29 protein-coding genes and 1 pseudogene (2 of these 30 only partly in view) are annotated in these 57,671 nt (G+C 68.4%); 12 read left to right on the top strand and 18 right to left on the bottom strand.

The genetic code is table 11. The features are described 5' to 3' along the window. The 4 genes from ACFWPK_RS05440 to ACFWPK_RS05425 all read right to left on the bottom strand — a co-directional run. A protein-coding gene (locus ACFWPK_RS05440) for a non-ribosomal peptide synthase/polyketide synthase (RefSeq protein ID WP_378913336.1) crosses the window boundary here: on the bottom strand, positions 1-27,575 show its 5' portion. 16,162 nt of this gene lie to the left of the window's left edge; 27,575 of the gene's 43,737 nt are visible here — the first part of the coding sequence; its start codon is at positions 27,573-27,575; its stop codon lies off the left edge, out of view. 420 nt (positions 27,576-27,995) lie between these two features. Continuing rightward, on the bottom strand, positions 27,996-28,739 hold the full coding sequence (gene cobM / locus ACFWPK_RS05435; protein WP_378913335.1) for a precorrin-4 C(11)-methyltransferase: 744 nt from the start codon (positions 28,737-28,739) through the stop codon (positions 27,996-27,998). A 31-nt stretch (positions 28,740-28,770) separates the two neighbouring features. Next, the gene (locus tag ACFWPK_RS05430; RefSeq protein ID WP_378913334.1) at positions 28,771-29,205 is read right to left on the bottom strand and encodes a type II toxin-antitoxin system VapC family toxin; all 435 of its coding nucleotides are present in this window, start codon (positions 29,203-29,205) and stop codon (positions 28,771-28,773) included. Next, on the bottom strand, positions 29,202-29,456 hold the full coding sequence (locus tag ACFWPK_RS05425) for a type II toxin-antitoxin system Phd/YefM family antitoxin (RefSeq protein ID WP_378913333.1): 255 nt from the start codon (positions 29,454-29,456) through the stop codon (positions 29,202-29,204). Before ACFWPK_RS05425 ends, ACFWPK_RS05430 begins: the two co-directional genes overlap by 4 nt. 234 nt (positions 29,457-29,690) lie before the next feature. On the opposite strand from ACFWPK_RS05425, the gene ACFWPK_RS05420 reads away from it, so the two are divergent. Then, positions 29,691-30,353: a DUF3105 domain-containing protein gene (locus tag ACFWPK_RS05420; protein ID WP_378913332.1), complete on the top strand. Its 663-nt coding sequence runs from the start codon at positions 29,691-29,693 to the stop codon at positions 30,351-30,353. On the opposite strand, the gene ACFWPK_RS05415 is transcribed toward ACFWPK_RS05420, so the two are convergent. The 8 genes and pseudogenes from ACFWPK_RS05415 to ACFWPK_RS05380 form a co-directional block, all read right to left on the bottom strand. Continuing rightward, entirely contained in the window at positions 30,350-30,775 is a 426-nt protein-coding gene (locus ACFWPK_RS05415) for a PPOX class F420-dependent oxidoreductase (RefSeq protein WP_378913331.1), read from the bottom strand. The two genes, ACFWPK_RS05420 and ACFWPK_RS05415, sit on opposite strands and share 4 nt — an antisense overlap. A 54-nt stretch (positions 30,776-30,829) precedes the next feature. Beyond that, positions 30,830-31,108 carry a helix-turn-helix domain-containing protein gene (locus ACFWPK_RS05410; RefSeq protein ID WP_378913330.1) on the bottom strand — a complete coding sequence of 93 codons (279 nt, stop codon included), beginning with the start codon at positions 31,106-31,108 and terminating at the stop codon, positions 30,830-30,832. After that, a complete protein-coding gene (locus ACFWPK_RS05405) occupies positions 31,108-31,266 on the bottom strand; it encodes a type II toxin-antitoxin system RelE/ParE family toxin (RefSeq protein WP_378913329.1) in 159 nt (52 codons plus the stop codon). The genes ACFWPK_RS05410 and ACFWPK_RS05405 overlap by 1 nt, the downstream gene beginning before the upstream one ends. 76 nt (positions 31,267-31,342) lie before the next feature. Continuing rightward, positions 31,343-31,819, bottom strand: a pseudogene (locus ACFWPK_RS05400) (LuxR C-terminal-related transcriptional regulator); the annotation flags it as partial. Between the two features lie 106 nt (positions 31,820-31,925). Further along, a complete protein-coding gene (locus tag ACFWPK_RS05395; protein WP_378913328.1) occupies positions 31,926-33,179 on the bottom strand; it encodes a type II toxin-antitoxin system HipA family toxin in 1,254 nt (417 codons plus the stop codon). Next, on the bottom strand, positions 33,176-33,559 hold the full coding sequence (locus ACFWPK_RS05390; RefSeq protein ID WP_378913327.1) for a helix-turn-helix domain-containing protein: 384 nt from the start codon (positions 33,557-33,559) through the stop codon (positions 33,176-33,178). Before ACFWPK_RS05390 ends, ACFWPK_RS05395 begins: the two co-directional genes overlap by 4 nt. Positions 33,560-33,822: 263 nt before the next feature. Beyond that, positions 33,823-34,440 (bottom strand): LuxR C-terminal-related transcriptional regulator, encoded by a 618-nt coding sequence (locus ACFWPK_RS05385; protein WP_378913325.1) that lies wholly within the window; start codon positions 34,438-34,440, stop codon positions 33,823-33,825. Further along, positions 34,437-35,711, bottom strand: coding sequence for a sensor histidine kinase (locus ACFWPK_RS05380; protein ID WP_378913324.1), 1,275 nt, complete (start codon positions 35,709-35,711; stop codon positions 34,437-34,439). Before ACFWPK_RS05380 ends, ACFWPK_RS05385 begins: the two co-directional genes overlap by 4 nt. Positions 35,712-35,841: 130 nt before the next feature. On the opposite strand from ACFWPK_RS05380, the gene ACFWPK_RS05375 reads away from it, so the two are divergent. From ACFWPK_RS05375 to ACFWPK_RS05365, 3 genes are read left to right on the top strand one after another with little or no spacing between them, the layout of a single operon-like run. Beyond that, positions 35,842-36,894 carry an ABC transporter permease gene (locus tag ACFWPK_RS05375; protein WP_378913323.1) on the top strand — a complete coding sequence of 351 codons (1,053 nt, stop codon included), beginning with the start codon at positions 35,842-35,844 and terminating at the stop codon, positions 36,892-36,894. 10 nt (positions 36,895-36,904) lie between these two features. After that, entirely contained in the window at positions 36,905-37,615 is a 711-nt protein-coding gene (locus ACFWPK_RS05370; RefSeq protein ID WP_378913322.1) for an ABC transporter ATP-binding protein, read from the top strand. A gap of 60 nt (positions 37,616-37,675) precedes the next feature. Continuing rightward, positions 37,676-38,068, top strand: a complete 393-nt coding sequence (locus tag ACFWPK_RS05365) for an NYN domain-containing protein (RefSeq protein ID WP_378913321.1) — start codon at positions 37,676-37,678, stop codon at positions 38,066-38,068. Between the two features lie 5 nt (positions 38,069-38,073). Here ACFWPK_RS05365 and ACFWPK_RS05360 read toward each other — a convergent pair whose 3' ends face one another. Genes ACFWPK_RS05360 through ACFWPK_RS05350 form a run of 3 tightly spaced genes read right to left on the bottom strand, consistent with a single transcriptional unit; the run spans position 38,074 to position 39,538 of the window. Beyond that, positions 38,074-38,592, bottom strand: coding sequence for a type II toxin-antitoxin system VapC family toxin (locus tag ACFWPK_RS05360; RefSeq protein WP_378913320.1), 519 nt, complete (start codon positions 38,590-38,592; stop codon positions 38,074-38,076). After that, on the bottom strand, positions 38,589-38,882 hold the full coding sequence (locus ACFWPK_RS05355) for a hypothetical protein (protein WP_378913319.1): 294 nt from the start codon (positions 38,880-38,882) through the stop codon (positions 38,589-38,591). Before ACFWPK_RS05355 ends, ACFWPK_RS05360 begins: the two co-directional genes overlap by 4 nt. A gap of 44 nt (positions 38,883-38,926) precedes the next feature. Then, positions 38,927-39,538: a TetR/AcrR family transcriptional regulator gene (locus tag ACFWPK_RS05350; protein ID WP_378913318.1), complete on the bottom strand. Its 612-nt coding sequence runs from the start codon at positions 39,536-39,538 to the stop codon at positions 38,927-38,929. An 85-nt stretch (positions 39,539-39,623) separates the two neighbouring features. Here ACFWPK_RS05350 and ACFWPK_RS05345 point away from each other — a divergent pair, with 85 nt between their 5' ends. From ACFWPK_RS05345 to ACFWPK_RS05310, 8 genes are all read left to right on the top strand, one after another. Next, on the top strand, positions 39,624-41,231 hold the full coding sequence (locus ACFWPK_RS05345) for a carboxyl transferase domain-containing protein (RefSeq protein ID WP_378913317.1): 1,608 nt from the start codon (positions 39,624-39,626) through the stop codon (positions 41,229-41,231). A gap of 5 nt (positions 41,232-41,236) precedes the next feature. Next, complete coding sequence (locus ACFWPK_RS05340) at positions 41,237-43,300, top strand: acetyl/propionyl/methylcrotonyl-CoA carboxylase subunit alpha (protein WP_378913316.1); 2,064 nt, start codon at positions 41,237-41,239, stop codon at positions 43,298-43,300. Continuing rightward, the gene (locus ACFWPK_RS05335; protein WP_378913315.1) at positions 43,297-44,457 is read left to right on the top strand and encodes an acyl-CoA dehydrogenase family protein; all 1,161 of its coding nucleotides are present in this window, start codon (positions 43,297-43,299) and stop codon (positions 44,455-44,457) included. Before ACFWPK_RS05340 ends, ACFWPK_RS05335 begins: the two co-directional genes overlap by 4 nt. Beyond that, entirely contained in the window at positions 44,454-44,936 is a 483-nt protein-coding gene (locus ACFWPK_RS05330; protein ID WP_378913314.1) for a MaoC family dehydratase, read from the top strand. Before ACFWPK_RS05335 ends, ACFWPK_RS05330 begins: the two co-directional genes overlap by 4 nt. A gap of 31 nt (positions 44,937-44,967) precedes the next feature. After that, entirely contained in the window at positions 44,968-45,783 is an 816-nt protein-coding gene (locus tag ACFWPK_RS05325; RefSeq protein WP_378913313.1) for an HpcH/HpaI aldolase/citrate lyase family protein, read from the top strand. Positions 45,784-45,839: 56 nt separating this feature from the next. Then, entirely contained in the window at positions 45,840-47,783 is a 1,944-nt protein-coding gene (locus tag ACFWPK_RS05320) for an acetoacetate--CoA ligase (RefSeq protein ID WP_378913312.1), read from the top strand. 12 nt (positions 47,784-47,795) lie between these two features. After that, positions 47,796-49,010, top strand: a complete 1,215-nt coding sequence (locus ACFWPK_RS05315) for a TetR/AcrR family transcriptional regulator (protein ID WP_378913311.1) — start codon at positions 47,796-47,798, stop codon at positions 49,008-49,010. Positions 49,011-49,090: 80 nt separating this feature from the next. Then, positions 49,091-50,506: a DUF1254 domain-containing protein gene (locus ACFWPK_RS05310; RefSeq protein WP_378913310.1), complete on the top strand. Its 1,416-nt coding sequence runs from the start codon at positions 49,091-49,093 to the stop codon at positions 50,504-50,506. Between the two features lie 48 nt (positions 50,507-50,554). Here ACFWPK_RS05310 and ACFWPK_RS05305 read toward each other — a convergent pair whose 3' ends face one another. The 3 genes in view from ACFWPK_RS05305 to ACFWPK_RS05295 are tightly spaced (each overlapping or abutting the next) and all read right to left on the bottom strand, a layout consistent with a single transcriptional unit that may run on beyond the window. Further along, complete coding sequence (locus ACFWPK_RS05305; protein ID WP_378913309.1) at positions 50,555-50,770, bottom strand: MbtH family protein; 216 nt, start codon at positions 50,768-50,770, stop codon at positions 50,555-50,557. Next, positions 50,767-52,893: an AMP-binding protein gene (locus ACFWPK_RS05300; RefSeq protein WP_378913308.1), complete on the bottom strand. Its 2,127-nt coding sequence runs from the start codon at positions 52,891-52,893 to the stop codon at positions 50,767-50,769. Before ACFWPK_RS05300 ends, ACFWPK_RS05305 begins: the two co-directional genes overlap by 4 nt. Next, positions 52,893-57,671, bottom strand: the 3' end of a protein-coding gene (locus ACFWPK_RS05295) for a non-ribosomal peptide synthase/polyketide synthase (RefSeq protein ID WP_378913306.1). Its footprint extends 13,281 nt past the window's final position; the window shows 4,779 of its 18,060 coding nt (coding positions 13,282-18,060); its start codon lies off the right edge, out of view — the gene reads right to left on this strand; the stop codon is at positions 52,893-52,895. The genes ACFWPK_RS05300 and ACFWPK_RS05295 overlap by 1 nt, the downstream gene beginning before the upstream one ends.

The raw sequence follows: 57,671 nt of genomic DNA, 5'->3' as shown, positions 1-57,671 counted from the left end.
AGCGAGATCGGCGTCTGGCCCGCGGGCAGCACGACCTGCACGCCTTGGCCCTCGGCGGTCTCGGGGTAGACGGTGCGCAGCACCTCGTGCCGGTCGACCACGTCGGCGACGGCCTGACGCAGTGCGTCGATGTCGAGGTCACCGGTCAGGCGGACGGCCAGTGGGATGTTGTTGACGCCGGTCGCGCTGTCGAAGCGGTTGAGGAACCACATGCGCTGCTGGGCGAGCGAGAGCGGGATCTGCTCCGGGCGCGCACCGGCCACGAGCTCGCGACGGCTGCCGCTACCCGCGTGGACCTCGACCTTGGCAGCCAGCGCGGCCACCGACGGCGCCTCGAACAGCGCGCGCACGGGGACGCGGGTGTCGAGGGCGGCACCGAGGCGGGCGACCACCTGGGTGGCGATGAGCGAGTTGCCGCCCAGGTCGAAGAAGTCGTCGTCGAGGCCGACCGCGCGGTCGCCGGACAGGCCGAGCACCTCGGCGAAGGTGGCGGCGACGATCTCCTCGATCGGCGTGCGCGGCGCGCGGAACTCGCGCGCCTCGAACACCGGCTCGGGCAGGGCCCTGCGGTCGAGCTTGCCGTTGGCGCTCAGCGGCATCTCGTCGATGACGACGAACGCGGCCGGGACCATGTAGGACGGCAACTGTGCGGCCAGCTGCGCACGCAGCGCGTCGATTTCGACGGTCGCGCCCGCGGCGGGGACGACATAGCCGACGAGCTGGTCGCCGGTGCGCGCATCCGAACGCACGACCACCACGGCCTGCGTGACGGTGTTGTGCGCGGTGAGCGCGGCCTCGATCTCGCCGAGCTCGATGCGCAGACCACGCAGCTTGACCTGGAAGTCGGTGCGGCCGAGGTAGGTGATCACACCGTTCTCGTCGCGGCGGACGAGGTCACCGGTGCGGTACATGCGCTCGCCGCCGGTCCCGAACGGGTCGGCGACGAAGCGGTCGGCGGTGAGGTCGGGGCGGGCGAAGTAGCCGCGGGCCAGCTGGGCACCGGCCAGATACAGCTCACCGGCGACACCGGCGGCGACCGGGTGCAGTCGCGAATCCAGCACGTAGGCCCGCGAGTTCCAGACCGGCGAACCGATCGGCACGGCACCGTCGACCTGCTCGGCGACCGGTGAGTGCGTCGCGTGGACGGTGAACTCGGTGGGGCCGTACAGGTTGAACAGGGCCGCGTCGCTCACCTTGCGCAGGGCGACCACCGCATCGGCGGTGAACGCCTCACCGGCGATCAGCAGGGCGCGCAGTGAGGACAGAGCTCCGCCCTCGATGGCGGCCGCATCGATGCTGCCCGCGAAAACGGTGAGCATCGAGGGCACGAACGAGGTCATCGTGACCCGTTGCGCGGCAATGACATCCGCGAGGTACTGCGGATCGCGGTGACCGTCGGGGCTCGCCACGACGATCCGGCCGCCGGTGCTCAGCGGGCCGAACAGTTCCCAGACCGACACGTCGAAGGTGGCGGGTGTCTTGAACAGCACCACGTCGTCGGCGTCGATACCGTATTCGCCGGTGATCCAGCGGATCTGGTTCACCACGGCCGAGTGCGGCACGGCCACACCCTTCGGGCGCCCGGTCGAGCCGGAGGTGAAGATGACGTACGCCGGGTGCTGCGGGAGCAACGGCACGATCCGCTCGGCATCGCTGACCGGAGTCTCCGGGTACGCCGAGAGGTCGATCGCGTCGATGACCAGCGTAATCAGGTCACCGGTCGCGCTGTCATCGAGTCCGAACCCGTCGCGAGTAGTGGTGAGGACGGCGACCGGGGCGGCCGTCTCCAGTACGTACGCGATGCGGTCGGCGGGCTGGTCCAGGTCGAGCGGCACGTAGCCACCGCCTGCTTCCTGCACCGCGTAGGCGGCGACGACCAGGTCGATGCTGCGGCGCAGCCCGAGCGCGACGAGGGATTCCGGGCGGACGCCGACTTCGATCAGGTGATGCGCCAAACGGTGCACGCGAGCGGCGAATTCGGCGTAGGTCAGGGTCTCGCCGGTGGCGGGGTCGACGATCGCGACCGCGTCCGGGGTGGCCAGCGCCTGGCGGGCGAACTCGTCCACCAGGGTGCCCGCGCCGGGCAGCTCATGGGCGGTGTCGTTCCAACCACGCACGGCCAGTGCGGTTTCGGCGGAATCGAGCAGGGCGATGTCGCCGACAGCACGGTTCGGGGCCGCCGCGATCTCGGCGAGCAGGCGGGCGAAGCGGGCACCGAACCGGTCCATGGTGGCCGCGTCGAACAGATCGGTGGCGTAGATCAGTTCGGCGACGATCCCCGATGCGTCGCCCGGCTTCTCGGTGAGCACGACCTGCAGGTCGAACTTGGCCACGTCGATCGGCAGGTCGACGCCGCTGACAGTGAGGCCCGGAAGTTCCAGGCTGGTCTGACCGGTGTTCTGGAAGGCCAGCATGACCTGGAACAGCGGGTGACGCGCCTGCGAGCGGGCCGGGTTGATGATCTCGACGAGGCGCTCGAACGGCAGGTCGGCGTGGCCGAAGGCGGCGATGTCGCTCGCGCGGACCTTGCCGAGCAGGTCGGTGAAGCTCGCGTCGCTGTCGACCTCGGTGCGTAGCACCAGGGTGTTGACGAACATGCCGATCAGGTCGTCGAGGGCGCGCTCACCACGGCCCGCGATGGGGGTACCGATGGCGATGTCGTGCTCGCCGGACAGGCGCGAGAGCAGCAGCGCGAGCGAGGCATGGGCGACCATGAACAGCGTCGCGCCACGGGTGCGGGCCAGATCAGCCAGGGCCGCATGGGTTTTCGCGTCGATCTCGAAGGTGTGGGTGGCGCCGCGTCCGCTGGCGACCGCGGGGCGCGGCCGGTCGGCGGGCAGGTCGAGCTGCTCGGGCAGGCCGCGCAGGGCCGAACCCCAGAACGAGATCTGCTGGGCGATCACCGATTTCGCGTCGTCCTCGTCACCGAGCACGGCGCGCTGCCACAGCGCGAAGTCGGCGTACTGGACTTCCAGCGGACGCCAGGCCGGTTCGGCGCCTTCCACGCGGGCGCTGTAGGCGGTCATCACGTCGCGGGTGAGCGGGCCCATGGAGAAGCCGTCGGCCGAGATGTGGTGCACGACAAGGGCGAGCACGTGTTCGGTGGGGCTCACCTCGAACAGCGCGGCGCGGAACGGCACCTCGGCGGTGACGTCGAACGCGGTGCGTACCAGCTCCGAAAGCCGTTGCGGCAGGTCGGTGGCGGTGGTCTCGATCGGCGCCAGGTCGGGGATGACCTTGCCGGTCGGGACGATCACCTGGTAGCCGGCGCCGGCCACCTCCGGGTAGTAGCTGCGCAGCGACTCGTGGCGGGCGAGCACGTCGGCCACGGCCACCTGCAACGCCTGGCGGTCGAGCAGGCCCGACAGCCGGACGGCGGCGGGGATGTTGTCCACCGCGGACTCGGGGTCGAAGCGGTTGAGGAACCACATGCGCTGCTGGGCCAGCGACAGCGGCACCCGCTCGGGGCGCTGCTGCGGCACCAGCGGCGCGCGACGTTCGGCACCGGAGTGCGTCTCGGCGCGGGCGGCCAGCCCGGCGACGGTGGAAGCCTCGAACAGCTCGCGCACACCGATATCGGTGTCAAGCGCGGCCGACAGGCGTGCGGCGACCTGGGTCGCGGTCAGCGAGTTGCCGCCGAGGGCGAAGAAGTCGTCGTCGAGGCCGACCCGGTCGAGGCCGAGCACACCGGCGAAGGTCGCGGCGATGATCTCCTCGACCGGCGTGGTCGGGGCGCGGAATACCGCGGCCTCGAACACCGGTGCGGGCAGCGCCTTGCGGTCGAGCTTGCCGGAGGCGTTGAGCGGGAACTCGTCGAGGACGATGATCACCGCGGGCACCATGTAGGCGGGCAGGTTGCTGCCCAGTTCCTCGCGGGTGTCCTCGATGTCGACGGTGCGGCCGGTCGCCGGGATGACGTAGGCAACCAGCTGATCGCCGGTGTGCTGATCGCCACGAACGACGACCACGGACTGGGCCACCTCGTCGAGCCCGGTCAGCGCGGACTCGATCTCGCCGAGCTCGATGCGCAGACCACGCAGCTTCACCTGGAAGTCGGTGCGGCCCAGGTACTCCAGCTCGCCCTGTTCGGTCCAGGCGACGAGGTCACCGGTGCGGTACATGCGCTCGCCGTCGTCACCGAACGGGTCGGCGACGAAACGGTCGGCGGTCAGGTCGGGGCGGGCGACGTAGCCGCGCGCCAGCTGGGTACCCGCGAGGTAGAGCTCACCCGCGACGCCGACCGGGACGGGGCGCAGGCGCGCGTCGAGGACGTAGACCTGGGTGTTGAAGACCGGGGCGCCGATCGGGACCGTGTCCACATCGGTGTCGACGACCTCGTGGAAGGTGACGTCGACCGCGGCCTCGGTGGGGCCGTACAGGTTGTGCAGCGCGGCACCGGTCAGCTCACGCAAACGGTGAGCGGGCTTGGGCGGCAACGCTTCACCGGAGGCGAACACCATCCGCAGCGACTCGCAACGCGCGGCATCGGCATCGGCGACGAACACCGCGAGCATCGACGGCACGAAGTGCGTGACGGTGACACCCTCGACGCGAATGATCTCCGCGAGGTAGGCCGGATCGCGATGGCCGTCGGGCTTGGCGACAACCAGCTTCGCGCCGATCTGCAAGGGCCAGAAGAACTCCCACACCGAGACGTCGAACGTGGCGGGCGTCTTCTGCAGCACGACGTCGGCTTCGGTCAGGCCGTACGCGGCCTGCATCCACACGAGACGGTTGACGATCGCACCATGGCTGACCGCCACACCCTTCGGGCGACCCGTCGAACCCGACGTGAAGATCACATACGCCGTGTTCTCCGGACGCAACCCGACGATCCGCTGGGCATCGGTGACGCGGGTGTCGGCGTAGCCGTCCAAGTCGAGCAGATCGATGCGGACCTGTGCGGTATCGAGCTCCAGATCGGTGCCCGAGGTGAGCACACAGACCGGATCCGCTGTCGCCAGAATGTATTCCGTGCGCTCGGCCGGATGATCGGGATCGAGCGGCACGTACGCGCCACCGGCCACGCTCACCGCGTACATGCCGACGACCAGGTCGATCGATCGGCGCATGCCGAGTGCCACGTAGGTTTCCGGGCCGACGCCGCGGTCGATCAGCCAGCGCGACAGGCGGTAGACGCGCTGGGCGAACTCGGCGTAGGTCAGACTCGTGCCCTCGAAGGACAGCGCCGTGGCCTGCGGGGTCCGCGCCAGCTGGGCCTCGAACATCGAGACGAGGGTGGCCCGCTGGTCGACCTCGTGTGCGGTGGCGTTCCACTCGCGGACGACGAGTTCGCGTTCGGCGGCATCGAGCAGCTCGATATCGCCCACTGCGACAGCCGGTTCCGTGGTGATCGCGGTGAGCACCCGGATCAGGCGTTCGGCGATGCGGTGCACGGTGGCCGCGTCGAACAGGGCGCTCAGGTAACCGGCGCGGATGCGCAGCCGGGTGTCGAGCTGGGCGATCAGCGACAGCGGGTAGTGCGTGGCATCGGCGGCGTCGAGGCCGGTGACGGCCATGCCGTCGATATCGGCGGCCTGGGCCTTGATGCCCTCGGCGTCGACCGGGTAGGACTCGAAGACCACGAGGGAGTCGAACAGGCCACCGATGCCGGCCGCGGACTGGATCTCGGCGAGGCCGATGTAGTGGTGGTCGAGCAGGTCGGCCTGCTCGCCCTGGGTGCGGGTGAGCACGTCGCGCACCGATTCGGCGGCGCCGAACCGCACGCGCACCGGGACGGTGTTGATGAACAGGCCGACCATGGATTCCACGCCGGACAGCTGCGCGGGACGGCCGGAGACGGTGGTGCCGAAGAGCACGTCGTCGCGGCCGGTCATCCGGCCGAGCACGATCGACCAGGCCACCTGCAAGACGGTGTTCGGGGTGACGCCGAGGTCGGCGGCCAGCGCCACGAGTCGCGCCGTGGCCGGCTCGTCGAGGTCGAACAGGTACTCGTCGGACAACGCGGCGATCTCGCGGCTCGCGTCGGGACGGGCCAGCATGGTCGGCTCGGTGACGCCACGCAGCGCGTGGGACCAGGCTTCTACCGAGACCGAATGATCCTGGCGCGCAACCCATTCCAGGAAGTGGCGGTACGAGCGGACGGCGGGCAGCGCGCTCGCGTCGCCGTGCAGGGCGTAGAGAGCGAGCAGGTCACGCATGACCAGTGGCGTCGACCAGCCGTCGAGCAGAATGTGGTGGTTGGACACCACGAAGCGCCACTCGTGTTCGGCGATCCGGATCAGCGTGAAGCGGATCAGCGGCGGGTCGGCCAGGTCGAAACGGGCGGTGCGGTCGGCTTCGACGAGGTCGGCGTATTCGCCGGTCTCGATGCGATCGTGTTCGGTCCACGCCACGCGAGTGGTGTCGAGGACGACCTGCACGGCATTGCCGTCGTGGTCGGTGACGAACGCGGTGCGCAGGGTTTCGTGGCGGTCGAGCAACGCCTGGGCGGCGGCGCGCAGACGGGTGGCGTCGACGCGGCCGGTGAGGGTGAGGACGGCTTGGGCGGTGTAGACGTCGACCGAGGTGGCGGCGAGGCGGGCGTGGAAGAACAGGCCTGCCTGCAGCGCTGCGAGGGGCCACACCTGGGTCAGCTCGGGGTAGCGCTTCTCCCAGGTGTCGATATCGCGCTGGGTGGAGCGCACGAGGGCGAAGTCGGACGGCGTGTGGCCGCCCGCGTCGGCCGAATTGGCGTGCCGGGCAACGGCTTCCAGCGCGGTGATCCACAGGTCCGCGAATTCGCGGACTTCGGCCTCGGCGAGCAGGGTGCTCGGGTAGCCGATATTGGCGCTGAGCTTGTCGCCGACGACGATCGCGTTGACGTCGAGCGGCGCCATCGCGGGCATGTCGGCGTCGTAGGCGCCGCCGAGGGCAGCCAGTTCGGGTGCGGGGATCCAGCCGAAGCCGCGCAGGGCGTCGGGGACATCGCTGTCGGCGACGCGGCCGAGGTAGTTGAAGCTGATCTGGCCGGGGAGCTGCGTGGGCAGTTCGGCGGCGGTCTCGGCGTTCATGTACCGCAGCAGGCCGTAACCGATGCCCTTGTCTGGCACCGAGAGCAGCTGTTCCTTGACCGCCTTGACGGCCTGTCCCAGCGCCGGACCACCGGCGAGCGCGGCGTCGATGTCGATGCCCGCGAGGTCGAGGCGGACCGGGAAGATGGCGGTGAACCAGCCGACGGTGCGGGACAGGTCGGCGCCGGGCGCGACCTCTTCCTCGCGACCGTGGCCTTCGAGGCGCACGAGCAGTGCGTCGTTGTCCGAGTCGGCGCGGCGGCCGTTGCCGAGTGCGCCGGGTCCGGTGCGGGTGGAGCGCCACTTGGCGGCGGCCAGCGCGAGTGCGGTGAGCAAGCCGTCGTTGACGCCACCGTGGAACAGGGCGGGGACCGTGGTGAGCAGGGCCTTGGTGACCTCGGCGGACACTTCGACCGGCAGCTTCTCGATCACGCCGGAGACGTCGACCGCCGGGTCCATCGCCCGCGCGGTGAGCAGCGGGTCGGGGGTGGCGACGACCTCACGCCAGAAGTCGAGCTCGGCGGCGCGTTCGGTGGTGCGTGCCTCGTCGGCCAGCGCGTGCGCCCAGGCCCGCATGGAGGTCGCGGGGGCGACCAGTTCCGGCTGTTGACCGGCGGAGAGCTGACCCCACGCGGCGACGAAGTCGGGCACGAGGATGCGCCAGGACACACCGTCGACCACGAGGTGGTGCGCGACGACGATCAATCGACCCGCACGTGCCGCGGACCGAGTGGCCGTGGCCGAGTCGGAATCCGCGACGGGCTCCAGCCACACGAAGCGCACGACGACGCCGTTGGCCGGGTCGAGCCGATCCAGGCTGGCATCGAGTGCGGCGGTGGCGATTTCGACCAGCTCGGCGTCGGAGACGGCGGGGTCGAAGGTGGTGTGGTCGATGAGCGCGGTGGCGTCGACCGTGCCGGTGGGGGCGGTGTCGACGACCCAGCGGCCGTCGACCTGGTGCAGGCGCGAGCGCAGCATGTCGTGGCGGTCGATGACCGCGCCGACGGTGGCGGCGATGCCCGCGCGGTCGATACCGACCGGCAGTTCCAGTGCCATGGTCTGGTTGAACCGGTTGAACGACCCGGCCCGCTCGGCCATGAACCGCACGACCGGGGTCAGCGGCATCTCGCCGACGCCACCGCCGGGCAGCTCGGCCAGGGTGATCGCGGAAGCCGCTGCCACATCGGCGGTTTCGGCGACCGAGGCCAGCCCGGCGACGGTGCGCTGTTCGAAGACGTTGCGCGGGGAGAACAGCACGCCGCGAGCCTTGGCGCGGGAGACGAGCTGGATGGAGACGATCGAGTCACCGCCCAGGGCGAAGAACGAATCGTCCACGCCCACGCGCTCCACACCGAGGACCTCGGCGAAGACCTCGGCGATGGTCTGCTCGATCGGATTGCGCGCGGCACGGAAGGTGACCTCGGTGGCGAAGACCGGCTCCGGCAACGCTTTTCGGTCGAGCTTGCCGACGGGGGTCAGCGGCACATGGTCGATGACCATGATCGACGAGGGCACCATGTACGCGGGCAGACGTTCCTCGACGTGCGCGGTCAGCGCGGCGACATCGATCGGATGGCCCGGTACGGCAACCACATACGCGACCAGCGAGACAGCGCCCGCGGTGCTCTTGTGGCCGACGGTGGTCGCGAAGTCGACGGTCTCGTGCGAGGCGAGGGCGGTGTCGATCTCGCCCAGTTCGATACGGAAGCCGCGGATCTTGACCTGGAAGTCGGAGCGGCCGACGTACTCGACCGTGCGATCGGCGGTCCAGCGCACGACGTCGCCGGTGCGGTACAGCCGCTCACCCGGGACGAACGGGTCGGCGACGAACCGGTCTGCGGTGAGCCCGGCGCGGGCGTGGTAGCCGCGGGCCAGCTGGATGCCCGACAGGTAGAGCTCACCCGCGACACCCACCGGAACGGGCTGGAGCTGGGCGTCCAGGATCAGCGAACGCATGCCGCGAGTCGGGCCACCGATGGTGACCAGCTCGCCCGGCACCAGCGCGGCGCTGATGTTGGTCATGATCGTGGTCTCGGTGGGACCGTAACCGTTGTGGAAGGCACGAGTCGTGCCGTCCGCCAAGGGAACTGCCCACTTCGACACCAGATCGGCGGGCACCGCTTCGCCACCGGCGACCAGCACGCGCAGCGAGTCGAGGCCGCTGGGATCGAAGGTCGCCAGGGCGGCAGGAGTGATGAAGGCGTGGGTGACCCGCTCGGTGCGGATCAGCTCGGACAGCTCGTCGCCGCCGTAGACGCCCGGCGGGACCACGACCAGCGCGCCACCACGGGCCAGGGCCAGCAGCAGTTCGAGGATCGAGGCGTCGAACGAGGGCGAGGCGAAATGCAGTGCGCGCGTTTCGGTGTCGAGGGCATAGCGCTCGGCCTGCTCCTCGCCGAAGTTCGCGAGACCGGCGTGGGTGACGACGACGCCCTTGGGCACGCCGGTGGAGCCGGAGGTGTAGATGACGTAGGCGGGCTGCTCGGGCGTGGTCACCCGCACGAGCTCGTCGTCGGTGATCGGGCCGCCGTCGAAGCGCGCGAGGTCGAGCTCATCGAGCACGAGCCAACCGGCCGCGGGTGTGTCCGTGGCCGACCCGTCGAACGTCGCCTCGGACTCCTGCGGCCAGGCCGACGTGGATGCGATGTCGGGCAGTCCACCCAGCACCGACGCGACGGTGATGCCCAGCGGCGAACCGGAGTCGGTGACCATGTGGGCGATGCGGTCGGCGGGGTAGGTCGGGTCGACCGGGACGAAGGCCGCGCCGGTCTTGGCGACCGCCCACGCTGCCAGCACCGAGTCGGCCGAGCGGGGGACGCCGATCGCGACGAGATCCTCGGCGCCGATCCCCTCGGCGATCAGCAAGCGCGCCAGGCGGTTCGAGCGTTCGTCGAGTTCGGCGTAGGAGACACTCGTCCCCTGGAACACCACGGCGGGGCCGGTCGGGTTCTGCGCGACGGCCTCGGACAGCAGGGCGCGCAGGGTGCGGGCGGGTACCGGCGGTTCGCCGACCCGGAACACCAGGTCAGCCCGCTCGGCGGCATCGAGGACGTCGATCGCGCCGACCGTGATCGAGGCATCGGCGGCGATCGCTTCGAGCACTCGCTGCCAGCGCACGGCGATGCCGGCGACGGTGTCCTCATCGAACAGTTCGGTGGCGTAGTTCAGTGCCAGTGCCATGCCGCCGTGGCCGGGTTCACCCAGCTCGGAGAGGGTGAACTGCAGGTCGAAGCGGGCAACGCTCTCGTCGAGGTCGAGCGCCGACACTGCCAGGCCCGGCAGTTCGAGGGTGGTGCGGTCCAGGTTCTGGAAGGCCAGCATCACCTGGAACAGCGGGTTGCGCGACTGCGACCGCTCGGGAGCCAGGAGTTCCACCAGGCGCTCGAACGGGACATCGGCGTTGCCGAAGGCATCGAGGTCGGTCGTACGCGCTTGTTCCAGCAGGTCGGTGAAGGACTCGGCCGGGCGCACGCCGGTGCGCAGGACCAGGGTGTTGACGAACATGCCGACCAGGTCGTCGAGCGCCTGCTCACCACGGCCCGCGATGGGAGTGCCGATGGCGATGTCGTCGGAACCGGACAGGCGGGCCAGCAGCACCGCGAGGGCGGTGTGCATGACCATGAACAGCGAGGCGCCCTGACGACGGGCGACCTCGTCGAGCTTGGCGATCAGCTCGGGCGAGAGCTCGCGGTGCACGGTGGCGCCGTGGTGCGACGCGATGGCCGGGCGGGCGCGGTCGAACGGCAGGGTCAGCTCGTCCGGGACACCCGCGAGCTGGGACTGCCAGTAACCGACCTGGCGCGACATCAGCGATTCGGTGTCGTCCTCGGTGCCGAGCACGGCGCGCTGCCAGATCGCGAAATCGGCGTACTGCACCGGCAGCGGTGCCCAGCCGGGGGCGGTGCCCTGGGCGCGGGCGGTGTAGGCGCGCATCACATCGCGGGTCAGCGGCGCGATGGAGAAGCCGTCGGCTGCGATGTGGTGCACGACCACGACCAACACGTGCTCGACGGATGCGTTGCCGTCGGATCCGGCCACCCGGAACAGACGTGCGCGCATCGGAACCTGTTCGGCCACATCGAAACCGGTGGAGACGAACTCGGTGACGGTCTCGAACAGCTCGTCCCGATCGATGGCGACCGGGCGCAAGTCCAGCGAAATACGTTCCGCCGCAACGATCTGCTGCACCGGTGTGCCGCCGTGCTCGGGGTAGCGGGTGCGCAGCGACTCGTGCCTGCGGACCAGATCGGCCAGCGCCAAAGACAGTGCCTCGGTGTCGAGTTCGCCGGTGAGGCGGATCGCGACGGGCAGGTTGTAGGCGGCCGAGGTGGTGTCGTACTTGTTGAGGAACCACATGCGCTGCTGCGCGAACGACAGCGGAACCAGTTCACCTTCGGCCCGGTCACGGGCGACCAGTGCCGCACGGGCGGTGCCGCCGGTGTGCGATTCCACCCGTGCCGCGAGGGCTTCCACGGTGGAGGCTTCGAACAGCGCGCGCACCGGCACCGTGGCGCCGAGCGCCGCACCGATGCGGGCCACGACGCGGGTGGCGATGAGCGAGTTGCCGCCGAGGTCGAAGAAGTCGTCGTCCACACCGACCCGGTCGAGGCCGAGCACATCGGCGAAGACCGCGGCGACGGTTTCCTGCACCGGGGTGACCGGTGCGCGGAAGGCCCGCGCCTGCACCGCGGGGGCGGGCAGCGCACGGCGATCCAGCTTGCCGTTGACGGTCAGCGGGATCCACTCGAGGCGAACGAGCGCCGCGGGAACCATGTAGGCGGGCAGCTGTTCGGCCGCGCCGCTGCGGATGGTCTCGAGGTCGGGTTCGAGGTCGCCCTCGGCGACCACGTAGGCGACGATCCGCTGGTCGCCCGGCTGATCCTCACGCACGATGACCGCGGCCTGGGCGATACCCGGCTGCGCGAGCACGGCCGCTTCGATCTCACCGAGTTCGATGCGGAAACCGCGGACCTTCACCTGATCGTCGGCGCGGCCCAGGTATTCGAGTTCACCGAAGCGGTTCCAGCGCGCGAGGTCGCCGGAGCGGTACAGGCGCGAGCCGCCCTGGTTCGGGCCGGCAAGGGGGTTGGCGACGAAACGGGTGGCGGTCAGGTCGGGGCGGCCGAGGTAGCCGCGCGCCAACTGCGGTCCGGCGACATACATTTCGCCCGCGACACCCACCGGCACGGGACGCAACCGGTTGTCGAGGACGTACACGCCAAGACCCGCGATGGCCCGGCCGACCACCGAACCGGCAGCGGCGGCAATGGTTTTCGCGTCCAGCGCACGGAACGAAACGTGCACCGTGGTCTCGGTGATGCCGTACATGTTCACCAGCGTCGGCGAGCTGTCACCGTGGCGCGCGACCCAATCCGACAGACGACGCAGCTCGAGTGCCTCGCCACCGAACACGACGTAGCGCAGCGCGAGTGGTTCCAGACCGGGTCCGGCATTGCGGTCGGCCTCGGCCAGTTGGTAGAAGGCCGACGGCGTCTGGTTGAGCACCGTCACCTGTTCGACGCGCAGCAGTTCCAGGAACTGCTCGGGCGAACGGGACGTGTAGTAGTCGACGACGATCAGCGAGCCACCGAACAGCAGCGGGCCCCACAGCTCCCACACCGAGAAGTCGAAGGCGTAGGAGTGGAACAGCGTCCACACATCGCGCGGGCCGAAGCCGAAGTCGCGGTCGGTGTTGGCGAACAGCCGCACCACATTGCGGTGCGCGACCGCGACACCCTTGGGGCGGCCGGTCGAGCCGGAGGTGTAGATGACGTAGGCGACATTGTCCGGCGAGAGCGGGGCGATCCGGTCGGCGTCGGTGATCGGCGCGTCGTCGGCGTCTTCGATATTGCCGGTTTCCACAGCGAATCCGTCGAGCACCACCGAGGGCAGGTGCTCTGGCACGCTCACCTGGACCGTGGAATCGAGGACGACGCTGGTGGGGCGCGAGTCCTCGAGCACGTAGGCGATGCGCTCGGCCGGGTACGTCGGGTCGACCGGCACGTAACCGGCACCGGTCTTGACCACGGCGAGCAGCGCGACGACGAGATCGAGCGAGCGCGGCAGGATCACCGCGACCAGCGATTCCGGGCCTGCGCCGTCGTCGATCAGCCTGCGCGCCAGCACATTCGCGCGGCGATCGAGTTCGGCGTAGGTCAGCGACTCGACACCGAACTTGGCGGCGATGCGGTCCGGATAGGCGGCGGCCGCGGCGTCGAACAGGTCGACCAGGGTCGTGTGCTTGTTGCCGAACAGGCCGCGCCGGTAGCCGGCGGGGGTGCTGGCGTCGTGGATGACCGGCAGACCGATGGCGTCGACACCGGAGGACACCCAGCGCTGGGCGACATCGCGCTGTTCGGCCTCACCGAGCAGGTCGATATCGCCGACGATCACGTCGGGGTTCTCGGCGACGCTGCGCAGGATGCGTACCAGGCGGTCACCGAAAGCGGCGACGGTTTCGACGTCGAACAGATCGGTGGCGTAGTTCCACGACAGCGCCAGGGAGCCGTCGGCGGCTTCGCCCACGGTCAGCTGTACGTCGAATTTCGCGGTGCCCGGGTCGAAGTCGACGACGGACAGGTCGAGGCCGGGCAGTGCGATGGTGCCGGTGTCGGCGGCGGTGGCCGCTTCGAAGGTGAGCGCCACCTGGAACAGCGGGTGGTGCGCCTGCGAACGGGTGGGGCTGAGCACGTCGACGAGGCGCTCGAAGGGCACATCGGCATTGGCGAAGGCGGACAGGTCGACCTTGCGGATCTGGTCGAGCAGGTCGCTGAAGCTCGCGCTGGAGTCGACCTCGCTGCGCAGCACCAGGGTGTTGACGAACATGCCGACCAGGTCGTCGAGCGTGCGCTCGCCACGACCGGCGATGGGCGTGCCGATGGCGATGTCGGTGCTGTTGGACAGGCGCGCGGCCCAGGTGGCCAGTGCCGCGTGTATCACCATGAACAGGGTGACGCCACGGGCGCGGGCGATCTCGGTCAGCGCGTGGTGCAGGTGCGCGTCGACCGAGAAGCGTTGCAGGTCACCGGCATTGGTGGCGACCTCGGGGCGCGGACGGTCGGCGGGCAGTTCGAGCTGATCGGGCAGGTCGCGCAGTTGCTCGGTCCAGTAGGTGAGCTGGCTCGCGGCGACCGACTCGGGATCGGACTCCGCACCGAGGACCTCACGCTGCCACAGGGTGTAGTCGGCGTACTGGACTTCCAGCGGCGACCAGGCGGGGATCTCACCGCGGGTGCGTTCGGTGTAGGCGATGACGACATCGCGCAGCAGCGGACGCAGCGAGAATCCGTCACCGCTGATGTGGTGCATGACCAGCACGGCCACGTGGCTACGGTCGTCGACGCGCAGCAGGCTCGCGCGGAACGGTACTTCGCGGGTGACGTCGAAGTGCACGCTCGCCAGCTCGATTACGCGCGCGACCACGTCGCTCGCGGCGACCGGCTGGGCGGACAGTGCGAAGCGGACCTCGTCGGCGGGCAGGACCTGCTGGTAGCCGGCGCCTTCCTCCACCGCGCCCGAGGCGATGTCGGATGCCGGGTAGAAGGTGCGCAGCGACTCGTGCCGGGCCACCACATCGGCGATGGCCGCTTCGAGGGCGGCGACATCGAGGTCACCGGTGAGGCGGATCGCGACGGGGATGTTGTTGACCGCGGTGCGGTTGTCGAAGCGGTTGAGGAACCACATCCGCTGCTGGGCCTGCGACAGCGGCACCAGCTCGGGACGCGGGCGCGGGGCGAGCGGGATGCGTCCACCACGACCGGTGTGCGTTTCCACGCGCGCCGCCAGCGCGGCCACGGTCGAGGCCTCGAACAGCGCGCGCAGTGGCACCTGGGTGTCGAGCGCCTCGGACAGCCGCGCCGCGACCCTGGTGGCGACCAGCGAGTTGCCGCCGAGTTCGAAGAAGTCGTCGTCGAGGCCGACCTGACCGGCACCGAGCACCTCGGCGAAGGTCCCGGCGACGATCTGCTGTACCGGGGTGACCGGCGCCTGGAAGGTGCGCGCGGCGAACACCGGCGCGGGCAGCGCCTTGCGGTCGAGCTTGCCGGAGGCGTTGAGCGGGAACGCGTTCAGCACCACGTACGCGGCGGGCACCATGTAGACGGGCAGCGCGGTGCCGAGGGTGTCCTTGACCGCGTCGGTGTCGATGGTGACGCCGGTTTGCGGAATGACGTAGGCGACCAGCTGATCGCCGGTGTGCTCGTCGGCGCGGACCACGACCACCGACTGGGCGATCTCCGGCAGCGCGGTGAGCGCCGACTCGATCTCGCCGAGCTCGATACGCAGACCACGCAACTTCACCTGGAAGTCGGTGCGGCCCAGGTATTCCAGCTCGCCGTCCGCCGTCCAGGTGACGAGGTCACCGGTGCGGTACATGCGCTCGCCGGGCGCGAACGGGTCGGCGACGAAGCGGTCCATCGTCAGGTCGGCGCGACCGACATAACCGTGGGCCAGCTGCACGCCCGCGAGGTAGAGCTCACCCGCGACACCCACCGGAACGGGTCGCAGCCGCGAATCCAGCACGTACAGGCGGGTATTGAACACCGGTGCGCCGATCGGCACGGTCTCGGTGTCGGCGTCGGTGACCTCGTGATAGGTCACGTCGACCGCGGCTTCGGTGGGGCCGTAGAGGTTGTGCAGTGCGGCGCCGGTCAATTCGCGCAGGCGCTGCGCGGTCGGTGCGGGCAGACCCTCACCGGAGGCGAACACATTGCGCAGCGAGACGCATTCGGCGGCAAGCGGTTCGGTGACGAACACGGCCATCATCGACGGCACGAAGTGCACGGTGGTGACCTGTTCGGCCACGATCAGGCGGGCGAGGTAGGCCGGGTCGCGGTGGCCGTCCGGCTTGGCGACGACCAGTCGCGCGCCGACCTGCAAGGGCCAGAAGAACTCCCACACCGACACGTCGAAGGTGGCGGGGGTCTTCTGCAGCACCACGTCGTCGGCGGCGAGGCCGTAGGCGGCGTGCATCCACACCAGGCGGTTGACGATCGCCGCGTGGCTGACCGCGACACCCTTGGGTCGACCGGTCGAACCGGAGGTGAAGATGACGTAGGCGGTGTTGTCCGAGCGCAGCGGGCGATGCCGATCGGCATCGGTGACCGGCGCGGCGGAGTGGCCGGACAGGTCGAGCTGGTCGATGCGCACCTCGCGACCGGCGGCCGCGGGCAGGCTCTCGCCGGAAGTCAGCACGCAGACCGGTTGCGCGGTCTCGAGAATGTGCTCGATGCGCTCGGCCGGGTGGTCGGGGTCGAGGGGCACGTACGCGCCACCGGCCGCGGACACGGCATACATGCCGACCAGCAGGTCGATCGAGCGCCGCATACCGAGGGCCACATACGATTCCGGGCCCACACCGGCGTCCTTGAGCCAACGCGCCAGCTGACGCACCCGCACCGCGAACTCGGAGTAGGACAGACTCGTCCCCTCGAACGTGAGCGCGATCGCGTCGGGGGTCCGCGCGACCTGGGCCTCGAACAAGGCGTTGAGAGTGGCCGGATCGTCGTCGCTCGGCGTGCTCAACGCGGCGTCGACGGCGAATTCGGTGTCGTTCCAGCGATCGAGCACCAAGGCACGCTCGGCGGAGTCGAGCAGCTCGATGTCACCGACGGGGGCCGAGGGGTCGACCACGACGGCCGTGAGCACGCGCAGCAGGCGAGCACCGAAGGTCGCGGCGAAACCGGCGTCGAAAAGGTCTGTCGCGTAGACGAGTTCGGCGTCCATATGGCTGTCGTCGTCGGCCGGGACCTCGCTGAGCGCGAGCTGCAGGTCGAACTTGGCCATGTGCTGGTCGATGCCGAGCTCGGAGACCGTGAGGCCGGGCAGTTCCAGGGTGGTGCGGCCCAGGTTCTGGAACGAGAGCATCACCTGGAACAGCGGGTGCCGCGACTGCGAGCGTGCCGGGTTGAGCACCTCGACGAGGCGCTCGAACGGCACGTCGGCGTGCGCGAAGGCGGCCAGGTCGTGTTCGCGGACCTGACCGAGCAGCTCGGTGAAGGTCGCGCCGGGGTCGACCTGGGCGCGCAACACCAGGGTGTTGACGAACATGCCGACCAGATCGTCGAGTGCCTGCTGGCCACGGCCCGCGACCGGGGTGCCGATGGCGATGTCGGAGGTGCCCGACAAGCGCGACAGCAACACGGCGAAAGCGCTGTGCACCACCATGAACAGGGTGGTGCTGTGCTCGTGGGCGACCCGGTTCAGTGCCTCGACGAGCTCGCCCGGCAGTTCGAAGCGGTGCGTGCCCGCCTGATAGCTGGCCTGGGCGGGCCGCGACTTGTGGCCCAGGCGCAGTTCGTCGGGCAGGTCGGCCAGCGCGCCGCGCCAGTGCTCGAGCTGTTCGGAGATCAGCGAGGTGGGATCGGTTTCGTCGCCGAGGATTTCGCGCTGCCAGAGCGCGTAGTCGACGTACTGCACCTCCAGCGGTGGCCAGCCGGGTTCGGTGCTCGCGGTGCGGGCGACGTAGGCCGTCATCAGGTCGCGCACCAGCGGGCGCAGCGAGAAACCGTCGGCGGCGATGTGGTGGACCACCATCACCAGCACGTGCTCGCGTTCGCTGAGCTCGTAGACCCGAAGGCGCACAGGCGCGTTCGCGGTGACATCGAAACCGCGGCGGGCGAACTCGTAGAGCGAGGTCGCCATATCGGTCTCGTCGGCCTCCATCAGCTCGACGTCCGGGATCGAGCCAGCGGCGGCGAGGACCTTCTGGTAGGCGGTGCCGTCCGCCATGGTGGCGCGCCCCGACTCGGGTGCCACGTACACGGGGTAGACCGTGCGCAGGGTTTCGTGGCGGGCGACCACGTCGGCGACCGCGCCGCGCAGGGCGGGCAGGTCGAGCAGGCCCTGCAGGCGGACCGCGACCGGGATGTTGTAGGTGCCGGTATCGGCGATGTCGAAGCGGTTCAGGAACCACATGCGCTGCTGCGCGAGCGAGAGCGGCGGATGCTCGGGGCGCTGACGGGCCGTGAGCTCGGCGCGCAGACCGGTGCCCGCGTGCGATTCCACGCGGGCGGCCAACGCACCGACCGTGGGCGCCTCGAACAGGGTGCGCACGCCGACCTCGGCGTCGAGCGCCTTGCTCAGGCGGGCCGCGACCTGGGTGGCGACCAGGGAGTTGCCGCCGAGGGCGAAGAAGTCGTCGTCCACGCCGACGCGCTCGGCGCCGAGCAGGTCGGCGAAGATCTCGGCGACGATCTCCTCGATCGGGGTCGAGGGCGCACGGAACATCTTCGCTTCGAACACGGGCGCGGGCAGCGCCTTACGGTCGAGCTTGCCGGACGCGTTGAGCGGGAAGGCATCGAGCACGACCAGGGCCGAGGGCACCATGTAGGTGGGCAGCTCGGCGGTGATGCCCGCCTTCACGGCGGCCACGTCGACGGTCGTCTCCGCCTCCGGCACAACGTAACCGACGAGCTGGTCACCGGCGTGCGCGTCGGAGCGCACGACCACGACCGACTGCGCGACACCCGGCTGGGCCAGCAGGGTCGCCTCGATCTCGCCGAGTTCGATGCGCAGACCGCGCAGCTTCACCTGGAAGTCGGTGCGGCCCAGGTAGTTCAGCTCGCCGTACGAGAGACCGTCACCATCGGACACCGCGGTCCAGGTGACGAGGTCACCGGTGCGGTACATGCGCGAACCGGCCGCGCCGTACGGGTTGGCGACGAAACGGTCGGCGGTCAGGTCGGCCCGGTTGAGATAGCCGACGGCCAGCTGATCGCCCGCCAGATAGAGCTCTCCCGCGACACCGGGGGCCACGGGGTGCAGCCGGGAATCCAGCACGAACACCCTGGTGTTCCACACCGGGCGGCCGATCGGCACGGACTCCACATCGGCGTCGACGACCTCGTGATAGGTCACGTCGACCGCGGCCTCGGTGGGGCCGTACAGGTTGTGCAGGCGGGCACCGGTGAGCTCGCGCAGGCGCTGCGCGGTGGGCGCGGGCAGCGCCTCACCGGAGGCGAACACCTGACGCAGGCGCACCGCGTCACCGTTGCCGTTGCTGCCGAGGGTCGAGACGAACACCGACAGCATCGAGGGCACGAAGTGTGCGGTGGTGATGTGGCGCTCGGCGATGATCTGGGCCAGGTACACCGGGTCGCGGTGGCCGTCGGGCTTGGCCACGACCAGGCGGGCGCCGGTCTGCAAGGGCCAGAAGAACTCCCACACCGACACGTCGAAGGTGGCCGGGGTCTTCTGCAGGACGGCGTCGGCGACATCGATCGGGTACTCGTGCTGCATCCACAGCAGCCGGTTGATGATCGCGGCGTGGTCGACCGCCACACCCTTGGGGCGCCCGGTCGAGCCGGAGGTGAAGATCACGTAGGCCGTGTTGGTGGCCCGCAGCGGTCGCACGCGTTCGGCATCGGTGATCGGGGCACCGCTGAAGTCGGCGGGCGAGAAGATGTTCTCGACCGCGGCCACGGTGACGCCGTCGGCTTCGAACGAGTCGCGACGGCTGGTGAGCACCAGTCGCGGCTGCGCGGTCTCGAGGATATGGCCGATGCGGTCGGCGGGCTGATCCGGATCCAGCGGCACGTAGGCGGCGCCGGTCTGCAGCACCGCGTACATGGCGACGACCAGCTCGGTGGAGCGCCGGATCGCCAGTGCCACCTGGTCACCGGGGCCGATGCCGTCGGCGATCAAGCGGCGGGCGATGCGGTTGGCCCGCTCCTGCAGCTCGCGGTAGGACAGTTCTTCCTGCTCGAAGACCAGGGCGATGGCGTCCGGGGTCCGCTCGACCTGCGCGTCGAACAGCGACACCAGCGTGCCGTGCGGGACCGCGTGCGCGGTGTCGTTCCAGTCGACGAGAACCTGCGCGTGCTCCTCGGGCGCGAGCAGATCGATATCGCCGACGAACACCTCGGGATCGGCGACGACCGCGGCGAAGATGTTGTCGAGCCTGCGGGCGAACGCGGCGACCGTCGATTCCTCGAAAAGGTCGAGCGCGTAGGAGAACTCGGCCGCCATGCCGCCGGCTTCGCCGTTGGTGTCCTGCACCTCGGTGAGCGTGAGCTGCAGGTCGAACTTGGCCAGCTGGGGGTCGTAATCGATACCGCTGACCGCGAGGCCCGGCAGCTGGAGCGAGGCCTGCTTGTTGTTCTGGAACGACAGCATCACCTGGAACAGCGGGTGGCGTGCCTGCGAACGGGCCGGGTTGAGCACCTCGACCAGGCGCTCGAACGGCACGTCGGCGTGTGCGAAGGCCTGCAGGTCGGTCTCGCGGGCCTGGGCGAGCAGGGTGGCGAACGGGGTCGCGCCGTCCACCTTCGAGCGCAGCACCAGGGTGTTGACGAACATGCCGACCAGGTCGTCGAGCGCCTGATCGCCACGGCCCGCGACCGGCGTACCGATCGCGATGTCACTGGTGCCGCTGGCACGGGCCAGCAGCACCGCGAGGGCGCTGTGCATGACCATGAACAGCGAGGCGTTGTAGCGGCGGCCCAATTCGACCAGGGCGCGCTGGGTTTCGCTCGCGATGACGAAGCTGTAGGTGCCGCCCCGGTAGGACGCGGCAGGCGGGCGCGGGTGATCGGCCGGGAGTACCAGCTCGTCGGGCAGGTCGGCGAGTTCTTTCGCCCAGTAGGCGATCTCGGAGGAGATCAACGACTGCGGATCGTCCTCGGAGCCGAGGACCTCACGCTGCCAGAGCGAGTAATCGGCGTACTGGACCGGCAGTTCGGCCCAGGTCGGCGCTTCCCACGAGGTGCGGGCCGCGTAGGCCATGATCACATCGCGCGAGAGCGGTGCCATCGACCAGCCGTCGGCGGAGATGTGGTGCACCACCATGCCGAGCACGTACTCGGACTCGGAAACCTCGAAAAGCCGTGCGTGCAGCGGTACTTCGCTGGTCACATCGAACGCCATCGACGCCAGATCGATCAGGTGATCGATGAGGTTGTCCTCGGTGACCCGGTACGGGGTGAGGTCGGGGACGATCTGCGCGGCATCGAGGACCACCTGGACCGGGCCGGTGCCGGAATCAGGGAACACCGTGCGCAGCGACTCGTGCCGGTCGATGACATCGATGACCGCCACCTGCAGCGCGGCCACATCGAGGTCACCGGACAGCCGGATCGCGACGGGGATGTTGTTGACCGCCGAGGCGGTGTCGAACCGGTTGAGGAACCACATGCGCTGCTGCGCCAGCGACAGCGGCACCAGGTCGGGCCGTTCGCGGGCGACCAGAGCCTTGCGGGCGCCGTCACCGGCCTGGGACTCCACGCGGGCGGCCAGCGCCGCCACCGTGGGCGCCTCGAACAGCATGCGGACCGGGACACGGGTATCGAGGGCGATACCGATGCGGGAGGCGACCTGGGTGGCGATCAGCGAGTTGCCGCCCAGTTCGAAGAAGTCGTCCTCGACACCGACGCGCGACAGCTCGAGCACATCGGCGAAGATCTGCGCGACGATCTGCTCGATCGGGGTGGTGGGCGCACGGAACTCGCGCACCTCGAACACCGGCGCGGGCAGCGCGCGACGGTCGAGCTTGCCGTTGACGGTCAGCGGGACCGCGGCGAGCACCATGATCGACGAGGGCACCATGTACGCGGGCAGACGCTGCGCGACGTGGTCGGTCAGTTCGGCGATATCGATCGAACTGCCGGGCACCGCGACGACATAGGACACCAGCGAGGTGCTGCCGCCCTTGTTCTTGTGGCCGATGCTCACCGCGAAGTCGACGGTCTCGTGCGAGGCGAGCGCGGAGTCGATCTCGCCCAGTTCGATCCGGAAACCGCGGACCTTCACCTGGAAGTCGGAGCGGCCGACGTATTCCACATTGCGATCGGCGGTCCAGCGCACCACGTCACCGGTGCGGTACATCCGCTCGCCGGGGGCGTACGGGTTGGCGACGAACCTGTCGGCGGTCAGCGAGGCGCGCGCGTGGTAGCCACGCGCCATACCGACGCCACCGATGTATAGCTCACCCGCGACACCGACCGGCACGGGGCGCAGGCGGTCATCGAGGATCAGGGTGTGGACGCCGCGGATGGGGCCACCGATGACGACCCGCTCCCCCGGGATCAGCCCTTCGCTGAGGTTGGACGCGATGGTGGTTTCGGTGGGTCCGTAGACATTGCCGAGCATGCGCCGCGAACCGTTGGGCAGGCGTACCGCCCACTTGGCGACCAGTTCCGGCGGGACCGCTTCACCACCGGCGGCGAGCACCCGCAGGTGATCGAGGCCGCGGGCGTCGAAGGTGGCCAGCGCGGCGGGGGTCACGAACGCGTGGGTGACCTGTTCGGTGATGAGGATGTCGCGCAGTTCCTCACCGCCGTAAACGCCCGGCGGGACGACGACGAGCGTGCCGCCGCGACCAATGGCGAGCAGCATTTCCAGCACCGACGCGTCGAACGAGGGCGAGGCGAAATGCAGTGCGCGCGTGGTGGAGTCGAGCGAATACAGGTCGATCTGCTCGGCACAGAAGTTCGCGACGCTGGCATGGGTGACCACGACGCCCTTGGGCACACCGGTGGAGCCGGAGGTGTAGATCAGGTACGCGGGCTGCGCGGGATCGGTCTGGCGGACGAGTTCGCGCGGGGCCAGCGGGGCATCGGAGATGCCGGTGAGGTCGATGTCGTCGACCACGAGCCAGCGCACCGAATCCGGGAGCTCATCGGCTTCACCGGTGACCGTGATACCCACGGACACACCGGCATCGGTGATCATGTGGGCGATGCGGTCGGCCGGGTAGTTCGGGTCGACGGGCACGAACGCGGCACCGGTCTTGGCGACCGACCACACCGCGAGCACCGACTCCAGCGAACGCGGCACGGCGACGGCGACGAAGTCCTCGGCGCCGAGACCCTGCTGGATCAGCAAGCGCGCCAGCTGGTTCGAGCGGCGATCTAGGTCGCCGTAGGAGACAGCTGTCCCCTCGAACACCACGGCGGTCGACTCGGTGTCGCGGGCGGCCTGGGCGATCAGCTGCGGCAGCGTGCGAGCCACCGCGGCGGGAGCGCCGAAACGGGTGACCAGGTCGGTGCGTTCGGCATCGTCGAGCACATCGATCGCGCCGACGGTGACGGCCGGGTCGGCCAGAATCGCGTCGAGCACGCGGCGCCAGCGCAGCAGCAGCTCTTCGACGGTCGACTGATCGAACAGGTCGATGGCATAGGTGAGCACGCCGGTCATGCCCGACAGCGAGCCGGTGCCGGTGCGCTCCTCGGTGAGCGTCCACTGCAGATCGAACTTGGCCATGTCGACCTCGACCTCGTCGGCCGTGACCGTGAGACCGGGCAGCTCCAGGGTGCCGTGCGACATCTCCTGGAACGACAGCACCACCTGGAACAGCGGGTGCCTGGCCTGGGAGCGCGACGGGTTGAGCACGTCGACGAGCCGCTCGAACGGCACATCCGCGTTGGCGAACGCGCTCAGGTCGGTTTCGCGTGTGCGGGTGAGGAATTCGGTGAACGGCTGAGTGGGGTCGACGTCGGAACGCAACACCAGGGTGTTGACGAACATGCCGATCAGGTCATCCAGCGCCTGCTCACCGCGGCCCGCGATGGGGGTGCCGACGGCGATGTCGGTGGTGCCCGACAGGCGCGCGAGCAGCACCGCGAGGGAGGCGTGCACGACCATGAACAGGGTGACGCCGTTGGCGCGAGCCACCGCGGCGAGCTGCTCGTGGGTGTCGGCGTCGATCTCGAAACCGACGCGCGCGCCACGGAAGCTCTGCTGCTGCGGGCGCGGGCGGTCGCTGGGCAGGTCGAGCTGGTCGGGCAGGCCTTCCAGCGCCCGCTGCCAGTAGTCGAGCTGACGCGCGGCCATCGAGGTCGGGTCGGATTCGGCACCGAGCAGTTCGTGCTGCCACAGCGTGTAGTCGCGGTACTGGACGGGCAGCGGCAGCCAGGCCGGGGCCACGCCCGCGGCGCGGGCCAGGTAGGCGGTGGCGACGTCGCGGGCCAGCGGACCGAAGGAGAAACCGTCGGCCGCGATGTGGTGGACCACGAAGGCGACCGCGTATTCCGGTGTGCCGTTGGTGGTTCCGCCGACGACCTTGAAGATCTGCACCCGGATCGGCAGTTCGAGGGTCACGTCGAAGCCGGTGGAGGCGAAGTCGATCAGCTCGTCGCGCAGCCGCGACTGGTCGATCGGGGTCACCGCGATGCCGAGATCGAATTCGTCGGCGCCGAGCACCTGCTGGAAGCCGCCGTCGGCGTCGGGGAAGATCGTGCGCAGCGATTCCTGGCGCACCACAACATCATTGAGCGCGGCGATCAGGGCGTCGACCTCGACGCGACCCTTCATCTGCACCACGAAGGGCAGGTTGTAGGTGGGCGCGGTCGGGTCGAACTGGTTGATGAACCACATCCGCTGCTGGGCCAGCGACAACGGCACCTGCTCGGGATGCGGCTGCGCGACCAGCGGCGGACGCATGGCCGCTGAAACATCGGCGGGCGTAGCGGATTCGGCACGCGAGGCGAGTCCGGCCACCGTCGGGGTCTCGAACAGCGCGCGCACACCCAGCTGGATGCCGAACGCGGCACCGATGCGGGCGACGACCTGGGTGGCGACCAGCGAGTTGCCGCCGAGTTCGAAGAAGTTGTCGTCGGCGCCGACCCGTTCCTGGCTCAGCACGTCGGCGAAGATGCCCGCCACGATCTGCTCGGCCGGGGTGCGCGGTGCGCGGAAATCGCCTGCGGCAGCACTGAACACGGGCTCTGGCAGGGCCTTGCGGTCCAGCTTGCCCGAGGTGTTGAGCGGGAACGCGGCGAGCACCATGATCGACGCGGGCACCATGTAGGCGGGCAGCTTCTCGGACACGAAGCGGGTCAGCGTCGCCGGATCGGCGGACTGGCCCGGCGCGGGCACAATGTAGGCCACGAGCTGCTGGCCGGTCGCGGTGTCGACCACCAGGACCGCGGCCTGACTGACACTCGGGTGCGCGAGCAGGTCGGTTTCGATCTCGCCGAGCTCGATGCGCTGACCGCGGAACTTCACCTGGAAGTCGGTGCGGCCGATGTACTCCAGGACGCCGTCGGCGTTCCAGCGCACCAGGTCGCCGGTGCGGTACATGCGCTCGCCGGGGGCGCCGACGGGGTTGGCGACGAAGCGGTCCGAGGTCAGGTCGGGGCGGCCGCGGTAGCAGCGGGCCAGCTGACGACCGGCCAGATACAACTCACCCGGTGCGCCGATCGCGGCCGGGCGCAGCCGCGAATCCAGTACGTAGACTTCGACATTCCACTCGGGGATACCGATCGGCACCTGCGTGGTGTCGGCTTCGGTGGCCTCCCAGTAGGTGACCGAGACCGCTGCTTCGGTGGGGCCGTAGAGGTTGTGCAGGCCGGCATCGGAGATCGCGCGCAGACCCGCGGCGGTCTCGGGAGGCAGTGCCTCACCGATGACGAAAACCGCACGCAGCGTTGCGCATTGAGCCTGCGTCGCGTGGGAGACGAACACGGTCAGCATGGACGGGACGAAGTCCGTCACGGTGACGCCGTGACGCTGGATCATGTCCGCGACATACAGCGGGTCGCGGTGGCCGTCGGGGCTCGCGATGACCAGTTTCGCGCCGACCATCAGGGGCAGGAAATAGCCCCACAGCGACACGTCGAAGGTGGTGGCGGTCTTCTGCAGGTAGACGTCGTCGGCGGTCAACCGGTACTCGTCGAGCATCCACAGCTCTTGGTTGACGATCGCGTGGTGGGTGACCGCGACGCCCTTGGGGCGGCCGGTGGAACCCGAGGTGTAGATGACGTAGGCGGTGTTGTCCGGGCGCAGCGGGGACAGCCGGTCGGCATCGGTGACAGGTGTGGCGTCGAAACCGGTCGTGTCGAGTCGATCGATCTCGACGCGGGCGACAGTTTCCGGGAGATCGAGGTCGTCACCGGCGGTGGTCAGAACGCAGACCGGTGCCGCGGACTCGAGGATGTAGGCGGTGCGGTCGGCCGGATGATCCGGGTCGATCGGCACATACGCGCCACCGGCCCTGAGCACGGCGTGCATGCCGATCACGAGGTCGAGCGAGCGGCGCATGCCGAGCGCTACGAGGGATTCCGGGCCGACGCCGTCGGCGATCAGGAAGCGGGCAAGACGGTTCACCTTCGCGCCGAATTCGGCGTAGGTGAGGGTCTCGCCCTCGAAGTCGAGGGCGATGCTGTCGGGGGTGAGCGGGATCTGCGCGTCGAGCAGCGCGGGCAGCGTGGTCGCGGGGACCTCGTGCGCCGCGTCGTTCCACTCGGTCAGCGAGCGTTCCAGTTCCGCGGTGCCGGTGACCGGCAGATTCCACACCGGTAGCTCGGCGTCGGCGGCGAGGAACCGGTCGAAGAACTCGAGGAACCGGCCGTGATGGGTTTGCGCGTCGGCCGCCGAGTACAGGTTCGGGTTGGTCTCGAAGTCGATGTGGGAGCGGGTGCCACCGTGCGACTGATAGAAGTTGACGCCCAGGTCCTCGATGCTGCCCGTGGACAGCACGTTGAGCGTGCCCTCCATGTCACCGAAGCTCAGGTGGTTGTCGAACAGCATGATGTTGACCCACGGGCCGAAGAACTCCGTGGAGACCATGCCCTCGCCCGCCGAGTCGCGGCGGATGTCCTCGTGGCGGTAGCGCTGGTGGCGCAGGGCGCCGGAGACCTCGGTGGTCACCGAGCGCAGCAGCTGCGCGACGGTGGTGTCGTGGCCGACGCGCAGGCGCAGCGGGACGATATTGGAGGTCACACCGCCGGAGCGACGCATCACCGCGGTGGTGCGGGCGGTGACCGGGAGGCTGAGGATGACGTCTTCGGTGCCGGTGATCTGGGCCAGGTAGGCGGCGAAGCCGGCGATCAGCAGCGGTGCCGCGGTGCTGTCGTGGCGGGCTATCGCGGCGGTGAGCCGCTCGTCCTGAGCGGGGCTCAGGGCCGCGCTGGTGACGTCGTTGACCGGCGAGGGCGGGGCCGAGCGACCGGTGAGGCTGCTGCCCTCCTCCAGACCCGCTACCCGCTGGGCCCAGTGCTCTTTGTCGGACTGGAAACGGGTGCTGTCGCGGTAGACGAGCTCGGACTCGTAGAGCGCGCGCAGATCGGTGGCTTTGTTCGGCGGCGCCGGGGTGCCGGTGACCGCCGCGGTATAGAGCTGCGCCGTGCGGTTGACGAAGTTGTTGGCGCCGAAACCGTCGAGCACGATGTGGTGGACGCGGGCATACCAGTACCAGCGGTCATCGCTGAGCTGGATCGCGGCGGCCTGGACCAGGCGGTCACGAACGATGTCGAGCGGGCGGCTGTACTCGGCGCGCATCCATGCGGCGGCGGCCGCTTCGGGGTCTGCCTCGCCACGCACATCGACATAGATCAGCGTCGCGTCCTGGGTGGGATCGACGGTCTGCATCGGCTCACCGTCGATCTCGACGATGCGCAGCCAGCCCGATTCGAGGTCGGTGGCCGCGTCGGCGCTCGCGCGCTCGAGCACGCCGACATCGAGGCGTCCACGCAGGTCGACGTACTGGGCGATATTGATCGGCACCTGTGGGTCGACGTGCTGCGCGTACCAGATACCCAGCTGTGCGGGCGAGAGCGGGAAGTACTCCGAAGAGTCTCCACGTCCGTCACCAGTTTCGCCGTTTCCGCCGAAATCCAGCCGGTCCAACCCAAACCTCGCTTCCGGAACACCTGGGTAGGCGCTCCCCGACGACACCGGAACGCGAGCGCCCACCAAATTTCCAGCGGGGCGCCCGCGTCTCGGGTTCAGTTCTCGAATCAATCAGGCAAAAATGTCCATTGGCACTATCTGTCACCCGGGCGGGTCTCGTTACACAGCCGAGACCATGCACCTGACCGCCCGGCCGCCAGCGCCGGTCTACTCGTCGCAAACCATCGCACCAATCTACCGGTGTGCCCGCCCCGCAACCAACCACCTCCATAGCTGGCAAGCATCGCCCCAGGTGAAGCCCCCGACCCGCGTTTGCTGACGCTTGTCTGCGTTCTCACATCCCCGCCGGATGACCTGTGCACAGCGGGAACTGAGTGATGGCTCACACCGATCGGTCTGCTGTTGCGGCAGTGGGTGTTACCGGGTCCTGGCCGGGTCGTAGAGGTGGGACTGGGCGCAGTCGATGGACGTGGACAGCGCGCGGCCGACCAGGATCACCGCGGCTTGACGCAGGCCCGCCGCCTCCACGTGGTCGGCGATGTCGGCCAGGGTGCCGCGCAGGACGAGCTGTTCGGGCTGGCTGGCGCGATAGACGACGGCGACCGGGCAGTCCGCGCCGTACTCGCCGACCAGCTCCTCGGCCAGCACTCTGATCCGGGTGATCGCGAGGTGTAGGACGAGGGTCGCGCCGGTCGCGGCGAAGTTCGCCAAGGCCTCACCTTCAGGCATCGCGGTGGAGCGAGCCTGTGTTCGGGTGAGGACTACCGACTGGACGACCTCCGGGACGGTCAGCTCAGTGCCAAGGGCAGCTGCTGCGGCCGCGTAGGCGGGGACGCCCGGAGTGATGTCCCATGCGACGTTCTCGGCGTCGAGCCTGCGAGTCTGCTCGGTAAGGGCCGAATAGATCGAGGGATCGCCCGAGCACAGCCGTGCCACGTCCTGGCCGGCCTTGTCGGCACGCACCAGGTGGTCGATGATCTGGTCCAGGTCCAGGTGCTGGGTGTCGATCAGTTCCGTGCCAGGCGCGCAGTGCGCGAGGACCTCGGGATCGAGGTACGTGCCCGCGTAGAGGCAGACCGGACTGTCGCGCAGGAGGTTGACCGCTCGCACCGTGAGCAGGTCGGCGGCGCCGGGGCCTGCCCCGATGAAATGCACGGTCATGCCCAGGAGTGTAAGGACCGCTGCTAGCCCGTCACAGCCCCGGTGCGTTCGAATCGAATGTGGCGATCCCGAGCGCCTTCCAAGCGGTGAGCAACTTCCTGTCACCCGATGCGGCAACCAGATCAGGGTCCTCGAGTTGCGCGGCAGCTGCACAGTGGACGGCGTCGTAGCCGCGCAGCGCGTATCGCTCCGCCAACGCAGCCGCCGATTCAGCCAGCTTCTCGTCCACCTCTGTCACATTGATCTGTTGCCAGAAGTCGTCCCGCAGGCGCGAGGCCGCACGGAACTGAGATTCGTCGAGTCGGCCCATCCGGTGTGCCTGAGCCAGCGCCGCTGCCGATTCGACATAGAGCAGCCGAGACGAGACCACATCATCGGCGAGGTCCCAGAATCGTTTACACGCGGCACTGCTCGGCTCAGCGACCAGCAGCGGGAGGAACGCCGAGGTATCGAGGTAGCCGATCACCGGCGCTGATCGTCGATCAGGTCAGAGACGATTCCGCTGCCCTGAACCGGCTCCGCCGCGGGCTGCTTGCGCTTTCGGGCAGGCTGAACCCGACCTTCGGCCCGCAACTGCTCCAAGGAGGTCAGCCGATCAACGGGGACGATCCGGGCGATCGGCTTACCGTGGTCGGTCACTGTCACAGTCCGGCCCGCGCGCACGTCGGCCAAATGGCTGCTCAGGTGGTCCCGCAGCTCCCGCACACCGATCTCCATGACGCTCCTTATTGTGGCCATAAATACTTCCGCTATTGTAGCCACACATCGGTTCTCGACAGATGACAGCACCCGCTAGCCGCCCTATCGAAGTGCGCGGCGACCTCCGCCGGCAAGACCCCAGCTGATGATCGGCCGAGAGATGGAGACAAGTAGGTTCTGTGTCGGACGGCTGGCGCGCAGGCGACGACGAAACGGGGTTCCGCGATGCGGGTGTCGGGCAGGAGCGGTGGGGTGCGTAGCGCAGGTGTTTGCGCGGTTGCGGTCGTGGCCGCGGCGTTGGTGGCAGGGTGCTCAGCCGACAAGGTGGCGGGTAAGGCCACCGCTTCGGGGGACAGCTTCGCACCGTCGGAGGACAATCAGGATCCCTCGCTACAGATTCGCGGCGTCGTTGTCACCGAGATCGCGCCGGGGCAGCAGCATGTGCGCCCGACCCAGCGAGTCGCCTACCCGTCGATCCCCCCGGTGGGCGGACCGCACGACGCGCAGTGGGCGGCCTGCACCGGCGTCGTCTATTCGAAGGCCCTACGCACCGAGAACGCGGTGCACTCGCTCGAACACGGCGCGGTGTGGATCGCCTACGACCCAGCGAAGGTGAGCCCGCAGGATCAAGCCCTGCTGAGCGCGAAGGTGACCGACCGGCAATACACCCTGATGTCGCCCATCCCCGAGATGGACCACCCGATCTCGTTGCAGTCGTGGGGCCACCAGCTCACCCTCGACTCCGCCACCGACGAACGCATCGACCAGTTCATCGTCGCCCTCCGCGAAAACCCTTACACCACACCAGAAGTCGGAGCGACCTGCTCGTCCCCACTCTTCGACCGCAACGATCCCCCACCCTACGACCCGACCCCGCCCGGCCCTGACGCGGTCCCGATGGACGGCGCCCGCTAGCTCGTCATATCGAACTGCGCGACGACCTTCGTCGGCCGCACCCGCACCACGAGTTCACCGGGAACCCCGTTGCGCTTACCGAACTCCGCCGCCCGATCCTGACCCATGTATCGAGCACCGATGGCGGTAGCGGTACGCACGAGCTCATCGAGGTCCTCGGACAACGTGACCGTCCCCTGCACCTGAACCAGCGCATACGGCGGCTCCTCGAGATCAACACTCAGCGCGACACGAGGATCACGCGCGAAAGCCCGCCCCTTGGCCGTGTTCTCACCCGTATTGAAAACCAGCTCATCACCTTCGACGATGAACCACACCGGCGTCACCAGCGGACGCCCATCCGCGCCGGCGAACGCCACCTTGCCAGTTCGCGTGCCGTGGGAAAGAAACTCGCGCACCCGAGGATCCGACAGGGAAGCCATGCGCCCAGGGTAGGCCAACAAGACCCCACCTCGCGGTACCGACCGGCCGGTCACTCACGCCGCACGAACACTCATCTCTACATGCATCCCGGCCGCGACGACCATATTGACCAGCGCGTCCAAGCTGAACAGGCTGATCTTTCCCCGCATCAGATCCGACACCCGAGGCTGTGTCACGCCGAGCCGCTCGGCAGCCGACACCTGCGTCCAGCCGGAACTCTCGATGTGCTCTGTCAGAGCGATCATCAGCCGCGACCGCAACCGCATGTTCTCTGCTTCCTGTGGGGTGTCCTCGATCGCATCCCACACGCTGTCGAACGTCTCGTCCGCCATCAGCGCTCTCCCTTCCTGCTTGCAAAACCGGCCCTTGCGTATCGCTTCGTAGCCAGCGCCAGATCAGAATCCGATGTCTTCCGAGTCTTCTTCTGAAAGCAGTGCAGCACAAGGATGCGGTCATCAAGCGCTGTGCCAACGAACTCGAGTCGCTTCACCGATCCAAGTATACAAATATTTGTATACTTTGCAAAGCTGAGATCAGCATCGAGTTGGCCCGACCCAACGATGGGTTCAGATCGCACCGCTCTCGCGTGCGGTGGCGACGGCGGAGGTTCGGGATTTCACGCCCAGTTTGGCGTAGATGTGGACGAGGTGGGACTTCACTGTTGTTTCGCTGAGGAACAGTTGTTTGGCGATGTCGCGGTTGGACAGGCCTGCGGCGACCAGGCGCAGGACTTCTACTTCGCGGGGGCTCAGGGTGGTGTCGGCTCGGCGGACTCGGGTCATCAGGCGGGAGGCGACGGTTGGGGAGAGGACGCTTTCGCCTGCGGCGGCGGCGCGGACGGCGGCCAGGAGTTCGGTGGGTGGGGTGTCTTTGAGGAGGTAGCCGACGGCGCCCGCTTCGATGGCGCCGAGGATGTCGGCGTCGGTGTCGTAGTTGGTGACGACGAGGACGTTCGGCGGGGTGGGGAGGGCGCGCAGGCCCGCGGTGGCGGAGGCGCCCGAGCGGCCGTCGCCGAAGCGCAGGTCCATCAGGACCAGGTCGACGGGTAGACCAGCAAGATGACAGCTCGCGTGAGCGACCTACCAGTCACTCACGCCGCACGACCACTCATCTCCACAGCATCCCATCCGCGACAACCATATTCACCGTTCATTGCCTGCCATAGAGCTCAGCACGCCGACCGCTGACCAGCGCGGCGAGGCGGTCGGTGGTCTTGTCGTCATACCCGATCGCATCCATTCTGCACAACCACGGTTCCGCACTGTCGATGATGCGAGTCAGGCTTTTGGTGATGGCACGCTCGGGAACACCGAGACGGTCGGCCGCATCCAACCACCAGCGGCGGGTCAGCTTGGCCGCGCGCCCATATAGCTGCAGAGCCATCGGGTCGTTCCACCCGAGATATGGCTGGGTACTGAGCAGGTCGTAGGCGGGTGTCACGCCCCATAATCCGTCTGTGTCGCGGCGAATCGATAGGTTCTTGCCGTGCAGGTCCCCATTGCCGATGAGGTAGCTGAATGCCGCGATTTCCAGCATCCGCAAGCTGGCGAGCCGATATGAACCTCCGCCTTCCCTGACCGCACTCGCAAGCCCGATAATGGCCTCCTGCATGGACATTCGATACTTTGCCGCCGGGTACCGGCCCAGCACCTGGCACGCATCTTCCTGCGCCAACCGGCGGATGGCCGCGGTGTCGACAACGCGATCGAATCTCTCGACGAACAAGGCTTTACGCCCTGTTCTATCGACTCCGAGACGGTGGTTCGGCACCGAAATCCCCGCATCGTGAGCCATGTTCAGAAAGAACTCTTCATTATCGACGAGAAGTGGATATTCCGCCGGGTCGAGTTTCAGAATGGCCGGGCCGCCTGTGGTAATCACGGGCGTTGAGAGCATCTCCGCCGAGACCTTCATCTGCACTCCGGGCAAGGCTGTTCGGTCGATCATTTCGAGATCGCCCGCCGTGGCTCGGGTGAACAGCTCCGCAAAATCTACGGCCGTAGAATCTTCTTCATCGAATATCGGTAGTGGTGACTGGGGCGCAATCCCTGCTGCGACAACCTGAACATCGCCGATGGTGTCGGCGCCGACACTGAGCAGAATGGTGAAGTGATCGTCTTCGCTGGTCCGATTAGCCCTGGTAACCGCACCGAGCCGGACACCTTCTGGTAGCAAACCCGCGAAGAACGGTGGAACCGATCCCCCGGTCGTACGGAACATCCCCGTCGATTTCGGCAACGAGTACGCGACCGATGGAGCGACAGGATCGTCGCGATACTCTGCGGCGTAGGTGAATGTCACGTCATCGCGCTCACGCCGAAGCCACCCGGCGAACCGGCCGTTCTTGTACACATCGGCGACCTCGACCGTGCGCAGGTCGACCGCTCCAAGGGAAGAGCTCACCGCGCACCGCCATCCGAGATTCTCAGTGCGACTTCATCTTCCGGAAGTTCGCTCGTTCTAGCGAAGGGCATGCCAACCATCGCGAGACCGAGTGCGTCGAGCACGCGCAGCGTCACCTGCAGGGTGACGGTGTGTGCTCCAGCCTCGAGAGTCCGCACGGTCGAGACACCGACATCGGCCAGATCTGCCAGATCGGCCTGAGTCATCGCGAGCTGATGGCGCCGCTGGGCGAGGTACTCACCGAAGTCAGCGAGTGGGCCGCCGTCAGCACGCGCTCGAACCCTTGGTTTCGCCCTACTCACCAGCACCCCTATCACTGCCGTGGCAACCTTTATAGAAGGCCGCCACCGGTTGCTCTGCAAGTTCGAAGTTCGAATCATTTTATCACTGCGATAACAATGTTAAGCCGTCTACTGACGCAAGCGCCTTACCCCCGGGCTCCAAACACTGCTATCGCAACGATAGTTAACGTAGAAGGTCACTCCGACTCTCCGGACCGCGCCGCCCGGAGATAGGCGTCGAAGTGGGCTGACCCATCGAGGTTCTCGTCCTGGCCTGCCCTGAATCGTTCGAGATCCATCGGCGGCAGATCTCCGAAAGCTGCGAGCAGCTCATCGACCGGCGCGACGTCGACCAGGCGCGGTCATATCGCGCCCTGAGCGCGGGCCGTCGCCACGGCGGAGGTTCGGGATTTCACGCCCAGTTTGGCGTAGATGTGGACGAGGTGGGACTTCACTGTTGTTTCGCTGAGGAACAGTTGTTTGGCGATGTCGCGGTTGGACAGGCCTGCGGCGACCAGGCGCAGGACTTCTACTTCGCGGGGGCTCAGGGTGGTGTCGGCTCGGCGGACTCGGGTCATCAGGCGGGAGGCGACGGTTGGGGAGAGGACGCTTTCGCCTGCGGCGGCGGCGCGGACGGCGGCGAGGAGTTCGGTGGGTGGGGTGTCTTTGAGGAGGTAGCCGACGGCGCCCGCTTCGATGGCGCCGAGGATGTCGGCGTCGGTGTCGTAGTTGGTGACGACGAGGACGTTCGGCGGGGTGGGGAGGGCGCGCAGGCCCGCGGTGGCGGAGGCGCCCGAGCGGCCGTCGCCGAAGCGCAGGTCCATCAGGACCAGGTCGACGGGAGTGGCGGCGCAGAAGGCCACTGCCGCATCGGCATCCGCGACGTCGCCGACCACGGTGATGTCGTCGGCGGCGTCGAGGAGCGCGCGGAGGCCGGCGCGGACGATGGCGTGGTCGTCGGCGAGGAGAAGGCGGATCACGAGGCTGCTCCGAGGGGGAAGGACACCGTCACGGCTGTGTGGCCGGGTTCGGATTCGACTGTCATCGCGCCGCCCTGTTGTTCGACGCGGCTGCGCATGGCGGCGAGGCCGAACGCGCCGGAACGTGGTTGGCGCAACACATCCGGGTCGATGCCGATGCCGTCGTCGACGATATCGAGGTGCGCGTCGGTGTCGTCGTAGGTGAGGGTGACCCGCATGCGCGCGGCCCGCGCGTGCTGAACCACATTGGCCACCGCACTCTGCGCGATCCGCACCAGCGCCGCCTCGACCGGCATCGGTAGTCGCTCCGGTTCACCCTCGACGAGCAGCTGTGTGGTCAGTGTCGGCGACTGTGCGCGAAGGCAAATCCGTTCCAGCGCTTGGGCGAGCGATTGCCCATCCAACGCCGCCGGTGACAATTCGTCTATGAGCCTTCGGGTTTCGGCCAGATCCCCCGCGGCGGTCTCCCGCGCGAGCCGAATGCGATCCAGCGCAGGATGATCCGGTGCGGCCTGTTCGGCCGCGTGCAGGAGCAGCTGGATACTGCTCAATCCCTGAGCGACGGTGTCGTGGATCTCCTTGGCCAGGCGTTCACGTTCGGCGAGCTTGCCCGCGGTGCGTTCCTGCTCCGCGAGAATCGCTCTGGTGCCGATCAATTCGTCGATCAGCCGCTCCCGTTCGACAGCCTCGCGATGCAGCGCCTGATACCCGAGCCCGATCCCGATCGCGACCAACGCACCGAGCGCGGGCCCGACCACCGCACCGGCCGACCATCCGCGATGCGCCGCGAAACCCAGCACCCCGACCCCGGTAGCGAGTACCACCGCGATCAGATTCCATGGACGCGGCAGCAGATGCAGATAGACGAAGAACAGCCCGAACGCGAGATAGACGGCATCGGGCGTGAGCGCGAGCAGGGCCAGCCACAGCGCGGTGAGCACGGCCAGCCAGATCCACACCGCGCCCGACCATCGATGGGCAGAAGCGTCACCAGCGGCCGGCTTCGCCGACACACCACCAGCAACCGCGCGATAGCCCCGCACTACTCCGGCAGCACCGGATTCCGCACGCTCAGCTGAGCGGCGGGGAAGCTCGGTCCCGGCGAAGTAGACGAGCAACCACACCGCCGTCAGCGCGACGACCGCGGCACCGTGGCCGCCTCCGTCGGGCAGCAACGCGCGCACCGCGACCACCACCGCCAGTGCCGTCACCAGCACATGCAGGCCAAGCCGCAGCGTGGTGACCACCGGGGTCAAAGGGGACGAGTGCACGCCGACCAGCTTATGTGCGGCAACCAGGCGGGCATCCATCGAAAGATGTAAACGGCGGCAGACCTTGGATGGACGGCGTTTCGTGCGCCGGTGCGATGGCGTCGACGGCCCGCGCGGACAGAGTGGAGTCATGTTCGTCGCACTCCGAGATCTGCGGGCCGCTCGTGGCCGCTTCCTGCTCATCACCACCGTCGTGCTGCTGGTCGCGGTGCTGGTGAGTTTCCTCAGCGGTCTCACCGCCGGGCTGGCGCACCAGAACATCTCCGCGGTCCATGGCATCGACGCCGACCAGGTGGTTTTCGCCGAGACCGGGGCCGATCCGTCCTTCGATTCGTCGGTGCTCACCGAGCAGCAGATCGCGCAGTGGCAGTCGGCGGGCGGAATCGATGCCACGCCGATCGGCATCTCGCGGACCCGGGCCGAGCACGCGGGTGCGAGCCCGACGCAGGTCGCGTTGTTCGGCGGCGACCCATCGGCGTTCAGCAATCGCCCTGCTACCGCGCCCGGTGCGGTGGTGCTGAGTGCGGCGGCGGCGCGTGACCTGTCCGCGGGCACCGGCGATATCGTGCTGCTGGCAGGCCACGAGTTCACCGTCGCCGACGTCGCCGGTGACGAGTGGTACAGCCACACGCCGGTGATCTGGACGAGCATGCAGGACTGGCAGGCCGCCAGCCCCCGCTCGGGAGCCGCGACAGTGCTCGCGATAACCGGCACCCTCGACAGCGGCAGTCTCGACGCCGAAGCGGGAACGCGGCAGGTACCGGCGAAGGACGCCGTGCAGGCGATCGGTTCCTACCAGGCCGAGAACAGCTCACTCACCCTGATGACCTTGTTGCTGTTCGCCATCTCCGCCCTGGTGATCGGCGCCTTCTTCACCGTCTGGACCGTGCAGCGCCAACCCGACATCGCCACCTTGAAAGCCCTCGGCGCGACCACCGGATCGCTGGTCCGCGATGCCCTCGCCCAGGCCGCGATCGTCCTGATCGCAGGCGTCGCCGCAGGTCTGTCGATCACCGCCGCTACCTCGCTGTTCCTCGGCGACGCAATGCCTTTCGTGCTCAGCCCCGCGACCACCCTGGTGCCCGCACTGGCCCTGATCGTGCTCGGCCTGGCCGGCGCCGCTGTCGCCCTGCGCTTCCTGTTCACCACCGACCCGTTGACCGCGCTCGGCGCGACTCGCTGAAGGACTTCCCATGGCGCTCACCCTCACCGATGTGACCCTCACCTACCCCGACGGCGCGGGCCGTCTCACCGCGCTGGACCAGGTGAACCTGCACGTCCCCGGCGGCACGATCGCCGCCGTCACCGGCCCGTCCGGCTCGGGCAAATCGAGTCTGCTCGCCGTCGCCGCGACTCTGATCCGACCCGACTCCGGCACGGTCGAGCTCGACACCGATTCGGGCACCACAGATCTCGCCACACTGAGCCGACGTGCGGCCGCGACAGCTCGCCGGACCTCGATGGGCATCGTCTTCCAGCAGGCCAATCTCATCCCCTCACTCACCGCCGTCGAGCAACTGGAAGTCACCGCTCACCTAGGCGGCCCGAAGCGGGCATCGCGTAGCGAAACCAGCACCCGCGCAAAGGAACTCCTGGAAGCTGTGGGCCTGACCGAACACGCCCACAAACGCCCGGCCCAACTCTCCGGTGGCCAGCGGCAACGCGTCAACATCGCCCGAGCCCTGATGAACAACCCAGCCCTGCTCGTCGTCGACGAACCGACCAGCGCCCTCGACTCCGAACGCGGCGCCGCCATCATCGACCTCATCACCACCATCGCCCGCACCCACCACGCGGCCACCATCCTCGTCACCCACGACCCCACCCACCTCCACCGCATGGACGCCGTCTACCGCATGACCGACGGCCGCCTCACCGGCATCGGCGTCCCCACGCCTGCCTGACGTCCCACCCCGGTGAGTCGAATTGTCTCGGCAACGTCGACCGCCGGGCAGACTGGGGCGATGAGCGATCCGAGGCATCTCATCGTGGTGGATGCGGCCAATGTGATCGGCTCGCGCGCCAACGGATGGTGGAAGGACCGCGCGGGCGCTGCTCGCAGGCTCCTCTCCGACGTGGCGGAACTGACCACGCGTCTGCCCGAATCCACCGAGATCACCGTTGTCCTCGAAGGGGCGGCCAGAGCTGCCGTCGACGGCGCCGAACCTTCCGCACCGCGCATGAAGGTGGTCCTCGCCGAGGGCTCGGGCGACGACAAGATCGTCGACGTAGTCGCCGAGACCGACTCCCACGAACAGATCACCGTTGTCACCGCCGACCGCGAACTCCGCACCCGAGTCGAGGACTACGGCGCCGAATCCGTCGGCCCCGGCTGGCTCTGGCGCCAGCTCGACTGATCGGGCTATCGCCGCTGGTCGTCGATCAGATCAGAGACCGTCCCGCTGGTTTGAATCGGCTCCGGAGCGGGCTTCTTGATTGCACGCATAGGCCTCGGACCGGGTAAATCCGGGGGGCGCGGCACCGGGACGACTGTCAGCAGGCCATCCGTCCCCTTGAAGTCGTCAGGGTTGGTGGTGAACAGAGGCAGCCGATGAGCAGCGGCGACGGCGGCGATCATCAGATCCGCTTCACGGCGACGCGGTTTACGCCCACTGGCGATAACTCCCGCTGCGATGAGCCCGTATTGCCGAGCAGCATCGGCATCGAACGGCAACGGGTCGAACATCGCCTCGGTTCGTTGCAACCGAGCGATGCGCAGCGCACGCTCCATCGCATCGTCAGTTTGGTGCACACCAGCCGAGAGTTCAGCCAGGGTGACCGCACTGGTCACCAGCTCGCCTGGAAGCACCTCACGCGGCAGACGTTCCAGATAGATCAGAATATTGGTGTCGGCGAGACCACGAAGATGGCGTGGGGTCATTCCGATTCCCTATCACCGTGCGCGCGCAGATAGGCGTCGAAGTGCGCCGCGCCATCGATGTGCTCGTCTTGGTCTGCCCGGAAGCGGTCGCTACTCATAGGCGGGAGATCGCCGAATGCTGCGAACAGTTCGTCGACCGGAACGGCGCGGCGCCGACCGGGTCCCGCAGGTTGCTGGATGTAACTATCGATGGCAGCTAGGGCAACCTGCTGCATCGATGTGTGTTCAGCCTCTGCGCGGCGCCGGAGTGCAGCAGTCTGTTCGTCGGACAACCGCAGAGTCATAGCCATGCGTTCATGATACCGCTCGGTATCACTTCCGACCAGCCTCAACGTCAAGCAAATGACGCTCGAGCACCCAGGGCGGCCAGGGCCATCTGACGCAGCACCGGGCGAGCCCGGGAAGCACTCGCGGCGCTGGCGCTGTGGGGGGTGGAGTTGATCAGGCCGAAGGCGGCGTGGGCCTGGATGCGGGCGGCTTCCTCGGGGAGGGCGGGGTTCAGTTCGCGGAGGACGCCTACCCAGATTTCGACGTATTGACGCTGCGTGCGGCGCAGGATACGGCGGTCGTTGGCGGGGACGTTGTCGAGGTCGCGGTCCTGGATGCGGATGAGTTCGGGGTTGCCGAAGGCGAAGTCGAGGTGGAAGTCGACCAGGGCGGGCAGTGCCGTCGAGGCCGACAGTGATTCGTCGACAACGGCGCGGCCGCCCGAGAGCAGGCGCTCACTGATGCCGACCAGGAGCTCGACCAGCAGCGCCTCTTTGTTCGCGAAGTGGCGGTAGACGGCGGGGCCGCTGATACCGACGGCCGCGCCGAGGTCGTCGAGGCGCACGCCGAAGAACCCGCGATCGGCGATCAGGCGGGCGCCCGCGGCCAGCAATTGTTCGCGACGCTGGGCTTTGAGCTGCTCGCGGCGGGTCACCTGAACAGGCTCGGTAGTCGACATCTGGCGGCCCCTCTGGACAACTTGGTTAGTCAAGATTAACCTGAATTTCAGTTATTGGCGATTAACCGAGTGAGAGAATGGCGCGATGACGGTTACGCACGAGACCGAAGACGGCACCCTGGCCGCGACGAGCAACCGGGACGCGCACGGTGCCCTGGTCGCCGATCTGCGGCAGCGGCTGGCCACGGCCGCCCTCGGTGGCCCGCAGAAGTCCCGCGAACGGCACGTGGCCAGGGGCAAGCTGCTCCCCCGCGAGCGGGTCGAGCAGCTGCTCGACCCGGGCAGCCCGTTCCTCGAGCTGGCGCCGCTGGCCGGAAACGGCATGTACGGCGACGAGTGCCCCGGCGCGGGCATGATCGCGGGCATCGGCCGCATCTCGGGCCGTGAGTGCCTGGTCCTGGCCAACGACGCGACGGTCAAGGGCGGCACGTATTACCCGATCTCGGTGAAGAAGCACCTGCGGGCGCAGGAAGTGGCCGCGCAGAACAACCTGCCGTGTGTGTACCTGGTGGACTCCGGCGGCGCCTTCCTGCCGCGCCAGGACGAGGTGTTCCCCGACCGCGAGCACTTCGGCCGCATCTTCTACAACCAGGCGAATATGAGCGCCAAGGGCATCGCCCAGATCGCGGCGGTCATGGGCTCGTGCACCGCGGGCGGCGCGTATGTGCCCGCGATGGCCGACGAGGCCGTCATCGTGCGTGATCAGGGCACCATCTTCCTCGGCGGTCCGCCGCTGGTGAAGGCCGCGACCGGTGAGGTCGTCACCGCCGAGGAGCTCGGCGGCGGCCTGCTGCATTCGCGGACCTCCGGCGTCACCGACCATCTGGCCGACGACGATCGCGACGCGCTGCGCATCGTCCGCAAGATCGTCGGCACGCTCGGCCCGAAGCCCGAGGCGCCGTGGGAGGTGCTGGCGAGCACCCCGCCCGCCAAAGACGAGGGCGAGCTCTACGACGTGGTCCCGGTGGACCCGCGCACGCCGTATGACGTGCGCGAGGTGATCGACCGGATCGTCGACGGCGAGGCCGGATTCCACGAGTTCAAGGCCGAATACGGCAAGACTCTGGTCACCGGGTTCGCCCGCATCCACGGCCATCCGGTCGGCATCGTCGCCAACAACGGCGTGCTGTTCGCCGAGTCCGCGATGAAGGGCGCGCATTTCATCGAACTGTGCGACAAGCGCAAGATCCCGCTGCTGTTCCTGCAGAACATCACCGGCTTCATGGTCGGCCGCGATTACGAGGCGGGCGGCATCGCCAAGCACGGCGCGAAGATGGTCACCGCGGTGGCGTGCGCGCGGGTGCCGAAGCTGACCGTGGTGATCGGCGGCTCCTACGGCGCGGGCAACTATTCCATGTGCGGGCGCGCGTATTCGCCGCGCTTCCTGTGGATGTGGCCGAACGCGCGCATCTCGGTGATGGGTGGCGAGCAGGCCGCCTCGGTGCTGTCGACGGTGCGCGGCGATCAGCTCGACAGCGCGGGAAAGCCATGGTCCGAGGAGGATCAGGAGGCCTTCAAGGCGCCGATCCGGGACCAGTACGAGACCCAGGGCAACCCCTACTATTCGACGGCGCGGATCTGGGACGACGGCGTCATCGCGCCGACCGATACGAGAACCGCGCTCGGCCTTGCCCTTTCGGTGTGCGCCCAGGCGCCTCTCGAACCCGTTTCCTACGGCGTCTTCCGGATGTGAGCGACATGCTGAACAAGAACCACCCCGTCGAATTCGACACCGTCCTGGTCGCCAACCGTGGCGAGATCGCGGTGCGCGTCATCAAGACCCTGCGTGCCATGGGTATTCGCTCGGTCGCGGTCTACAGCGACGCCGACGCGGACGCGCGCCACGTGCGTGAGGCCGATATCGCGGTGCGGCTCGGGCCCGCGCCCGCGCGAGAGAGCTACCTGTCGATCGAGAAGGTCGTCGACGCCGCTGTTCGCTCCGGAGCGCAGGCTGTGCATCCGGGTTATGGCTTCCTGTCGGAGAACTCGGCCTTCGCGGCAGCACTCGCCGACGCGGGCATCGTGTTCCTCGGGCCGTCGGCCAAGGCCATCGAGGTGATGGGCGACAAGATCACCGCGAAGAAGACGGTGACGGCCTTCGGGGTTCCGGTGGTGCCCGGCATCGCCGAACCCGGCCTGACCGATGACCAATTGATCGCCGCCGCGGCGGAAGTCGGCTACCCGGTACTCGTCAAGCCCTCCGCCGGTGGTGGCGGCAAGGGCATGCGCCGGGTCACCGACCCCGCCGATCTGCCTGCCGCGCTGGTGAGCGCTCGGCGTGAAGCCGGTGCGTCGTTCGGCGACGACACCCTGTTCCTGGAACGGTTCGTCAACCGGCCGCGCCATATCGAGGTGCAGATCCTGGCCGACAAGTTCGGCAATGTGGTGCACCTGGGTGAGCGCGAATGCAGCTTGCAGCGCAGGCATCAGAAGGTTATCGAGGAGGCTCCGTCACCACTGCTCGATCCCCAGACCAGGGCCCGGATCGGCACCGCCGCCTGCAATACCGCCCGCAGCGTGGACTACGTGGGCGCGGGCACCGTGGAGTTCATCGTCTCGGCCGACCAGCCGGACGAATTCTTCTTCATGGAGATGAACACCCGTCTGCAGGTGGAGCATCCGGTGACCGAGATGGTCACCGGTGTCGACCTGGTGGAATGCCAGGTGCGGGTTGCCGCTGGCCAGAAGCTGGCGCGCACCCAGGACGAGATCCACCTCGTCGGGCACGCCATCGAGGCGCGCGTCTACGCGGAAGATCCGAGCCGGGGGTTCCTGCCGACCGGCGGCACCGTGCTCGCCCTGTCGGAGCCGGACGGCGCAGGCGTGCGCGTGGATTCGGGGATCTCGGTCGGCACCGTGGTCGGCAGCGATTACGACCCGATGCTGTCGAAGGTGATCGCGCGGGGCACTACTCGTGCCGAGGCACTCGCCGCGCTGGATCGCGCACTGGAACAGACTGTGCTGCTCGGCGTGACGAGCAATATCGAATTCCTGCGCTTCCTGCTCGCCGACGACGACGTGCAGGCCGGCCGTCTCGATACGGCGCTGCTGGATCGGCGCGTCGCCGACTTCGTGTCCGCCGAGGTCACCGATGCCGAATTCATCGCCGCCGCAACACATCACTGGTTGCGACGCTGGCCCGCCACCGGCGGCGACCCGTGGTCGACCCCCTCGGGATGGCGCCTCGGCGCACCGGCCCCGACCTCGATCCGACTGTCCTCGGGCGATCAAGTACGCCACGTTTTCATCACTGGCACACCGGCTTCGGCGACGGTCTGGCTCGACGAGCAGGAGCCACACACGCTCACGGCCGCCGTCTCGGCCGACGGTCTCGCATCAACGCTCGACGGACTGCGGCGCACCTACCGCATCGCCGAGGCCGACGGTCAGCTGTGGGTGAGCCACGACGGCGGCCTCGCCGTCCTGCGCGAGGTCGCCGAGGCGAGCGTGCGTGGCGATGACACCCACGTCGGGGACGCCGAGATACGCAGCCCCATGCCGGGCTCGGTGATCGCGACACCGGTCGAGAACGGCGCGACCGTCGCCGTCGGCGATCCGGTGATCGTCATCGAGGCCATGAAGATGGAGCACGCGCTCACCGCGCCGGTGGCAGGCACGGTCGAGGTGCTTGCCGTCCCTGGCGCCCAGGTGAAGCTGGACCAAGTACTGGTGCGTGTCCTCGCCCATCCCGTTGAGAACGAAGCGGCAGCAGACAGTGCTGTCACCGCAGCAGAAACCGAGCGCGAAGGAACCCTCGCATGACCGACTACCTGTCCACCGGTTCGCTCCCCGACGAATATCGCCAGCTCGCGCTGACCGTCCGCGACTTCGCACAGCAGGTCGTCGCCCCGGTATCGGCGAAACACGATGCCGAACACAGCTTCCCGTACGAAGTCGTGGCAGGCATGGGCGAGATGGGGCTGTTCGGCCTGCCGTTCCCCGAGGAGTTCGGCGGCATGGGCGGCGACTACTTCGCCCTGTGCCTGGCACTCGAGGAGCTCGGCAAGGTCGACCAGAGCGTGGCGATCACCCTCGAGGCAGGTGTCTCGCTCGGCGCCATGCCGATCTACCGCTTCGGCAACGACAAGCAGCGCAACGAATGGCTGCCCCAGCTCACCAGCGGACAGACGCTGGCGGGCTTCGGGCTCACCGAACCCGACGCGGGCAGCGACGCGGGCGGCACCAGGACCACCGCCGTACAGGACGGCGAGAGCTGGGTGATCAACGGCAGCAAGCAGTTCATCACCAACTCCGGCACCGACATCACCCGGCTGGTCACCGTCACCGCGGTCACCGGGCAGGCCGGTGGCAAGAAGGAGATCTCCACCATCCTGGTGCCGACCTCCACGCCGGGTTTCGTGGCCGAACCCGCCTACAACAAGGTCGGCTGGAACGCGTCCGACACCCACCCGCTGAGCTTCACCGATGTGCGGGTGCCGCAGGAGAACCTGCTCGGCGAGCGCGGTCGCGGCTACGCCAACTTCCTGCGCATCCTCGACGAGGGCCGCATCGCCATCGCCGCGCTGGCGGTCGGCGCCGCGCAGGGCTGCGTCGACGAGAGCGTGCGCTACGCGAACGAACGCCAGGCCTTCGGGCAGGCCATCGGCCGCAATCAGGCCATCGCATTCAAGATCGCCCGGATGGAGGCGCGAGCCCACGTCGCGCGCACCGCCTACTACGACGCCGCCGCGTTGATGCTGGCAGGCAAGCCGTTCAAGAAGGCCGCGTCGATCGCGAAGATGGTCTCCAGCGAGGCCGCGATGGACAATGCCCGCGACGCCACCCAGATCTTCGGCGGCAACGGCTTCATGAACGAATACCCGGTGTCCAGGCACTACCGTGACAGCAAGATTCTGGAAATCGGCGAGGGCACCACGGAGGTACAGCTGATGCTGATCGCAAGGGAGCTCGGTCTGTGAGCGAAAACCGGCGGATCGTGCAGCGTGGTCTGTGGTTCGAGGAGTTCGAGATCGGCACGATCTACGAGCACCGACCGGGCCGCACCATCACCGAGGCCGACAATGTCCTGTTCACCACGCTGACCATGAACACCCAGGCCCTGCACCTGGACGCGGCCTTCGCCGACGCGCAGCCGCCGTTCAACCAGCGCTTGGTGAACTCGATGTTCACCCTGTCGACACTGGTCGGGCTCTCGGTCGCCCAGCTCACGCAGGGCACACTGGTCGGCAACCTCGGTTTCTCCGAGATGACCATCCCCGCTCCGCTGTTCCACGGCGACACCATGTACGCCGAGACGCTGGTCACCGACAAGCGCGAATCCAAGAGCCGTCCCGGCGAGGGCATCGTCAGCCTGGCACACACCGCACGCAACCAGCACGGCGTGATCGTGGCGACCGCGGTGCGCAAGACACTGGTCCGCAAGGCACCCACAGCATGAGCGGTCATGGCACCCGCCGAAAGGACGCAGTATGAGCTGGCAGCCCAGTGGTCCCGCGTGGCTGTTCTGCCCGGCCGATCGCCCCGAACGCTTCGCGAAGGCCGCCGCGGTGGCCGATGTGGTGATCCTCGATCTAGAGGACGGCGTCGCGGCGGGCGACAAGGCCGCGGCCAGGCAGGCGCTGATCGAGACCCCACTCGACCCGCAGCACACGGTGATTCGCGTCAACGCGGCCGACACCGACGAGTACGCGGCCGATCTGGCGGTACTCGCCCGGACCGCCTACCGCCGGATCATGCTGCCCAAATGTGAGTCGGCCGAACAGGTTCGCAGCCTCGCGGGCTATGAGGTGATCGTGCTGGTCGAATCGCCGCTCGGCGCGGTGCGGATCACCGAGTCGGTGCAGGCAGACAATGCCATCGGCGTGATGTGGGGCGCCGAGGATCTGGTCGCCGGGCTCGGCGGCAACTCGAGCAGGCATGCCGACGGCAGTTACCGGGAGGTCGCCCGGCACGTGCGCTCGTCGACCCTGCTGGCGGCCAAGGCTTTCGGCCGCTTCGCCCTGGACTCGGTGTACTTGGACATCAAGGATCTCGCCGGCCTCGCCGCGGAGACCAGCGATGCGGTCGCCGTCGGTTTCGACGTCAAGGTCGCCATCCACCCGAGTCAGGTCGCGGTGATCCGCGACGGCTTCGCACCCGATCCCGCCGAGCTCGACTGGGCACACAGGGTGCTGGCGGAGGTGCCCAACCATCGCGGCGTCTTCGCGTTCGAGGGTCGGATGGTCGACGCGCCGGTGCTGCGGCACGCCGAACAGATCGTCCGGCGCGCGGGCGTGCCCGGCTGAACATCGGGTAACCATCTCCCGATATCCGAAGTAGTCCAGTTCGAGGAGGACATCCGGTGCAACCGCAATGGGTACCGAACGCACACGACGTCGCGTCGGCCCGAATCACCGATTTCGCCGCCTTCGTCACCGCGCGAACCGGCGACGAATACCCCGACTACCAGGCCCTGTGGCAATGGTCGGTGGATGACATCGCCGGCTTCTGGCAGGCCGTGTGGGACTACTTCGAACTCGGCGAGACCGCCGGTGAGGTCCTCGGCTCGCGCGAGATGCCGGGCGCGGAGTGGTTCGCGGGCACCCGGCTGAACTATGTCGACCAGATCATCCGGATGGCCCAGTTCGGCCGCCCGGCGGTCATCGCCCTGCACGAGGACGCCGAGCCCGAGGAAGTTTCCTGGGCCGAATTGATCGAGCAGGTCACGGTTTTCGCGCGCACCTTGCGTGAGCAGGGCGTCGAAGCGGGCGACCGGGTGATCGGCTACCTGCCCAATATCCCGGAAGCGATCGTCGCCTTCCTCGCCACCGCCAGCATCGGCGCGGTGTGGAGCGCCTGCGGTCAGGACTATTCCGCCAAGGCCGCGCTGGACCGGCTCGGCCAGCTCGACCCGACGGTGCTGGTCACCGCCGACGGCTACCGCTTCGGCGGCAAGGAACACGACAAGCGAGCCGACATCGCGGCATTGCGGGATGGGCTGCCCAGCCTGCGCGCCACCGTCGTTGTCTCGCAGCTCGGACTCGAGGTGTCCGACGCGCTGCCATGGACGGACGCGGTCGCCGATGCCGGGCTCGGTGTGATCGAAACTGTCCCTGTCGATTTCGATCACCCGTTGTGGATCGTGTTCTCCTCCGGCACCACCGGACTGCCCAAGGGCATCGTCCACGGCCACGGCGGTGTGCTCCTCGAGCACCTGAAAGCCGTAGCGCTGCAATCGAACATGGGCCCCGACGACACGTTCTTCTGGTACACCAGCCCGAGCTGGATGATGTGGAACTTCCAGGTAGCGGGGCTGCTGACCGGCGCCACCATCGTCACCTACGACGGCAGCCCGACCGCGGGCGGACCGGATGCCCTGTGGCGCATGGCCGCTCAGGTAGGTGTCAGCGTTTTCGGAACCAGCCCCGGCTATGTGCTGGGCTGCATCAAAGCGGGTTCCGTGCCACGCGCCGATCACGATCTGTCGGCCCTGCGCTCGGTCGGCATCACCGGTTCGTCGCTGCCGGTGTCGAGCGCGCTGTGGTTGAACGAGAACGCGGGCGAGCATGTTCAGGTGAACTCGATCAGCGGCGGTACCGACGTGGTGTCGGCGTTCGTCGGCGGTGTACCGACCGTGCCGGTCTGGCCGGGTGAGCTGTCGGCGCCGTATCTGGGCGTCGCCCTCGCCGCCTTCGACGAGCAGGGCGAGCCCGTGCGCGGCGAGGTCGGCGAACTGGTGGTCACCGCACCCATGCCGTCGATGCCGGTCAGCTTCTGGCGTGATGACGACGGAAAGCGTTACCACGCGGCCTATTTCGACACCTACCCCGGTGTATGGCGCCACGGCGACTGGATCACTCTGACCGAACACGGCAGCATCGTCGTGCACGGCCGCTCCGATTCCACGCTCAATCGCCACGGCATCCGCATGGGCAGCGCCGATATCTACCAGGTCGTCGAACAGTTTCCCGAGATCGCCGAGGCGCTGGTGATCGGCGCCGAACAACCCGACGGCGGCTACTGGATGCCGCTGTTCGTCGTGCTCGCCCCCGGCGCGGAACTCACCGAAGACCTGAAAACCCGCCTCGCCACGGCGATCCGCACCGAGGTCTCCCCCCGCCACGTCCCCGACGAGATCCGCGAAGCCCCCGGCATCCCCCACACCCGCACCGGCAAGAAACTGGAAGTCCCCATCAAGAAGCTCTTCCAGGGCGCCGACCCCGCCCGAGTGGTCGAACGCAGCGCCGTCGACGACCCAGCACTGCTCGACTGGTATGCCCGGATCACCCCGCCCGACAAGGGCTAATACACTTCTCGTATGAATGTCAGCGATACTCGTGGGGCACGTGGGGTAGCTGGGACTGAAGTGCGGCGTAGGCCGAAGAATCGTCGGGCGCAGATCGCGGCGTCGTCGGCGGTCGCGTTCGGGGCCGCCGGGTATCACGGGGTGAGCATGGAGGACATCGCGTCCGGGCTGGGAATCAGCTCGGCCGCGCTGTACCGGCACTACCCCAGCAAGTACGCGTTGTTCCGGGAGGAGTTACTTCGGGTCGGGCAGGCGTTCACCGCGTCGATCGTGGTGGCGGCCGAGGACCCGCTACCCGCCGCACAACGGTTGCGGCACATGCTGACCGGACTGATCGGCGCGACCGTGGAGAATCGTGCGACGGTACGGCTGGTGCGATGGGAGGGCCGCTACCTCGAGCCGACGGATCGGGTGGTGCTCGACGAGCAGCAGAGTTCGGTGCTGGTCGCGCTCGACGGGCAGTTGGCCCTCTTGCGTCCCGAATTGACCACGGCTGAGCAGCGAATGGTCTCCACGGCGATCCTCGGCGTGATCACCAGCATCGCCGATCACCACGCCGCACTGCCCGTTCGCACGCTGAACAAGTTGCTCGGTTCGGCGTGTATGGCGCTGACCGACACCGAATTGCCGCCTGCCGCGACTGTTTCGGAGCAGGGCGCCCGCGCCGAGATCCCGGAATCGTTCAAACATGAACTGCTGCTCCGTAAAGCGGTGGAGCTGTTCCACAAACGCGGCTATCCGAACGTCAGCGTGGAGGACATCGCCTCGGCGGCGGGGTTGTCGGCGGCATCGGCGGTGTACCGGTTCTATCGCGGCAAGACCGACATCCTCGCGGCCGCGTTCCGGCGGGCGGCGGATCGGGTGTCCGGGGCGATCGGACCCGCTGTCGCGAGCACGCCCGACAGCGGCGCGGCGCTGGGTGTGCTGGTCGACCAGTTCGTCGCTGACACCTTCGACGAGCGGGCGCTTGCCGTCGTGTACTACGCCGAGTTCGGGCACGTGCCCGCCGAGGAACGCGCCGTGCTGCGCAATATCCAGCGGTTGAGCGTGCAGGAATGGGCGCGGCTGGTGCGCGATATGCGGCCCGAGCTCTCCGCGGCCGAGGCGCGGTTCCTGGTGCACGCGGCGTTCGCGATGGTCATCGACCTCGGTCAGAGCTTCGGCGACAACCCGATCGCGGGCCGGGCCAGGGTGGGTTTCCTGATGCGGCGGGTGCTGCTCGGCTGACCACTTCACCCGCCGCGGATGAGGCGGACCGCTCCCGGGGCGGCATACGCTCGGCGATCAGGCCGTCGAACGGAGCGTGCATGGATCCCCGCGCGAGTGCGCTGACCAGGCGATCGTTGCTCGGTCTCGGTGCCGCGGTCGCGGTGGGGGCGGTGTTGCCCGGGTGTGGTGGTGACTCGACGTTCGGGCCGATCCACCCCACCGGCCCTCCGGATGTGCTCGCCCTGGCGATCGACGCCTACATCTTCGGCTATCCGATGATCCTGCAGGACATGATGCGCGCGGCCAGCGCCCCGGCCAACACCCTCGATCACAGCGTTCTGCCCGACCCGATGGACCGTGGAGTGGCGCTGCTCAGCCACGACATGGTGTATTCGCAAGCGTGGCTCGACCTCACCGACGAGCCGCTGGTGCTGCAGATTCCGGGGATGGAACCCGACCGGTTCTGGCTGTTCCAGCTGGTCGACGGGTGGGCCGATACCGTGCACGATCTGACCAGTAAAGATCCGCGGACCACCGTGGACGCCGACGGTCCGCCGTTCACCTACGTCATCACCGGGCCGAAGTGGACGGGCGAGCTGCCCGCGCGGATGACCCGGCTGCACATGCCGTCGGCCCTGAGCACGATCGTCGGGCGAATCCAGATCAAAGGCACCGCGGACGCACCGAACGTCAACCGTTGGCAGCACGAACTGAAGCTCATCCCGTTGAGCGCCTGGCAACGCGGTGAATACGACAGCACGATCAGCCGGGTCCACGCGATCGACCGCGGACCGGAACCGCCCGTGAAACGGATCGCCGCCATGGACGGCCGCACCTACTTGAATCGCCTGTGCCGGCTGATGCTCAGCGGTCCACCCGCCGCCGCCGACGCACCGCTGATGGCCGAGCTGGCCGCGATCGACATTCAGCCGGGTGGGGTTGTCGACAACCTCCCCGCCGACGTTCTCGACGAAGCGGTCCGCCAGGCACAGCGCCGTATCGCCGACTGGACCGACCCGACCGCCCGCCACGCCAACGGCTGGGAGATCCCCGTCGACCTCGGCACCTTCGGCACCGACTATCTCCGCCGCGCGGCCACCACCAAACGCTCCCCCGCCCTTGCCCCCATTCGCGACGTCATCTACGCGAACCGGGACGCCCCAACCACCGACGGCCGAGGCAACCCCCTCCGCTACCGGATCCGCTTCGAACCAGGCCGATGGCCCCCCGTCGAAGCCTTCGCCTCGATCACCGCCTACGACCCCCAAGGCTTCCTGGTCCCCAACCCCGACCAGATCTACTCGGTAGGCCACTTCCCCACCGTGGTCGCAGCCCCCGACGGCTCCGTGGAACTGGCCATCCAGCAACAAGACCCACGCCCCGCCACCCCCACCGGCAACTGGCTCCCCATCCCCCGAACCGGAGACTTCTCCCTCACCATGCGCCTCTACGCACCGCGCGCGGACGCCCTCGACGGCAAATGGGAACCACCACCGATGACCCGAGTCGACTGAATCGACGTCGATCATCTGAGCGGCTCGATGACGAACGCGAGGGCGGGCTCAGGGTTTGTTGGACATGGCGGCGATGAGGGAGTTGGGGCGCATGTCGAGCCAGTGGGATTCGACGTAGTGGAGGCAGGAGGTTCGGGGGGCGGCGCCGAAGGCTACGGTCCAGCCGCCGGGGACGGCGGCGAAGGTGGGCCAGAGGGAGTGTTCGCCTTCGGTGTTGATCAGGACGTAGAACTGGGCGTTTTCGTCGTCGAAAGGGTTGGTCATGGGGTGGCCTTTCTGATGAGAGTGCCGAGGTGGGCCAATGCCGCTGGGGTGCCTTCGATGTCGTTGAGGGCCAGCTCGCCGGTGCGGAACAGGCGGTCGCCGTGGGTGGGGCGGGCGGGCGTGAAGTGGGGGGTGAAGTCGGTGGTGGTGATGCCGTAAGCGGTGATGAGGGCGGCTAATCGGGTGGGGTCGGGCGGTTCGGTGAGGACCACGGTCGCGCCCACGCGCAGCGGGAGCAGGTAGCCGTGCCACGCGGTGACGTCACCGGTGCGGGCTTGGTGCAGGTAGACGTCGCGGGTGGTGAGGGTGTGGCGCGACTGCATGGCGGTTACCCGGTGGACGGCGGCGGCGTGGCTGATGGTGACGCTGTGGGTAGTGCCGGGGGGAAACAGCACGAAGGCAGGGTGTTGCGGCAGGATCGGGGCGCGATGCTCGCTCCGGGCGATCGGTTCGCTGGAGTAGGCCGACAGGTCGACCCGGTCGACCGCGACCGTCGGGATGTCGTATGCCCCGAGGTGTTCGCGGGCGGCGATGGTCAGGGCCAGTGCCGGGTTGACGACCGGTGGGAGCAGGGGGTTCGCGGTGTCTGTCGGCACTACCGCGCCCCCGGCTTTGAGGACCGCGTAGGTGGCGACCACGAACTCGATGGAACGTGGAACATCCACGAGCACAGCCGATTCCGGGCCGATGCCGAGGGCGGTCAGATGCCTGGCCAGTTGGTTGGTGCGCCGGTCGAGGTCACCGTAGGTGATGATCGATGTCGGGCCGTCGCTCGGCGCATGGACGACGGCCGGGTCGAAAGGGGTTGCGGTGGCTTGCGCTTCGAACTCGTCGAGCAGTAGCTCGTCGGGGAGGCCGGCCGAACGGGAACAGGGCCCGTCGTCCACACGGCCGACGAACTCGATTTCGGCGGTCCATGCATCGCCCGGTGGTCTGCGACGCACCAGGTCGCCGGTGGCGAACATGCGGTCGTCCACCGGGCCGATCGGGTTGGCGAGGAAGGTCGCGGCGGTGGCCTGTCTGCCGACGTATCCGCGCGCCAATTGCACACCAGAGACGTAGAGTTCGCCGATTTCGCCGTCGGCGACCGGGCACAGGTGCTCGTCGAGGATCAGCAGTTCGACGTCGTCGGCAGCCGATCCGAACGGCACGACCTCCAGATCGGCGCCGGTCACCTCGTGCGCGACGAACTCACCGGCGGTCTCGGGCCTGCCGTAGACGTGCCACAGGGTCGCTCCGCTCACCGCGCGCAGGGCGGCGGCGGTTTTCGCCAGTTGTGACCCGCCCGAGCCGAGCACGACACGCAGCGAGTCGAGGCGTTCCTCGGCATCGGGTAGCGCCGCCAGTTCGGCAAGCTCTAGATGATCGAAACATGCTGCGGTCACACCGGTTTCGGCGATCGCGTCGGCGAGAGCTTGCGAAGGCGAGACCACCAGCGTGGCGCCGGTCTGCAGAGCGAGCAGCATCTCCCCCACCGCGGCCTGTCCGGTCAGCGGCGCGTGCCAGAGCACGGAGTCGCCGATACCGATACCGCAGAGCCGTTGGCGCCAATTCGAATTCGCCTGTGCCGCACGATGTCCGACTACCACGGCGGTCGAGGCATCGACATCGACCACCAAGTAGGCCGGGTTGTCCGCACTCGGCCCCGGTAGCTCATCGGGGGTGATTTCGACGGTGGCATCGGTGTACAGAACCGGGAACCCGGCGGGGTGCGGCGTTCCGTCACTGGTGAGGATCAATGCGGGCGCGGCCAGTCCGACGGCGCGTCGTTGCTGGTCACCGGGGGTAGCGGGGTCTAGCAGGACGAAGGCGCCACCCGCGGCCAGCACCGCGTGCACGGCGACGACGAGTTCGGCCGAGCGTGGCAGCGAGACCGCGACGGTGGTCTCGGGTTCGACGCCGTGCTCGACGAGGGCCGCGGCCAGCGCGTCGACCCGCTCGGCCAATTCGCCGTAGGTGAGGATTGTCTCGCCGTCGCGCACCGCGAGGGTGTCGGGCTCGCGGTCGGCGTAAGCGGAGAAGGCGGCGAGCAGGGTCGCCGGGTCACGTGGTCGATCGCCGTCCAGGTCACGCAGGAGCGCGGCGAGGGTGGCGGCGGTCGTGACCGAATCCGTGTGCGACATCAGAGTTGTCCTTCCGAGTCGTCAACCGACCCTGCCCCGGCGATTACCGCGGCAGCATCGGTCACCAGTGTTTGCAGAGTGGAAGACAGACCCGCGGCGCCGAGTGCGGCGAGCACGCCGGGCACGAGGCCGGCCAGCGCGACGTTCACCAGCGCTTCAGGTTTCATCTTCGCTCCCATCGCCCTGCTCACCGCGGTGAGCTTGGCGTCGAGTGCTCCGTAGGAGATGGCGTGCTCGCCGTGGGCGAATGCCACGGTCGCCGGCGCGAGCCGAGCTGCCGAGCCGACGAGGCCCGGAAGATCGGCAATGGTGTAAGTGGTTGGTATCGGGGTCTTTTCGGCGTCGGTGCGCATGTCGATGGCACGCACCGCGACAGTGGGATCGGCGGCGACGGCGGTGAGGACCTTGCGGAACCGTTCGGCCAGCGCTTCGACCGTCGACGCGTCGAAAAGGTCGGTGGCGTAGCCGAAGTGGACATCGAGGCCGTCGAGAGCGCCGTTGTCCGTGTAACGCTGCAGGGCGGTGAGGTGCAGGTCGAACTTGGCTTCCGTCAGGCCGGGGTCGAGGGTTCGAACGTGTAGGCCGGGTAGGTCGATACCGCCCGGCGGCATGTTCTGGAAGGTCAACATCACCTGGAACAGCGGGGTGTAGGCGCCGGTGCGGGTGCGGCCCATGGCATCGACCACCTGCTCGAACGGGACATCCGCGTGGGAGAGGGCGGCCAGGTCGCGACGCTTCGCCTGGGCCAGCAGGTCGGTGAACGGTGCGCGCGAGTCGATCTCGGTGCGCAGGGCGACCGTGTTGACGAACATGCCGACGAGGTCGTCGAGCTCGCGGGCGCCGCGACCGGATACCGGGGCGCCGATGGTGATGTCCGCGCTGCCCGATTGTTTGGCCAGCAGGACTGCCAGGGCGCTGTGGACCACGGTGAACAGGGTGGTTCCGTTGGTGCGGGCCACCTGGTCGAGGCTGCGGGTGAGCGCGGCATCGATCTCGAATTCAACGGTCTCACCGAGCATTTCACGCCGGGAGGAGCGTGGGCGGTCGGTCGGCAGAGCCAGCAGTTCAGGTGCGCCGGCGAGTTCGCGGGTCCAGTAGGCGAGCTGCTGGGTGAGCACGCTGCCGGGGTCGGCGTCGGAGCCGAGCAGGTCGCGCTGCCAGGTACTGAAGTCGCCGTATTGGATGTCCAGCGGGCCCCAACCGGGTGCGCGCCCTTGGCTGCGATCTACATAGGCGCGCACCAGGTCCCGGGTGAGCGGGTCGATCGAGTAGCCGTCGGCGCTGATGTGGTGCACCACGACGACGAGGACGTGATCGTCGGCTCCCAGCCGGTAGAGCGCGACCCGGACCGGGGGTGCGGCGGTGATGTCGAACGGCTGCGCGACGAGGGCCGCGATCCGGGAGTCCACATCGGCGGCCGCGACCGGGATCGGGGTGAGATCGACGGCGGCGGACCAGGCGGGCATCACCTGCTGGACCGGGCCTGCGGCGGTGTCCGGGTAGCGGGTGCGCAGGGTGTCGTGGCGGGCCAGGAGGTCGGCGATCGCCGCTTGCAGGGCGGGTAGGTCGAGGTCGCCGGTGAGGCGGATCGCGGCGGGGATGTGATATGCCGCCGACTGGGGTGACAACTGATGCAGCACCCACATGCGTTGCTGTGCCGGGGAGAGGACCGCGGGGCCTTCGCTCGTGCGTTTGGTCAGTGGGGGGCGGGCGCTTGTGCGGTCGGCGGTGGCGAGGTGTTCGGCCAGTGCGGCGACGGTGGGGGCGTCGAACACGGCGGCTACCGGGACTTGGGCGCCGAGTGCGGCGCCGAGGCGGGCGGCAAGGCGGGTTGCCATCAGCGAGTTGCCGCCGAGGGCGAAGAAGTCGTCGTCCAAGCCGACGGTCGGGCAGCCGATCACTTCGGTAAAGGTCTGTGCGACGAGCTGTTCGACTGCGGTGACCGGGGCACGGAAGGCCGCCTCGGCGAAGTCGGGTTCGGGCAGTTTGGCGCGATCGACCTTGCCGTTGGCGTTGAGGGGCAACGCGTCGAGCACCACCAGTGCGGCGGGAACCATGTAGGCGGGCAGGTCGGCGGCGAGCTCGCCGCGCAGTCGGGCCGCGATGGCTTGTTCGTCGCCGGGAGTCAGGTCGGCGACCGCCGCATAGGCGATCAGGCGGGCGCCCGCTCGCTCGTCGGTCTTGGCCACGGCGACCGCGGCGCGCACATCGGCGCAGCGCAGCAGGGCTGTTTCGACCTCGCCGAGTTCGATGCGGAAGCCACCGATCTTGACTTGGAAGTCGGCGCGTTCGAGGTATTCGAGGGTGCCGTCGGCTCGCCATCGCACGATGTCGCCGGTGCGGTACATCCGCGATCCGACGCCGCGGTGTCCTGCCCCGGCGGAAAAGGTCATGAAGGGGTTGGCGACGAAGCGGTCGGCGGTCAAGGACCGGCGACCCTGGTAGCCGCGGGCCAGCTGGTCACCGGACAGGTAGAGCTCGCCTGCTACGCCGATCGGGACCGGGCGAAGCCGGGCATCGAGGACGTACACTGCACTGTTCCAGGCAGGCGTGCCGATCGGGACCACATGCGTCGGGTCTTGGGCCACTTCGTATTCGGTGATCGAGACCGCGGCCTCGGTCGGGCCGTACAGGTTGTGCAGGACAGCTTCGGTGCCACTGGCGCGGAACTCGGTAGCCGCGGCGGCGGGCAGTGCTTCACCGATAGCGAGGACGGCGCGCAGCGAATCGGGCAGTGCCGGTGCGGTTTCGGTGGCAAGGAGCATGCCGACGAGAGACGGCACCGCGTGCAGGACCGTGACGCCGTGCCGGGTCATGTTGGCGCGCAGACGATCTGGGTCGCGCTCGTCGCCGGATCGGGTGACGATCAGCGCGCCGCCGGAGGTGAGCGGGGACCAGAATTCCCAGACCGAGAGGTCGAAGGTGGCAGGGGTTTTCAGCAGGACGCGGTCGGTGGCGGTCATGGTGAAGCGGTCGTGTAGCCAGGCGATCTGGTTGACGATCGCGGCGTGCGGGACGGTGACGCCCTTGGGCCGACCGGTGGAACCCGAGGTGAAGATGATGTACGCGGGATGCGCGGGGCGCAGTGGGGCGATGCGCTCGGCATCGGTCACCGGTTCCGTCGAAAGATCCCGCAGGGCACGGTGATCCAGTTCGAAGACGGGTACGTCCACGGAGATCGGCAGGCCGTCGGCTGCGGTGGTGAGCACGCACAGCGGTGCCGCGGTGGCGACGATGTAGGCGATGCGGTCGACGGGGTGGTCGGGGTCGATCGGCACGTACGCGCCGCCCGCCCGGACCACGGCATGCATGGCGATCACGAGGTCGATGCCACGGCGCATGGCCAGCACGACGGTGCGTTCCGGGCCGACACCCTCGGCGATCAGGAGCCGGGCGACACGGTTGACCTGGGCATCGAAGGTGGCGTAGTCCAGGGATTCGCCGGTCTCGTCGTCGACCAGCGCGAGCGCGTCCGGGGTCCGGTTCGCCTGGCGGGCGACCAGTTCGGTGAGGGTGGTCTGCTCGACCGGATGGGCGGTGTCGTTCCACGTTTCGAGGAGCAGGGTGCGATCGGTGCCGAGTAGGTCGAGGTCGCCGACGACGACATCCGCTGCGGTGGTGACGGATACGAGAACGCGGCGCAGCTGATCGGCGAAGCGTTCGGCAGTTCCGGCGTCGAACAGATCGGTGGCGTAGCCGAGGGCCATCTCGATGCCCGCTGGGGCGCCATCGGCGGCGTAGTTGTCGAGGGCGAACAGGTGCAGGTCGAACTGCGCTACGCCGGAATCGAATTCGATACTCGAGACAGTGAGGCCGGGGAGTTCCAGCTGACCGCGCTCGTGGTTCTGGAACGAATAGCCGACCTGGAACAGCGGGTGCCGCGCGGTGGAGCGGGCCGGGTTGAGCACCTCGACCAACCGCTCGAACGGCACATCGGCGTGTGAGAACGCGGCGATGTCGGCGGTGCGGGCCGCGGCGAGCAGGTCGGTGAACGTGGCGTCACCCATGACCGGGGTGCGCAGGACGAGGGTGTTGACGAACATGCCGATGACCTCGTCGAGTTCGGCTTCGCCGCGGCCCGCGTTCGGGGTGCCGACAGCGATATCTGCGGTGCCGGAGACCCGGGCCAGCAGGGCCGCGAAGGCCGCGTGGACCACCATGAACAGCGTGGCGCCGTTGCCACGGCCGAGGGCGATCAGCGCGGCGTGCAGATCGGCGTCGACGGTGAAGCTCACCTTGTCGCCGCGCAGGCTCTGCCGGGCCGGTCGCGGCCGGTCGGTCGGCAGGGCCAGCTGATCGGGCAGTCCGGCGAGCTGGGTCTGCCAGTAGCCGACCTGCTGGGCGGCAACGGATTCCGGGTCGGCTTCGTCCCCGAGCAGGTCGCGCTGCCACAGTGCGTAGTCGGCGAACTGCACGGCCGGCGGTGCCCAGCCGGGTGCGGTATCGGCGAGCCGGGCGGTGTACGCCCGCATCAGGTCGGCGACGAAGGGTGCGATGGAGGAGCCGTCGGCCGCGATGTGGTGCATCACGGCGGCCAGCACGAATTCGGTGTCGGCCACCTGGAACAGGCGCATGCGCACCGGGATCTCGGCGGTGACATCGAAGGTGGTCTCGGCCAGTTCGCGAATCGCCGCGGGGAGGTCGGCATCGGTCATCGCGATCGGTTCCAGCGACGGAACGGCGTCGGCGGCCGCCACGATCGACTGCATCGGGGTGCCGTCGACGTCGGTATCGGCGGCTCGCGAGACCGGGTACATGGTGCGCAGTGACTCGTGCCG

The organism is Nocardia sp. NPDC058519 (genome assembly GCF_042719755.1).
In the GTDB taxonomy this organism is placed as follows: domain Bacteria; phylum Actinomycetota; class Actinomycetes; order Mycobacteriales; family Mycobacteriaceae; genus Nocardia.
Note: the sequence above shows the minus strand (reverse complement) of the source record. Positions and strands in the feature narration are given on the sequence as shown.

What these genes read in the sequence shown, in the direction of transcription:
- cobM (WP_378913335.1), bottom strand. Translation starts at nt 28,739, where the DNA reads ATGACCGTGCATTTCATCGGGGCAGGCCCCGGCGCCGCCGACCTGCTC.
- ACFWPK_RS05425 (WP_378913333.1), bottom strand. Translation starts at nt 29,456, where the DNA reads ATGGAGATCGGTGTGCGGGAGCTGCGGGACCACCTGAGCAGCCATTTG.
- ACFWPK_RS05415 (WP_378913331.1), bottom strand. Translation starts at nt 30,775, where the DNA reads ATGGCTTCCCTGTCGGATCCTCGGGTGCGCGAGTTTCTTTCCCACGGC.
- ACFWPK_RS05410 (WP_378913330.1), bottom strand. Translation starts at nt 31,108, where the DNA reads ATGGCGGACGAGACGTTCGACAGCGTGTGGGATGCGATCGAGGACACC.
- ACFWPK_RS05390 (WP_378913327.1), bottom strand. Translation starts at nt 33,559, where the DNA reads ATGATTCGAACTTCGAACTTGCAGAGCAACCGGTGGCGGCCTTCTATA.
- ACFWPK_RS05375 (WP_378913323.1), top strand. Translation starts at nt 35,842, where the DNA reads ATGTTCGTCGCACTCCGAGATCTGCGGGCCGCTCGTGGCCGCTTCCTG.
- ACFWPK_RS05370 (WP_378913322.1), top strand. Translation starts at nt 36,905, where the DNA reads ATGGCGCTCACCCTCACCGATGTGACCCTCACCTACCCCGACGGCGCG.
- ACFWPK_RS05365 (WP_378913321.1), top strand. Translation starts at nt 37,676, where the DNA reads ATGAGCGATCCGAGGCATCTCATCGTGGTGGATGCGGCCAATGTGATC.
- ACFWPK_RS05360 (WP_378913320.1), bottom strand. Translation starts at nt 38,592, where the DNA reads ATGACCCCACGCCATCTTCGTGGTCTCGCCGACACCAATATTCTGATC.
- ACFWPK_RS05355 (WP_378913319.1), bottom strand. Translation starts at nt 38,882, where the DNA reads ATGGCTATGACTCTGCGGTTGTCCGACGAACAGACTGCTGCACTCCGG.
- ACFWPK_RS05350 (WP_378913318.1), bottom strand. Translation starts at nt 39,538, where the DNA reads ATGTCGACTACCGAGCCTGTTCAGGTGACCCGCCGCGAGCAGCTCAAA.
- ACFWPK_RS05345 (WP_378913317.1), top strand. Translation starts at nt 39,624, where the DNA reads ATGACGGTTACGCACGAGACCGAAGACGGCACCCTGGCCGCGACGAGC.
- ACFWPK_RS05340 (WP_378913316.1), top strand. Translation starts at nt 41,237, where the DNA reads ATGCTGAACAAGAACCACCCCGTCGAATTCGACACCGTCCTGGTCGCC.
- ACFWPK_RS05335 (WP_378913315.1), top strand. Translation starts at nt 43,297, where the DNA reads ATGACCGACTACCTGTCCACCGGTTCGCTCCCCGACGAATATCGCCAG.
- ACFWPK_RS05325 (WP_378913313.1), top strand. Translation starts at nt 44,968, where the DNA reads ATGAGCTGGCAGCCCAGTGGTCCCGCGTGGCTGTTCTGCCCGGCCGAT.
- ACFWPK_RS05315 (WP_378913311.1), top strand. Translation starts at nt 47,796, where the DNA reads ATGAATGTCAGCGATACTCGTGGGGCACGTGGGGTAGCTGGGACTGAA.
- ACFWPK_RS05310 (WP_378913310.1), top strand. Translation starts at nt 49,091, where the DNA reads ATGGATCCCCGCGCGAGTGCGCTGACCAGGCGATCGTTGCTCGGTCTC.
- ACFWPK_RS05305 (WP_378913309.1), bottom strand. Translation starts at nt 50,770, where the DNA reads ATGACCAACCCTTTCGACGACGAAAACGCCCAGTTCTACGTCCTGATC.
- ACFWPK_RS05300 (WP_378913308.1), bottom strand. Translation starts at nt 52,893, where the DNA reads ATGTCGCACACGGATTCGGTCACGACCGCCGCCACCCTCGCCGCGCTC.